Origin of the sequence: Pseudomonas sp. NPDC096925, assembly GCF_044762545.1 — a bacterium.
Taxonomy (GTDB): Bacteria; Pseudomonadota; Gammaproteobacteria; order Pseudomonadales; family Pseudomonadaceae; genus Aquipseudomonas.
The window spans coordinates 110328-166301 of sequence record NZ_JBIWEM010000004.1 but is presented as its reverse complement, the minus strand read 5'-3'; the positions used below and the strand labels follow the sequence as shown (position 1 = coordinate 166301).

The following is a 55974-nucleotide window of genomic DNA, read 5'->3' as shown; positions in this document are numbered from 1 at the left end:
GCGCAGGCGCCTGGCACCGGCACCACGTTCACCCCTGCAGCCCGCGCCTGACGCACCAGGTGGTAGCCCGGATCGGAAATCAGCGGCGTGCCTGCATCGGAAACCAACGCCACATTCTCACCCGCCAGCAACTTGGCAAGAAAACGCCCGCCCTCGTCACGCTCGTTGTGCTCATGGCAGGCCGCCAGCGGCGTGTCGATGCCGAAGTGCTGCAGCAGGCGGATCGAATGACGGGTATCTTCCGCCGCGATCAGGGCCACGTCCGCCAGCACCTTCAGCGCCCGAGCGCTCATGTCGTCGAGGTTACCGATGGGGGTTGCGACCACGTACAGCGTCCCCACGGTGGATTTCGAAGCCCCTGCCACATCAGTCACTGCGCACACCTGTCGTTCGGATCAAAGGCGCCATTGTAGCCCGAGCGCCTGCAACAGGGCGCAAAGAAACTCGCCGACGACCGATGGCAGGCCACCTATAGTGAAGGATCGACACGGCGACATCGCGCCCCGGCCAGCGCTTGGGTACAATTGCCGGCCACCTTGATCGAGTAACAGGACCTTTACATGATCGCTTGCCTGCGGCTGTTCACAGCCCTCTGCCTTGCCGCCCTGCTGGCAGCCTGTGCCAGCTCGCCCTCATCCAGCCTGGGCGAACTGCCACGCACCCCGGACGCCAGCATCGAGCAACTGCTCGAAAAGGCAGCTTCCAGCAAGTCCGCGGAAGACGCCGCCCTGCTGCGCCTGAGCGCAGCCGACCTGGCCTACAAGCAGAAGGACTTCCCACGCGCCGCACGCATCCTTGAGCAGGTGCCGCTGGACACGCTCAAGCCGGCCCAGCAAGTGTTCGCCAGCACCCTCGGTGCCGAGCTGGCCATGAGCCGCAACCAGCCCAAGGCTGCACTGACCGCCCTGGCTCACCCCAGCCTGCAACGCGTCGCCGAACTGCCAGAACAACAACAGGCGCGCACCTACAGCGTGCACGCAGCCGCCCTCGAAGCCGATGGCCAGGCCCTGGCCGCCGCGCAACAGCGCGTACTGCTGGCCCCGCGGCTCAGCGGCCAGGCCGCCAGCGCCAACAATGACGCCATTTGGGCCCTGGTCGCCTCGCTGCCGGCAGAGCAACTGCAGCAGCCAGGCAACGACCAGACCCTGGCCGGCTGGACCAGCCTGGCCTTCGCGGTAAAAAGCGCCGGCACCCTGGAGCAACAGCAAGCGGCTATCGAAGCCTGGGTCAAGCAGCACCCGGACCACCCGGCCGCCCAGCAACTGCCGCTGGCGCTGACCAAGCTCAAGGAGCTGGCCAGCCAGCCGCTGACCAAGATTGCCCTGCTGCTGCCCCAGGAAGGCCCGCTGGCCGGTGTTGCCCGCGCCTTGCGTGACGGCTTCATGGCTGCGCACTTCCAGGCCCAGCAAGCCGGCCAGCAGGCGCCAGCCGTGCAGGTATTCGACAGCTCGCGCATCGGCTCGCTCGACGACTTCTATCGCCAGGCCCAGGCCGCTGGCGTACAGCTGGTCATTGGCCCGCTGGAAAAACCGCTGGTCAAGCAACTGGCTGCCAAGCCACAACTGCCGATCACTACCCTGGCCCTGAACTACGCCGACGCCGGCCAGAAGGCTCCGCCGCAGCTGTTCCAGTTCGGCCTGGCTGCCGAAGACGAAGCCCGTGAAGTGGCACGCCGCGCCCGCGCCGATGGCATGGTCCGCGCCGTAGCCCTGGTGCCGAGCGGCGAATGGGGCGACCGCGTGCTTGCCGCCTTCCGCCAGGACTGGGAGGGCAACGGTGGCACCCTGCTCGCCGCCGAGCGCATCGCCCAGCCGGTCGCCCTGGCCCAGCAGATTGCCGACCTGTTCCAGCTGCGCCAGAGCGAGGGCCGCGCCAAGAGCCTGCAGAGCACGGTAGGCGGCAGCATCGCCGCACAGCCGTCGCGCCGCCAGGACATCGACTTCATCTTCCTCGCCTCGACCCCGCAACAGGCCCAGCAGATCAAGCCGACCCTGAACTTCCAGTACGCCGGTGACGTACCGGTCTACGCCACCTCGAACCTGTACAGCGCCAGTGGTGACGTCAACCAGTACAACGACATGAACGGCATCCGCTTCTGCGAAACGCCGTGGCTGCTCGACACCAGCAACAGCCTGCGCCAGCAGGTCGTGCAGCAGTGGCCGCAAGCCGCCGGCAGCCTGGGCCGCCTGTATGCCATGGGCATCGATGCCTACAGCCTGGCGCCACGCCTGGGCCAGCTGAAAGCGCTGCCGGACAACCGCGTACTGGGCCTTTCGGGCAGCCTGAGCATGAACGCCAACCAGCGCGTCGAACGCCAGTTGCCCTGGGCCGAGTTCTCCGGCGGCCAGGTCCAGCGCCTGCCTGACACCCCTCGCTGATGGCAGCAGCGTCGCCCACCCGCGCCGGGCAGGCAGCAGAAACCCAGGCCCTTGAGTACCTTCAAGGGCAGGGTCTGCAACTGCTGGCGCGCAACTGGCGATGCAAAGGTGGAGAGCTTGATCTGGTCATGCTCGACGCCGATACAGTAGTATTCGTCGAAGTCCGCTACCGGTTGCACGCGGGCTTCGGTGGCGCCCTCGGCAGTATCGACGGGCGCAAGCAGAAACGGTTGGTGCTCGCCGCCAGCCTGTTCCTGCAGAAGGAGCCCCACTGGGGCAACCACCCCTGCCGCTTCGACGTAGTCGCCCTGCAGGGCAGCCACCATGCAGGCAGACCGCTTCAATGGCTGAAAAATGCCTTCGAATGCTGAACCCACTCCGATTTTTTTGCTCTATGTTTCGCGGGCTGGTCGTTGTTGCGCGTAGCAAAGGCCACCGCCCCATTTAAGGTCACCAGATGGACATGCAATCCCGAATTCGCCGGCTGTTCCAGGCCAGCATCGATACCAAGCAACAGGCAATGGACATCCTGGCACCGCACATCGAGCAGGCCAGCCTGGTCATGGTCAACGCGCTGCTCAACGAGGGCAAGATGCTCGCCTGCGGCAACGGCGGCTCGGCCGGCGATGCCCAGCATTTTTCCTCGGAGCTGCTCAACCGCTTCGAGCGCGAACGCCCGAGCCTGCCGGCCATCGCGCTGACCACCGACAGCTCGACCCTGACCTCGATCGCCAACGACTACAGCTACAACGAAGTCTTTTCCAAGCAGATCCGCGCCCTTGGCCAGCCCGGCGACGTTCTGCTGGCGATTTCCACCAGCGGCAACTCGGCCAACGTCATCCAGGCGATCCAGGCCGCACATGACCGCGAAATGATTGTCGTAGCATTGACTGGCCGTGACGGCGGCGGCATGGCTTCGCTGCTGCTGCCCGAAGACGTGGAAATCCGCGTACCTTCGACGGTTACCGCACGCATCCAGGAAGTCCACCTGCTGGCGATCCACTGCCTGTGTGATCTGATCGACAGCCAACTGTTCGGGAGTGAAGAATGACCCCTATGCGCCTCGGCCTGATGGCCCTGACCCTGTGCCTGAGCGTCACCGGTTGCAGCTCGGTACTGACCTCTACCCGCAATTCGCCGATCGAAGATGATCGCGGCACGCGCACCATCGGCAGCAAGATCGACGATTCGCTGATCGAAACCAAGGCCTCGGTCAATATCGCCAAGGCCAGCCCTGACCTGGACAAAGGTTCGCACATCGTTGTCAGCAGCTACAACGGCATCGTCCTGCTGGCCGGCCAGACCCCACGCGCCGACCTCAAGAGCCTCGCCGAGCAGACCGCCAGCCAGGTGCAGCGGGTCAAGAAAGTGCACAACGAACTGCAGGTGATGCAGCCCTCTTCCATCCTGGCGCGCAACAACGACGCCTGGTTGACCACCAAGATCAAGGCCCAGATGCTGACCGACAATGCCGTCCCCAGCTCGCGCATCAAGGTGATTACCGAGAACGGCATCGTCTACCTGCTCGGCCTGGTGACCCAGCAGGAGGCCAACTCGGCCACTGCCGTGGTACAGGGTGTGTCGGGCGTGCAGAAGATCGTCAAGCTGTTCGAGTACATCGACTGATTCACAGATTGCCTGTGCCGGCCTTTTCGCGGGCAAACCCGCGAAGAGGCCAGCACAGGCAACAACACTGCCCCACCTTTCGTAAACCCAGGAAACACCGCATGAAAAAGCTTCTGCTGCCCGCCCTGCTGTTCGGCACTTTCGCCACCCTGGCCGGCTGCTCCACCCCAAGCCTGATCACCCTCAACGATGGCCGTGAAATCCAGGCCGTCGACGCACCGAAGTTCGACCGCGACGCCGGCTTCTACGAGTTCCAGCAACTCGACGGCAAGCGCACCCGCATCAACAAGGACCAGGTACGCACCATCAGCGACCTGTAACCCAAAGTTGGCGGCAAAGAAAAAGGCGATCCGGTTGGATCGCCTTTTTTGTCACTTGACCACTTTCAGGCTTGGTCGCCCAGTCGGACGCGGCGGCTGGCCGCCCCCTTCAGGCGGGCCATCGTCATCCGGCTGTACATCATCGTCCTCAAGGTCGTCGCCATCCGGCGACTCCAGTTCGAAGACCATACCCTGGCCATTTTCGCGGGCGTAGATGCCCAGGATGGCGCCAACCGGCACGAACAGCGAGTGAGCCACGCCGCCGAAACGGCCCTCGAAGCTGACCGCATCGTTGTCCATGTGCAGGCTGCGCACGGCGCTTGGCGAGATATTCAAGACGATCTGGCCATCACTGGCGAAACCGTCCGGCACCTGGACCTTCGGGAACTCGGCATTGACCAGCATATGGGGCGTGCAATCGTTGTCGACGATCCACTCGTACAGTGCTCGAACCAGATAGGGGCGACTGGAGTTCATCAACGGCTCCTTAAAGCTTGCGCATTTCACGTTCTACGGAGGACAGGCTCGCCTGGAAAGGCTCGCGGGCGAACTGCCGCTCCATGTAATCCAGCAGCGGCTTGGCTTGCCGCGGCAACTCGATTCCCAACACCGGCAAACGCCAGAGTATGGGCAGTAGACAACAATCGACCAGGCTTTGCTCCTCGCTCATGAAACAGGCGAACTCGCCGAACAATGGCGAGACCCCGGTCAGGCTTTCGCGCAAGGCCTTGCGCGCCTCGGCACGAGCAGCCTCGCTGCTACGCGGGTCGAGCACGGTATCGGCCAGGGCACACCAGTCGCGCTGGATACGGTGCATCAGCAAACGGCTGTTGCCGCGCGCAACGGGGTACACCGGCATCAACGGCGGATGCGGGTAACGCTCCTCGAGGTATTCCATCACCACGGTCGATTCATACAACGCCAGGTCACGATCGACCAGGGTCGGCACGCTGCCGTAAGGGTTCACCTCGACCAGCTTGGGTGGCAGGCGACCAGGGTCGACATCGATGACCTGCACGCTGATGCCCTTCTCGGCGAGCACAAGGCGTACCCGATGAGAATAGTGATCAGCGGGGTCGGAATAGCAGGCTAACCTGTTGGTTGCGCCCATGTAGCGGCTCCTCGCACGGGATGCTTGTGAAACTGTAAATGAAAACGCGCCCGTGGTGACCTGGCAGATCTGCCAAGCCACCACGGGCGCGTTCAACAACCAGAAACTACTGCGTGATCAGTGCACGTCCTTCCAGTATTCACGCTTGAGCAAGTAGGCGAATACGAAGAAGAAAGCCAGGTACAGCAACACGTAGGTACCGATGCGCTGGCTTTCCAGTTTGACCGGGTTGGCCGAATAGGCCAGGAAGGTCACCAGGTTCTTGACCTTCTCGTCGAACTGCTCGGTCGTCAGGGTACCGGAATTCGGCGTAATGGTCAGCTGGTCGCAGGCTTCATGGGTTATCGGGGTGCCGGTCAACGGGTCGAATTGCTTCTTGCCATCGATCACGGTCTGCACCTGCTTGCAACCAACATGCTGGTTGCCCTGCAGGCCAACCAGTACGTTGGGCATGCCGACGTTCGGGAACACCTTGTTGTTCACCCCGTAAGGCCGCGACGGGTCCTCGTAGAAGCTGCGCAGGTAGGTGTACAGCCAGTCGGTGCCACGCACCCGGGCAACCAGGGTCAGGTCGGGCGGTGCCGCACCGAACCAGGTCTTGGCGTCACTGGGCTTCATGCCGATCTGCATGTGGTCACCGATCTTTGCCCCCGTGAACACCAGCTTCTCCAGCATCAGCTCGTGCGGGATGCCCAGGTCATCGGCCACCCGCTCGTAACGCTGGAACTTGGCACTGTGGCAACCCATGCAATAGTTGGCAAAGGTACGCGCACCGTCCTGCATGGCGGCCTTGTCACTCAGGTCGATGTCGACCTTGTCCAGCTCCAGGCCGGGTTCGGCCGCGAAGGAAAAGGCAGGCATCACTGCCAGCAAAAATACTGCAATCAACTTTTTCATCAGCCAGTCACCCTTTCCGGAACCGGTTTGGTCTTCTCGAGCCTTGTGTAGAACGGCATCAGCAGGAAGTAGGCGAAGTACAACACCGTGCACACCTGCGACAGCAAGGTACGCCCAGGTGTCGGCGCCAGTACGCCCAGCACGCCGAGGATGACGAAGGCCACGCAGAACACCAGCAGGAAGAGCTTGCTGATCCAGCCCTTGTAGCGCATTGAACGCACCGGGCTGCGGTCGAGCCAGGGCAGCACGAACAGCACGGCAATCGCCGCACCCATGGCGATAACACCCATCAGCTTGTCAGGTACCGCACGCAAGATCGCGTAGAACGGTGTGAAGTACCACACAGGCGCAATGTGCTCTGGAGTCTTGAAGGCGTTGGCCTGCTCGAAGTTCGGTTTTTCCAGGAAGTAACCGCCCATTTCCGGGAAGAAGAACACCACGGCGCAGAACACGAACAGGAACACCACCACGCCGACAATGTCCTTGACGGTGTAGTACGGGTGGAACGGGATACCGTCCAGCGGGATACCGTTTTCGTCCTTTTTCTTCTTGATGTCGACGCCATCGGGGTTGTTCGAACCCACTTCGTGAAGGGCAAGGATGTGCAGCACCACCAGGCCGAGAATCACGATTGGCAGGGCGACCACGTGCAGGGCGAAGAAGCGGTTCAGGGTGATGCCCGAGATCAGGTAGTCACCGCGGATCCACTGGGTAAGGTCGCCACCGATCACCGGGATGGCACCGAACAGCGAGATGATCACCTGGGCACCCCAGTACGACATCTGGCCCCACGGCAGCAGGTAGCCCATGAACGCTTCGGCCATCAGCGCCAGGTAGATCAGCATGCCGAACAGCCATACCAGTTCACGCGGCTTCTGGTAGGAGCCGTAGAGCAGGCCTCGGAACATGTGCAGGTAGACCACGATGAAGAACGCCGATGCACCGGTGGAGTGCAGGTAGCGCAGGATCCAGCCGTATTCCACGTCACGCATGATGTACTCGACCGAGGCGAACGCCTCTTCCGCCGAGGGCGTGAAGCTCATGGTCAGCCACACACCGGTGACGATCTGGTTGACCAGCACCAGCAGCGCCAGGGAGCCGAAGAAGTACAGGAAGTTGAAGTTCTTGGGCGCGTAATACTTGCTCAGGTGGTCTTCCCACATCTTGGTGGCGGGGAAGCGAGCATCAATCCAGTCCATGAACTTGCTCATCATGCGTTCTCCTGGTCAACGCCGATGACGACGATCTCGTCCGACTCGTAAGAGTGCGGTGGCACGGGCAGGTTGAGAGGCGCCGGCTGCGACTTGTAGACACGGCCAGCCAGGTCGTAGTGGGAGCCGTGGCACGGGCAGAAATAGCCACCGACCCATTTCGGGCCGAGGTCGGCGGGTGCGACTTCCGGGCGGAAGGTAGGCGAGCAGCCCAGGTGCGTGCACAGGCCGACGAGGATGAGGATTTCCGGTTTGATCGAACGAACCTGCGGATCGACGTAGGTCGGCTGCACCGAGGCCTTGGACTCGGGGTCAGCCAGATCACCGACGACTTTTTTCAGGTTGCCGAGAATCTCGTCCGTTCGCCGCACGATGAACACAGGCTGGCCACGCCACTCGGCCACCATCTGCTGCCCGGCCTCGACCTTGGCGATATTGACCTTCACCGGTGCACCCGCGGCTTTCGCCTTGGCACTGGGAAACCATGACCCCACGAACGGTACCGCAGCCCCCACTGCCCCCGCCGCCCCGACTACGGATGTCGCGGCTACGAGGAAGCGGCGCCGGCCTGCGTTGACGCCGTCATTGCTCATTCAGTCCTCTCCCATCAGCTTGCTTGGCCTGTTGAACCAGACCCTGTACTTAGGTTGTGTCAATGGCGCTAAAAATTGGCCGCCATGGTAAGAAACAAATCCACACACTGACAAGGTGATTACCCCAACCAGGGGCGACTACCCGTGCTTTGCTTGATCTGCGTCTATGCGACAAGTGGTCACTGACATGCTGACAGGTTAGTTCAAGACATAAAAAAAGCCCGGTTCCAGGGAACCGGGCTTTTTTCGACTGCCGAAGCGGTATTAACGCTTGGAGTACTGAGGACGCTTACGCGCTTTACGCAGACCCACTTTCTTACGCTCGACTTCACGAGCGTCGCGGGTGACGTAGCCAGCACGACGCAGAGCGCCACGCAGGGTTTCGTCGTATTCCATCAGAGCGCGGGTGATACCGTGACGGATCGCACCGGCTTGACCGCTGACACCACCACCGGAAACGGTGACGTAGATGTCGAACTTCTCAACGGTTTCGGTCAGCTCGAGCGGCTGACGAACAACCATGCGAGCGGTTTCGCGACCGAAGAACACGTCCAGAGAACGGTTGTTGATGGAAATGTTACCAGTACCCGGACGCAGGAATACGCGAGCGGTTGCGGTCTTGCGACGGCCAGTGCCGTAGTTTTGAGTCGCCGACATAATGAACTATCCCGTTAGATCTTCAGTTCTTGAGGCTGCTGAGCAGTGTGTGGGTGAGCAGCACCCGCGTACACTTTCAGCTTGCGGTACATGTCGCGACCCAGCGGGTTCTTCGGCAGCATGCCTTTGACCGCAGTTTCGATAACACGCTCAGGGGCCTTGGCGATCAACTTCTCGAAGTTGATTTCCTTGATGCCGCCCGGGAAACCGGAGTGGGAGTAGTACATCTTGTCGGAAGACTTGGCACCAGTCACACGAACCTGTTCAGCGTTGATAACGACGATGTAGTCGCCGGTGTCAACGTGAGGGGTGTATTCTGGTTTGTGTTTGCCACGCAGACGGCTAGCGATTTCGGTAGCCAGACGACCCAGGGTCTGGCCAGCGGCGTCGACTACGAACCACTCGCGCTTTACTGTTTCCGGTTTAGCAGTAAAAGTTTTCATTCTCTAAAGCCTCAGAGGCCGCCCAGCGAAAAATAGACGGCGAATCTTACTGGATAGTGCACAGCTTGCCAAGGGCAAGCGCGCAGCCGAACGCTGACGCTTTGGGGGCTCGGGTCAGGCACGCCAATGTTCGACGGGGTTCTTCCTGCGTGGTGGTGCATCACTTCCGCCACACGGAGAGGTGCCGAATTATCCAGATTGCGCGAAAAATTTCAACCTGCTTTGATGAGCTTCTTTGCCAAGGAGTGTCTACCCGATGGAATACCGCCAGCTCGGCCGTACCGACCTCACCGTCAGCGCCCTGTGCCTGGGCACCATGACCTGGGGCGAACAGAACGTCCAGGCCGAGGCCTTCGAGCAGATTGCCCGGGCCAAGGCCGCGGGGGTCAACTTCATCGACACCGCCGAGATGTACCCGGTGCCGCCCCGCCCCGAAACCTATGCCGCCACCGAGCGCATCATCGGCAACTGGTTCCGTGACAATGGCGATCGCGACGACTGGGTGCTGGCCAGCAAGGTCGCCGGCCCCGGCAACGGCATCAGCCACATCCGCGACGGCCAGCTCAAGCATAACCGCCAGCACATCGTCGCGGCGCTGGACGAGAGCCTCAAGCGCCTGCAGACCGACCGCATCGACCTGTACCAGCTGCACTGGCCCGAGCGCAGCACCAACTTCTTCGGCAAGCTGGGCTACCAGCACCTGCCACAGGACCACTTCACCCCGTTGGAAGAAACCCTCGAAGTGCTCGACGAGCAGGTGCGCGCAGGCAAGATCCGCCACATCGGCCTGTCCAACGAAACGCCGTGGGGCACCATGAAGTTCCTGCAACTGGCCGAAAGCCGCGGCTGGCCACGGGCGGTATCGATCCAGAACCCGTACAACCTGCTCAACCGCAGCTTCGAAGTGGGCCTGGCGGAAGTGGCCATCCGCGAACAGTGCGGCCTGCTGGCCTATTCGCCGCTGGCGTTCGGCATGCTTTCCGGCAAATACGAGAACGGCGCACGCCCGGAAAACGCACGCCTGACCCTGTTCAGCCGCTTTGCCCGCTACTCCAACCCACAGACCGTGGCGGCCTGCAGCCGCTATGTGCAACTGGCCCGCGAACATGGCCTGGACCCGGCGCAGATGGCCCTGGCGTTCGTCACCCGGCAGCCGTTCGTGACCAGCAACATCATTGGTGCGACCAGCCTCGAGCAGCTGGACAGCAACCTGGCCAGCCTCGAGCTGAGCCTGAGTGATGAACTGCTGGCGGCGATCGAGGCGATTCACCAAGAGCAGCCGAACCCGGCGCCTTGAGCCGACCTTGTGCCGGTTTCTTCGCGGGCGAGCCCGCGAAGAAACACGCGCAGTCCGGCAGGCTAGACACAATCGCCAAAAAATAAGACGATCCAGCCGGTGATTGACCACTCTACCCTATAAGAACAATGACAATGATGTTTACCCAACCCCCCGCGTCGCTGCGGCGCGTCAGCATCCTGGCCATTGACAAGGTGTTCGCTTCGACCTTGATGCAGGCCAAGGACTTCTTCCACCTCGCCAGCTTGCGCTACGGCAAACAGCTGGGCCTGGGCCTGCAGCCCATGTTCGAGATCCGCCTGGTGAGCCCGGACGGCCAGCCCGTGGACAGCTTCAGCCATGTGCAACTGCCGGTCGACGGCGGCCTGGACGACGCCGATGTGATCATCCTCCCGGCTTTCTGGGACGACTTCGACAACCTGCTGCAACGTTATCCACAGGTGCTGCCGTGGCTGCGTGAACAGCATGCCCGCGGCGCGGTGCTGTGCGCCGAGGCCAGTGGCGTGTTCTGGCTGGCCGAATCCGGCCTGCTCGACGGCAAGGAAGCGACCACCTACTGGCGCTTCTTCACCAGCTTTGCCGAACGCTTCCCGAAGATCCGCCTGAACCAGGACAAGCACCTGACCGACGCCGACAATATCTATTGTGCTGGCGGCGCCACTTCAGCCTGCGACCTGTACATCTACCTGATCGAACGCTTCTGCGGCGCCAACGTGGCCCGCGCCGTGTCCCGCGACATCCTCTACGAAGTACAGCGCAACTACACCCCCGGGCGCATGGGCTTTGGCGGGCAGAAGCTGCACCAGGACCTGATCATCCTGCAGATCCAGCATTGGCTGGAGGAACACTTCGCCGACAAGTTCCGCTTCGAGGACGTGGCTCGCAACCACGGCATGAGCATTCGCAACTTCATGCGCCGCTTCCAGGGCGCGACGGGGGACAAACCGCTGCACTACCTGCAACGGTTGAGGATCGAGACGGCCAAGGGGTTGCTGTCGAGCACGCGCAAGAGCATCAAGACCATCAGTTACGAGGTCGGCTATGACGATGCCAGTTTCTTTGCGCGGCTGTTCCGCCAGCACACCGAGTTGTCGCCGAACCAGTATCGGCAGCAGTTCATGCAGGAGGCTTGAGGCCTTCCGGGGCTGCTTTGCAGCCCCGGATTCTCAGGGCTTGTGCGCCCGCGCCAGGAACTCGTGCGACTGCATCTCCAGCAAGCGGCTCAGGGTGCGCTGGAACTCGAAGGCCAAGCGCCCGCCGGTATACAGATCCTTGAGCTCCACCTCGGCCGAGATGATCAGCTTGACGTTGCGGTCGTAGAACTCGTCCACCATGTTGATGAAGCGGCGGGCGATGTCGTCGGTGGTGACGCCCATCTGCTCCACGTTGCTCAACAGCACGGCATGGAAGATCTTGCCCAGCTCGATGTAGTCGTTCTGGCTACGAGGGCCGTCGCACAGCGCGCGGAAGTCGAACCAGGCCACGTCGTCACAGGTCAGCAGGGCCTGGATCGGGCGATTCTCGATCATCAGCACGTCGTTCTCGACCGCCTGGGTGCACTCAGGAGTCAAGGCCTTGAAGCTGGCGCGCAGGCTCTGGTGCGCCGCCTCATCGAGCGGGTAGTGGTACAGTTCGGCCTGCTCGAGGTGACGCAGACGATAGTCGACCCCGCTGTCGACGTTCACCACGTCGGTGTACTGCTTGATCATGGCGATGGCCGGCAGGAAGCGCGCGCGCTGCAGGCCGTCCTTGTACAGGCCGTCGGGCACGATGTTGGAGGTAGCCACCAGCGATACGCCGTTCTTGAACAACTCTTCCATCAGGGTGCCGAGGATCATCGCGTCGGTAATGTCCGACACGAAGAATTCGTCGAAGCAGATCACCTTGGCTTCTTCGCTGAAGCGCCTGGCGATGATGGTCAGCGGGTTCTTCTCGCCCTTGAGGGTTTTCATTTCCTCGTGCACACGCTTCATGAAGCGGTGGAAGTGCGTGCGCATCTTCTGCTTGAACGGCAGCGCCTCGAAAAAGGTATCGACCAGGTAGGTCTTGCCGCGCCCTACCCCACCCCAGAAGTACAGGCCCTTGACCGGGGTCTGCTCCTTCTTGCCGAACAGCTTGCCGAACACGCCCGGCTTGTTGTTCTGCGCGTGTACCAGGTCGTCGTACAGGCGCTGCAGGTGACGCACCGCAGTTTCCTGCGCCGCGTCATGGAAGAAGTCGGGACGTTTCAGATCTGCTTGATATCGTTCTAGGGGCGTCATGATTCGTTAGCGAGGCAACAAAAAACGGGCCGTCACTGTAGCGACAGGCCCGCTTAATGGCAATGCGACTTGCGTCAATATGCCTCATCCAGACCAACTAAGTGCTGGATGGCACCGGCTTTGCCGGTGTTCGCGGGTAAACCCGCTCCTACAGGCGAAATGCCTCAGTCCTGTTGTGGCTGAAGCGCTGCACGCAGGCTTTGAATGGCTGCATCACGGGCTTCGGCGCTGTCGAACTGCGGCCCGTCGGCAACCTGTTCGCCGTTCAGCCACAGGCCAAAGCCCAGGCCTTCGACGCGCACATCCGCCTCGCCACCCTGCTGCAACTGCTTGCTCACGGCGCCGGCGCTCTTGCCGTCGGCGAAGCTGCGCGACAGCAGCAGTTGTTCACCGTCGGCGGCCAGCAGACGGAAGCGGAAGCTGCCGTCTTCGTCACGGAAGCTGACAAAACGTGCACTCTTGGCGGCCTTCTTCTTCACTTCGGTGCTGGCCTGCACGCTGCTGCGGAACGAACGCAGGCCAACGGCCTCGCGCAGCTGCTCGAGGAACGGCGTGGCGATCTTGCGGGCCTTGGCGGCGCCGGCCAGCAGGATGTCTTCCAGGTCCGCCGGGCGGGCGATCAGCTGGTGGTAGTACTCGCGCTTCTCGGCCAGCTGGCCATCCAGCAGCTGGAACAGCCGCTGCTTGGCTTCACCCCAGCCCAGGCCCTGCAGCAGCTCTTCACGGAACTCGGCGCACTGCGCCGGCGTCGAGAAGGCCTGGAACAGGGTGAACAGGTGCGCGTTGTCCGGGTCTTTCGCTTCGCCAGGCGCACGCGAGTCGGTGACAATGCGCGAGATGGCGTCCTTCATGTCCTTGGCGCTGGTGAACAGCGGGATGGTGTTGTCGTAGCTCTTGGACATCTTGCGCCCGTCCAGGCCCGGCAGGGTCGCCACGCTCTCCTCGATCACCGCTTCCGGCAGGGCGAAGAAGTCCTTGCCCTGGCCGAACAGGTGATTGAAGCGCTGGCCGATGTCGCGGGCCATTTCCACGTGCTGGATCTGGTCACGGCCGACCGGCACCTTGTTGGCGTTGAACATCAGGATGTCCGCGGCCATCAGCACCGGGTAGCTGTACAGGCCCATGGTCACGCCGGCATCCGGGTCTTCGCCGTTTTCCAGGTTCTTGTCCACCGAAGCCTTGTAGGCATGCGCGCGATTGAGCAGCCCCTTGGCGCTGACGCAGGTCAGCAGCCAGGTCAGCTCGGGGATTTCCGGGATGTCGGACTGGCGGTAGAAGGTCACCTTGTCCGGGTCGAGGCCACCGGCCAGCCAGGTGGCGGCGATTTCCAGGCGCGAACGCTGGATGCGCAGCGGGTCGTCGCACTTGATCAGGGCGTGGTAGTCGGCCAGGAAGTAGAACGAGTCGACACCGGGCTGCTGGCTGGCACGGATCGCCGGGCGAATGGCGCCGGCGTAGTTGCCCAGGTGCGGAGTGCCGGTGGTGGTGATACCGGTAAGAATGCGCGTGGTCATGGGTGTTCGCTTATTCAGGCTTGGCTCAGTTCGAAAGGCGCGGCAGCAGCAGATCCTTCAGATCGGTCAGCTTGCCATGGAAGAAGTGTCCGCATTCTGCCACTTTCAGCAGCTCATGGGGGCGCGACAGGCTGTCGGACCAATCGTAAACCAGCTGCGGCGCGACGACTTCGTCGGCGTCCGGCTGCACCACGGTGATCGGGCAGCGCTGCGGCAGCGGGAACTCCGCCGTCAGGCGCATGACCGCCGGGGCGATCATGAACAGCTGTTGCAGCTCTACTCCGGCAGCTTCCAGGCGGCCGGCCAGGCTGGTGGCGACGAAGCCGCCGAACGAGAAACCCATCAGCACCAGCGGCAGGCCCAGGTGCTTTTCGCGCAGCCAGGCCGCAGCGGCCTCGGCATCGGCCACTTCGCCAGCGCCCATGTCATGACTGCCGGCGCTCTGCCCGACGCCACGGTAGTTGAAACGCAGGGTCACATAGCCGGCGTCACGGGCGGTGCGCTGCAGGGTCGAGACCACCTTGTTGAGCATGGTGCCGCCCTGGACCGGGTTGGGGTGGCAGATCAGCACCACGCCACGGGCATTGGCCACGTCCAGGTACAAGGCTTCCAGCTGGCCACTGGGGCCATCGATGAACAAGGGGGTTTCGCGGACAAGCAAGGCACTACTCCGTGACCTCGGGAGGGGTCGATTCGTCTAGGTGAGGAATTCTGTTCTGATTTGCGATCGCTCGCGGTATACAGCGCAGGTCTGAGCCGTTAACGTAAAGCAAAGCCGTTTATAGAGGAAGGACTCGTGGAACTCTCGCTCCTTGTTTGGTTGTTGCCGACCCTGGCCCTGGTCATCGGCGTGGTAGTCGGTTTCGTCGTCGCTCGCCTGCTGCCCAATGCCGCGCCGAGCAGCACCCAGCGTCAGCTGGATGACATCCAGAAGCGTTTCGACAGCTACCAGAACGAAGTGGTCACCCACTTCAATAGCACCGCCGTGCTGGTCAAGAAACTGACCCAGAGCTACCAGGACGTCCAGGACCACCTGGCCGAAGGCGCCAACAGCCTGGCCCTTGATGACGTCACGCGCCAGCGCCTGCTGGCCGCCCTGCACTCCGAAGGCAGCCAGGGCCCACGCGACCGCCTGACCCCACCGAAGGACACCGCCGAAGTGCCACGTGACTACGCGCCGAAAGCGCCGAACGCGCCGGGCATGCTCGACGAGAGCTACGGGCTCAAGCGTTGATCTGCCGAACATGACAAAGGCCTCGCAAGAGGCCTTTTTTGTGGGCTGGATTCACTGGCCTCTTCGCGGGCACGCCCGCTCCCACAGGTACGCCACCGCATCCGAAATCTGCGCAATGCCTGTGGGAGATTGCCCAGCCCTTGGCCTGCACTGTCGCGTAGATAACTGAAATTGCGAGCAATCCCACAGGGCCCCTGCTAACTCAATGAGTTATGGGCAGTTCTATGAAAGGAGCGTGCCCGCGAAGAGGACCGCCCAGGCAACCTAGCTGCAAGCCTTTAACGCCTGCTCGACATCCGCCAGCAGGTCCTCCACATCTTCCAACCCCACCGACAAGCGCACCAGCCCCTCCGATATCCCGTGATGCGCCCGCTCCTTCGCAGTATGGCTGGAGTGCGTAATGCATCGCCCAGCCTGCCTTGATGCGCCCAAGCAGCAAGATCCTACAAATCATCAGGTGTGGTCCTACACCCTGTTTGGCCGCTCTTCTGACATACAAAAAAGTCGTCATTAGGCACACTATAAAAACATTCAGAACGGCCTATGGCATAAGAATATTGAAACACCCTCTCATGTCCATTCGCGTAACCAAGAGCGCTCGCAGGGCTTCCCTACTGAAATTTTCAATAACCCACTCAGAGATGACATATGGGTATTGAACTTCCGGCTTTGTATATCTATCCAAATAATTACGGCACAAGTCGTCCTAATGGCTTACAAACACCACACCCCGCAGCCATGATAGGTCGTGCCATTGAGGAGCGTAGCGCTGGCTATGCACAAGGCCACTGGAGGGAAATGCTAAACCTGCATCTTCCTAAAATGCAGCACACCCGTCCCATCGCTTTTACGCTTGACGGTTTCCTGATTCGTGAACTCAAAGCTGGGTCTGGTGCAGACGCAATAATGCTGGCCAATTCGAGCATCAGTATTCCAGATGCTTGGAACAAAGCATTTGAGTACACCAAAGCAAATCTTGATACTGCCCCCTTAGCTCAACCTATTGAATTTTCTGGGGGGTGGTTCACTCCGTTCAGAGCAATTGCACACTGGCTTTTAGGGAAAGGGCAGCAGGCTAAAGTCAACATAAACAATATAGGCATCGCACCCGAATTGCATAAAATCCCTCAACTACAGGCAACATTCGCTAGAGCAAGCGCAGGCACTAGTCGGATTGATGTCACCTTCCCATATAACACAGGCATGGATAGTAATATATCACGCATCTACCTAGGTTCTATTACCCTACGAGTTATTGGCGACCTGAATAAGGGTAGTGACGGAAAGCTCATTTTCGTCGGTGTGGTTCGCGCCTATTCGGATAAATATGATGCAAATGCGAGCAGCCACCGCGGCGGCTTCGACGAGAAAGCCACGACACTGCTTCGTGAAGTTGGGCGCGTTGCAAATGCACAAGACTACGAAATTCTAATTGAAGGCGACCTACCGCTAAACATAGCAAATTAATGGGAGGCCGCGACAACGAAGCGCAGCACGGGCGACACCATTGAATTGGCTTTTATTCTATACTATCTTAGCCCACTGACTTCAAGGTGGATTATGAATATCTCGAAAACGCTCTGTACAGCCACGGCCTCAGCCTTGAACGTAATTGCAACAGCACTATTGTTTAGCGCTTCGGAAGCTGCGCTCGAAAACCCTGGTGACCCGTATGACACTTCAGGCATACCCGCGTTATCGATGTATATAGTACTGCTAATAATTTCTACCACATTTTCAGTATTTTTCATGCTTGGAGGAACGATAGCAAACAAGCTGCTCACTGGCAAACTACCCAAGGCCATCAGACTTTTTCTTGAATTTATCCCAACTTTCGCGACAGCAACTCTTGGTATTTTTGTTTCCTTCGCTTACACCGACAACACAATATCGATGAACATGACTGCGCTTATTTATTTCCTATCAGCCGGATTCTCACTTGCTGCTGCGATTTTTCTTCAAAAGAAACCCAGGAAGCGGACCTGACTATCAGGTTCTCGGCTGCAACAGTGGCGGCCTGATCATCAGGAACCGTATGCTCTACGACATTGACGATACGCCGTTGTTTGCTCTCTCTTCGGGCGACCACACCATTGACATCAGCTTTGCACCACCTAACTAGCTTGATGTCAGCATCCAGTGATGCCGTAACGGTTTTTGCCGCGAAGAGAGAGCTTCGGCAATTTACCTACACGCGTCCAGCGCCTGCTCGACATCCGCCAGCAGGTCCTCCACATCTTCCAACCCCACCGACAAGCGCACCAGCCCCTCCGATATCCCGTGATGCGCCCGCTCCTGCGGCGTATAGCTGGAATGGGTCATGCTCGCCGGGTGCTGCGCCAGCGACTCGGCATCGCCCAGGCTCACCGCCCGGGCAAACAGTTGCAGGGCATTCATGAACCTGCGCCCGGCCTCGATACCGCCCTTGAGCTCGAAGGCGATCATCCCGCCCGGCAAACGCATCTGCCGCTGCGCCAGCTCGTACTGGGCAAACGTCGGCAACCCCGGGTAGTGAATCAGCTCCACCTGCGGCTGCCGAGCCAGAAACTCCGCCACCTGCTGGGCATTAGCGCAATGTCGGTCCATGCGCAGGGCCAAGGTCTTGATCCCGCGCATCAGCAGCGCTGCGTCGTGGGGTGACAGGACCGCCCCGGTCATATCCTTCAACCCTTCCAGGCGGATACGGTCAATCAGCGCCTTGCGTCCCACCACCAGGCCGGCAGTGATATCACCGTGGCCACTGAGGTACTTGGTCGCCGAATGCACCACCAGGTCCGCTCCCAGCTCCAGCGGCCGCTGCAGGTAGGGCGTGCAGTAGGTGTTGTCGACCACCACATGTACATCATGCCCGCGCACCGCCTCGGCCACCGCGGCGATATCCACCAGTTGCATGTTGGGGTTGGCCGGCGTTTCGAAGTAGATCATTCGTGTTTTGCTGTTGATCGCCGACTTCAGGGCCTTGGCATCGTTCAGGTCGACATGGCGGATTTTCACGCCGAATTCGCCAATGCCATGGTGCAGGAAGGCAAAGGTGCAGCCATACAGCGTGCGCCCGACGATCAGCTCGTCACCGGGCCGCAGCAGGGTCCAGATCGTCGAGGTAATGGCCCCCATGCCCGACGCCAATGCCAGCCCCGCCTCGCCGCCCTCCAGCGAGGCCATGCGCTGTTCCAGCAGGGCCAGGGTCGGGTTGGAGATGCGGCTGTAGAAATGGCCGGGCTCCTCCCCTGCGAAGCACGCAGCGCCGTATTCCACGGTGGGGAAGGCATAGGTAGCGGTCTGGTACACCGGCGGCACCAGGGCGCCGCCGTGGGAAAGCGGGTCGTAGCCATGGTGAATGGCCCGTGTGGAAAAACCGGTGTTGTTATGGGAGTCGCGCATCGCAACAGCCTCTTGTGGTTTGTTATAAGCTTATGCCACCGAGCTGCCCGATTTTTTCCAAAATTACCCACGCATCCGCGTGCTTGCTGGAACAAAAACAATAATTCCCGGACCAGGAGGGCAAAACATGCCTTCAAGCCTCGACCGCACCGACCGCGCCCTGCTCGCCGCCCTGCAGGACAACGCCCGCCTCACCGTTGCCGAACTGGCCGACAAGGTGGCACTGACCACCTCGCCCTGCTGGCGACGGGTCAAGCTGCTGGAGGACAACGGCTACATCACCGGCTACCAGGCCATCCTCTCGCCCAAGTCGCTGGGGTTTGGCGTGACCGCGTTCGTCAGCATCATGATGGACTCGCACACCAAGGACATGGCGCTGGCGTTCGAGCAGCGGTTGATGGAGATTCCCGAGATTGTCGCCTGCCACAACATTTCCGGGAGGTATGATTTTCTGCTGGAGATCCTGGCGCGAGATCTGGAGTCGTTTGGGGAGTTCACCCGGGAAGTGCTGCAGCGGTTGCCGGGGGTGAAGGAGATCTATTCGAGTTTTTCCTACAAGGCGGTGAAGGAACGGCGGGTGATACCGGTGTCGGAGAAACATATCTGAACGGCATGCGCGATCCAATTGGGGGCAACTGCCTTGCTCAAAATCGAGAAGCTTGCGCAGTCCCTGTGGGAGCGGCTTCAGCCGCGAACACCGGCACAGCCGGTGCCATCCACCGCGCCGCCTGCTTCGCGGGTGAACCCGCTCCCACAGGTACAGCGTGAGCCCGAAACATGCGCTGTATCTGCGGGAAAGAGGAATAAAAAACCCCGCCGAAGCGGGGTTTTTCTTTCAGGCAGCCTGGCGCTTAGATCGCGCCACGCTGACGCAACACGTCCAGCACCTGCTTCACGCCCTCTTCCACGCTGGTGGCCTGGGTGTCGATCACCAGGTCCGCGTCCAACGGCACATCGTACGGGAAGCTTTCGCCCGGGATGTTGTCGCCACCAGCCGCGTACAGGCCTTGCGGGTCGCGCTCGCGGCAGGCCAGCGGCGAGGCCTGGACGTAAACGGTCACCAGGCGCTCCTTGCCGATCAACGCCTTGGCCTGTTCGCGGCCCTCGGCATCCGGGGCCACGAACGCAGCCAGGGTCAGCAGACCGGCTTCGTTGAACTGGCGCGCCACATGGGCGGCGCGGCGCCAGTTCTCGGTACGGCCGGCGCGGTCCTGCGGCAGGCCCTTGTTCAGGTCGTGGCGCAGGTTCTGGCCGTCGAGCACGTACACCGCACGGCCCATGTCGAACAGCTTGCGCTCCACGGCGTAGGCCAGGGTGCTCTTGCCTGCGCCGGACAGGCCGCTGAACAGCACGGTGGCTGGCTGCTGGCCGAAGCGCAGGGCGCGCTCTTCGGTGGCCACATGGCACAGCTTGCCATGATGGCCGGTGCTGCCGTGCGGCAGCACTGGCGGGGCGATGATCATGCCGGCGCCGACAGTGCCGTTGGTCAGGCGGTCGATGACGATGAACGCACCGGTGGTGCGGTTGCTGTCGTAACCGTCCAGGGCGATCGAGGCGTCCAGGGACACCTTGACGCGGCCGATCTCGTTCAGTTGCAGTGCGCTGGCAGCGCCCTGCTCCAGGGTGTTCACATCGACCTTGTGGGTGATGCTGGCAATCGAGCCCGGCACATAGCTGGTAGCGCGCTTTATGTCGTATTTCTTGCCCGGGAGCATCGGCTCCTCGGCCATCCACACCAGCATGGCGTCAAACTGGTCGGTGACCGGCGGGACGTTGTCGGCATGCACCAGCAGGTCGCCACGGGAGATGTCGATCTCGTCTTCCATGGTCAGGGTCACGGCCTGGCCAGGGCCTGCGTTTTCCAGCTCACCTTCGTAGGTGACGATGGACTTGACGCGGCTGCTCTTGCCCGACGGCAGCACGACGATTTCGTCACCCTTGTGCACCACGCCGCTGGCAATGGTACCGGCGAAGCCACGGAAGTTCAGGTTGGGGCGGTTGACGTACTGCACCGGGAAGCGCAGGTCGGTGAAGTTGCGGTCGGCCGACACTTCGACGGTTTCGAGGATTTCCATCAGCGTCGGGCCGGCGTACCACGGCGAACGCTCGCTGGGGTTGACCACGTTGTCACCCTTGAGCGCCGACATCGGCACGAAGTGCAGGCTGCTCGGGGTCAGGTTGATGGCGTCGGCGAACTTCAGGTAGTCGGCCTTGATCGACTCGAAGACGTCCTGATCGAAGCCTTTGAGGTCCATCTTGTTGACCGCGACCACGATGTGCTTGATGCCCAGCAACGAAGCAATGTAGCTGTGGCGGCGGGTCTGGGTCTGCACGCCGTAGCGGGCGTCGACCAGGATGATCGCCAGGTCGCAGGTGGACGCGCCGGTGGCCATGTTGCGGGTGTACTGCTCATGGCCCGGGGTATCGGCAATGATGAACTTGCGCTTGGCGGTGGAGAAGTAGCGGTAGGCGACATCAATGGTGATGCCCTGCTCGCGCTCGGCCTGCAGGCCGTCGACCAGCAGTGCCAGGTCGACTTCCTCACCGGTGGTGCCGACTTTCTTCGAATCACGGGTGATGGCCTCGAGGTGGTCCTCGTAGATCATCTTCGAGTCGTGCAGCAGACGCCCGATCAGGGTGCTCTTGCCGTCGTCGACGTTGCCGCAGGTCAGGAAGCGCAGCAGTTCCTTGCGCTCGTGCTGGGCCAGGTAGGCGAGGATGTCCTCGCTGATCAGATCAGATTGGTGCGACATGGAGTAACCCTGAAATTAGAAGTAGCCTTGGCGTTTCTTGTCTTCCATGGAACCGGCGCCATCGTGGTCGATGACACGGCCCTGGCGTTCGGACGTACGAGTCAGGAGCATTTCCTGAATGATGTCCGTCAGGGTCTCGGCTTCCGACTCGACAGCGCCCGTCAGCGGGTAGCAGCCGAGGGTACGGAAACGCACCTTCTTCTTGACGATGCGCGCTTTCTCTTCATCGGTGAGATGTTCGAGGATGCGCTCGTCGTCGATCATGATCAGGGTGCCGTTCTTCTCGATGACCTCACGCTCGGCGGCGAAGTACAGCGGCACGATCGGGATACCTTCGAGGTAGATGTACTGCCAGATGTCCAGCTCGGTCCAGTTCGACAGCGGGAAGACACGGATCGACTCGCCCTTGTTGACCTTGCCGTTGTACACGTTCCACAGTTCCGGGCGCTGGTTCTTCGGGTCCCAGCGGTGCTTGCTGTCACGGAACGAGTACACGCGCTCCTTGGCCCGCGACTTCTCTTCGTCGCGGCGCGCGCCACCGAAGGCGGCGTCGAAACCATGCTTGTCCAGCGCCTGCTTCAGGCCCTGGGTCTTCATGATGTCGGTGTGCTTGGAGCTGCCATGGGTGAACGGGTTGATGCCCTGCGCCACACCCTCGGGGTTGACGTGGGTGATCAGCTCCAGGCCCATTTCCTCGACCATCTTGTCGCGGAAGCTGTACATCTCCTGGAATTTCCACTGGGTGTCGACGTGCATCACCGGGAACGGCAGCTTGCCCGGGAAGAAGGCCTTGCGCGCCAGGTGCAGCATCACGGCGGAATCCTTGCCGATCGAGTACAGCATCACCGGGTTGTCGAACTCGGCGGCCACCTCGCGGATGATGTGGATGCTCTCCGCCTCCAGCTGTTTCAAGTGCGTCAGTTTGTCGACCATGGCTACTCACGAAAAACGATCTTATGGACGGCCTGCGGGCCGTGTTCGAGCGAGCCACTTTATCACAGCGGCTGCTTCTATTTAGGAGGCCGGCTAGATCGAAAAAGTCTAACGATATGACTGGGGGTTTGGGCTGGAATTGGGCCGCTCTGCGGCCTTTCGCGGGCACGCCCGCTCCCACAGGTGCAGCGCGTACTTGTGGGAGCGGGCGCACCCGCGAAGAAGGCGACGCCGATGTCAGATCGGGTTCGGGCAATCGATGAACAGGTGCTCCACGGCAAACCGCCGCGCCAGGTAATCACCCAGCGCCTGCACCCCATAGCGCTCGGTGGCATGGTGCCCGGCGGCAATGAAGCTGACACCATTCTCGCGGGCACTATGATAGGTCTGCTCCGACGCCTCGCCCGTCAGGTACAGGTCTACCCCGGCCGCGATCGCCGTGTCGATGTAGCCCTGCCCGCCCCCGGTGCACCAGCCGACCCGACTGATCATCTGCTCGCCTTCGACCAGCAACGGCTCACGCCCCAGCACCTCCCGCACCCGCCGGGCAAAGTCGCGCGCGGTCACTGGCTCGGCCAGCGAGCCGACCAGCCCGACCACCTTGGGGTTTTCCGGGTCCAGCGGCCCTTCGACGGTGATGTCCAGCTGCCGCGCCAGTTGCACGTTGTTGCCCACATCCGGGTGCACGTCCAGCGGCAGGTGGAAGGCCAGCAGACTGATGTCGTTGTTCAACAGGGTCTTCAGCCGGCGCTGCCGGATGCCGGTGACGCACGGGTTCTCACCCTTCCAGAAGTAGCCATGGTGCACCAGCACCAGGTCGGCCTGGGCCTCGACCGCCGCATCCAGCAACGCCTGGCTGGCGGTAACACCGCTGACGATGCGGCTGACCTGCGGCCGGCCTTCTACCTGCAAACCGTTGGGGCAATAATCCTGGATCTTCGCGCTGCCCAGGTAACGCTCGGCTTCCTCGACCAGGGTGTTCAGAGCGACAGCCATGAAAATCTCCTCGAAATCTGCGTTTTTCTCGGGCACAACGCCCATGCAACGCCCGTATAATGCCGGCCATTATGAGCCGTCGCCGGCACTGGGGGAACCGGTGTATGATCGCGCGCGCTCATGCCCCACCGCGCGGCCACCGTACCCGCTCTTTCCAGGATTCATTCATGTTCAAGGCTTTGCGTTACTTTGGCTGGCCCCTGCTTACCGGCCTACTGATCGCCATGCTGATCATCCAGCGCTTCCCGGAATGGGTCGGCCTGCCCAGCCAGGACGTCAACCTGCAGCAGGCACCGCAGACCTCGCGGATCATGCAAGGCCCGGTGTCCTACGCCGATGCCGTGACCCTGGCCGCCCCGGCGGTGGTCAACCTGTACACCACCAAGGTGGTGAACAAGAGCGCCCACCCGCTGTTCGAAGACCCGCAGTTCCGCCGTTTCTTCGGTGACAACCTGCCCAAGCAGCGCCGCTGGGAATCGAGCCTGGGCTCGGCGGTGATCATGAGCCCCGAGGGCTACCTGCTGACCAACAACCACGTCACCAGTGGCGCCGACCAGATCGTCGTCGCCCTGAAGGATGGCCGCGAAACCTTGGCCCGGGTGATTGGTAGCGACCCGGAAACCGACCTGGCGGTGCTGAAGATCGACCTGAAGAGCCTGCCAGCAATCACCATCGGCCGCTCCGACAACATTCACATCGGCGACGTGTCGCTGGCCATCGGCAACCCGTTCGGCGTCGGCCAGACCGTGACCATGGGCATCATCAGCGCCACCGGCCGCAACCAGCTGGGCCTGAACAACTACGAAGACTTCATCCAGACCGACGCGGCGATCAACCCGGGCAACTCCGGGGGTGCGCTGGTGGATGCCAACGGCAACCTGATCGGCATCAACACCGCGATCTTCTCCAAATCCGGTGGTTCGCAGGGCATCGGTTTTGCCATCCCGGTAAAACTGGCGCTGGAGGTGATGAAGTCGATCGTCGAGCACGGCCAGGTCATCCGTGGCTGGCTGGGCATCGAGGTACAGCCGCTGAGCCAGGAACTGGCCGAGTCGTTCGGCATGAAGGACCGCCCGGGCATCGTGGTGGCGGGAATCTTCCGCGAGGGGCCGGCGGCGAAGGCCGGGCTGCAGCTGGGTGACGTGATCCTGAGCATCAACGGCGAGCCAGCCGGTGACGGGCGCAAATCGATGAACCAGGTGGCGCGGATCAAGCCCAACGAGAAGATCACCATCGAGGTGATGCGCAATGGGCAGCAGTTGAAGCTGATCGCCGAGGTGGGGCTGCGGCCGCCACCGGCGCCGGCAGTCGCCAAAGAAGAAGAGAAGTAACGCTGCAATCCTGGCTGTTTCGCAAACCTGTGGGAGCGGCCTTGCGTCGCGATGGGGCGCGTAGCGGCCCCAGGATTTCAGCTTCGCAGCATATATGCCTGGGGCCGCTTTGCGGCCCTTTCGCGACGCAAGGCCGCTCCCACAGTGGACCGCGTCAGCGGCCCCTCTTGCATCAATGCAGGATCTGGCTCAGGAACAACTTGGTCCGGTCACTGCGCGGCCGGTCGAAGAAGTCATCCGGCGCCGCCTGCTCGACGATCTCGCCCTTGTCCATGAAGATCACCCGGTTCGCCACGGTCCGGGCAAAGCCCATCTCGTGGGTCACGCAAAGCATGGTCATGCCATCTTCGGCCAGGCCCACCATGGTATCGAGCACTTCCTTGACCATTTCCGGGTCCAGCGCCGAGGTCGGTTCGTCGAACAGCATGATCTTCGGCTTCATGCACAACGCACGGGCAATCGCAACACGCTGCTGCTGGCCACCGGACAACTGCCCAGGGTACTTGTGCGCCTGCTCCGGAATACGCACCCGCTCCAGGTAATGCATGGCGATTTCCTCGGCCTTGCGCCGGGGCATCTTGCGCACCCACATCGGTGCCAGGGTGCAGTTCTCCAGGATGCTCAGGTGCGGGAACAGGTTGAAGTGCTGGAACACCATGCCCACCTCACGGCGGATCGCCTCGATCTGCTTGAGATCGTTGGTCAGCTCCACGCCATCGACCACGATGCGCCCCTGCTGGTGCTCTTCCAGGCGGTTGAGGCAACGGATAGTGGTGGACTTGCCCGAGCCGGACGGCCCGCACAGCACGATACGCTCACCCTGGCGCACGTTCAGGTTGATGTCCTTGAGCACATGGAACTGGCCGTACCACTTGTTCACGCCCTGCATCTGGATGATGCCTTCGGGGCCGGCAGGCTGCTTGATCGCTTCACTCATTTCGAAACTCCTAACGCTTGTGGCCAGTGTCCAGCTTGCGCTCCAGATGCATGGAGTAGCGGGACATACCGAAACAGAAAATCCAGAACACCAGGGCGGCGAACACGTAGCCCTCGGTAGCCATGCCCAGCCAGGCCGGGTCGGCGGCAGCTTGCTTGACGCTGTTCAGCAGGTCGAACAGGCCGATGATGATCACCAGGCTGGTGTCCTTGAACAGGGCAATGAAGGTGTTGACGATGCCTGGGATCACCAGCTTGAGCGCCTGCGGCAGAATCACCAGGCCCATCGCCCGCCAGTAGCCCAGGCCCATGGCCGCGGCGGCTTCGTACTGGCCCTTGGGGATGGCCTGCAGGCCGCCCCGCACCACCTCGGCGATGTACGCCGACTGGAACAGGATCACGCCGATCATCGCCCGCAGCAGCTTGTCGAAGCTCATGCCCTCGGGCAGGAACAAAGGCAGCATCACCGACGACATGAACAGCACCGTGATCAACGGCACGCCGCGCCAGAACTCGATGAAGGTCACGCACACCACCTTCACCGCCGGCATCTTCGAACGCCGCCCCAGGGCCAGCAGGATGCCCAGCGGCAAGGCGCCGACGATGCCCACGGTGGCGATCACCAGGGTCAGCATCAGCCCGCCCCACTGGCTGGTCGCTACGTTTTCCAGGCCCAGGACGCCCCCGTGCAGCAGGGTGTAGGCCAGCACGGGGTACAGCACCAGGAAGCCCAGGCCATAGAAGGCCTTGCGCGGGAAACGCTTGATGAACAGTGGCGCGGTGCCGAGCACGGCAAGCCACACGGTCAGGTCCACGCGCCAGCGCAGCTCGGCCGGGTAGTAGCCGTACATGAACTGGCCGAAGCGCTGCTGCACGAACACCCAGCAGGCGCCCTCCTTGGTGCAGTCGGCACGGGTGGTGCCGACCCAGTTGGCGTCAAGCAACGCCCACTGCAGCAACGGCGGCACGATCAGCCACACCAGATAGATGGCGAACAGGGTCAGCAGCGTGTTGAGCCAGCTGGAGAACAGATTGGCACGCATCCATGCGAGCACGCCGACGGTTTTCACCGGTGGCGGCATATCGGGTTTGAAAACATGGGCATTCACGGGCGTATCCTCACCGCTCGATCAGCGCAATGCGCTTGTTGTACCAGTTCATCAGCAGCGAAATGCTGATGCTGATGGCGAGATAGACACTCATGGTGATGGCGATCACCTCGATGGCCTGGCCGGTCTGGTTGAGCACGGTACCGGCGAACAGCGAAACCATCTCCGGGTAGCCGATACCGGCCGCCAGCGACGAGTTCTTCGCCAGGTTCAGGTACTGGCTGGTCAGCGGCGGAATGATCACCCGCAGTGCCTGGGGGATGATCACCTTGCGCAGGGTCGGGCCCTCGCGCAGGCCCAGCGAGCGCGCGGCCTCGGTCTGGCCATGGCTGACCGAACGGATACCGGAGCGCACGATTTCGGCGATGAACGCTGCGGTATAGATGGTCAACGCCAGGGTCAACGCCAGCAGCTCGGGGATCAGCACCCACCCGCCGACGAAGTTGAATCCTTTCAATTGCGGCACTTCCCAGTGCACCGGGCTGCCGAACAGCAGTACGCAAACGCCCGGAATGGCGATGAACAGCGCCAGCCCCACCCAGAACTTGTGGAACGGTACACCGGTCTCGTCGAAGCGCTTGTTGGCAAAGCGCACCATTACCACGATGGCCAGCAGCGCCAGGACCAGGGCCACGACGAACGGCCAGAAGCCTTCGGCCATGGACGCGCCGGGCATGTTAAGGCCACGGTTGCTGATGAAGAAGGTGTCGTCGATATTGATACTGCCCCGCGGTCCCGGCAGGGTCAGGAACACGGCGAAGTACCAGAACAGGATCTGCAACAACGGCGGGATGTTGCGGAAGGTCTCCACATACACGGTCGCCAGCTTGTTGATCATCCAGTTCGGCGACAACCGCGCCACACCGATGATGAAGCCGAGGATGGTCGCCAGCACCACACCGATGAAGGTCACCAGCAGGGTGTTGAGCAGGCCGATGACGAACACCCGCGCATAGCTGTCGGATTCCACGTAGGGAATCAGGTGCTGGGCGATGCCGAAGCCGGCACTGCGGTTGAGAAAGTCGAAGCCCGAGGTGATACCCCGGTGTTGCAGGTTGGTTTGCGTGTTGTGGAACAGGTACCAGCCCAGGCCGACCACGAAGACGATCGTGAGGATCTGGAACAGCCACGCGCGCACACGCGGATCGTTAAGGGACAAGCCCTTGGGTGCGCCGATTTGATTTTGCATGAAGTGCCCCGGACAGTAGGGATTCGAACAGCCTGCGGCGGCGGGATGCCGCCGCAGGGTGCAGCCATCAGCGCACAGGTGGCGCGTACTGGATGCCGCCGTTGTTCCACAGGGCGTTCATGCCACGGTCGATCTTCAGGTCGGTGCTCTGGCCCAGGTTCTTCTCGAACACTTCGCCGTAGTTACCGACTTGCTTCACGATTTGCACTACCCAGTCCTTGGGCAGCTTGAGGTCCTTGCCGTACTCACCATCCGCGCCCAGCAGGCGGGCGACGTCCGGGTTCTTGGTGCTCTTGGCTTCGGCCTCGACATTCTTCGAGGTGATGCCCGCCTCTTCGGCGTTAAGCATGGCGAACAGGGTCCACTTGACGATGCTGAACCATTCTTCGTCGCCCTTGCGCACCACCGGGCCCAGCGGTTCCTTGGAGATGGTTTCCGGCAGTACCACGTACTCGGTCGGCGCGGCCAGCTTGGAGCGCTGGGCGAACAGCTGCGACTTGTCCGAGGTCAGCACGTCGCAACGGCCCGACTCCAGCGACTTGGCGCTTTCGTCCGAGGTGTCGAAGGTGATCGGGGTGTACTTCAGGCCATTGGCGCGGAAGTAGTCCGATACGTTCAGCTCGGTGGTGGTACCGGCCTGGATGCAGATAGTCGCGCCATCGAGTTCCTTGGCGCTGGATACACCCAGCTTTTTGTTGGCCAGGAAGCCAACGCCGTCGTAGTAGGTAACACCGGCGAATACCAGGCCCATGCCGGCATCACGCGAGCTGGTCCAGGTGGTGTTGCGCGACAGCACGTCGACTTCGCCCGACTGCAGGGCGGTAAAGCGTTCCTTGGCGTTGAGCTGGCTGAACTTGACCTTGGTGGCATCGCCGAACACGGCGGCGGCCACGGCGCGGCACACGTCGGCGTCGATACCAACGATCTTGCCCTGCGCATCAGGTACCGAGAAGCCTGGAAGACCGTCGCTCACGCCACACTGGACGAAGCCCTTCTTCTTTACCGCATCGAGGGTGGCGCCGGCCTGGGCGTTGCTCACGGCCCCCAGCGCGGCGGCAGCGGTCAGGACTGCCAGGGTGGTTTTCAACATCTTCATTCACAACCTCCAAATCGCTCTTGTTGTATCGAGCCGGAATTGCACCGCACCCTTTTGAGGCGTGTCCGACCCGTATTGGCTTGTTATTGGGTCAAATGGCGCAATGGACTGTTCTGTGACAGCCTTCGCGTGCTAAGGGTGTTACCGTCACGGCCTGCCCTTTGCATCACAGGTTGAATTGCAAAGCGCGTACCAAAATTTCTGGCTGTAGCGTTTAAGCGCTCGTCAAGTAGGGAAAGTTGTATCGTTGCGACATTCTTTTTCAGACAATCATTTCCAGCGCCTTCTTTTCACGCACGCCATAACAAGACCCGCACACTTTCGGAGCAGTCATGACCAACCCGTTGATTCTCGAACCGCAGAAAACCGCAGACGCCTGTGTGATCTGGTTGCACGGTCTGGGTGCCGACCGTTACGACTTCCTACCAGTGGCCGAATTCATGCAGGAACGCCTGCTCAGCACCCGTTTCGTCATGCCCCAGGCACCCACCCGCCCGGTAACCATCAACGGCGGCTATGCCATGCCCAGCTGGTATGACATCAAGGCCATGACCCCAGCCCGCGCCATCGACGAAGCGCAGCTGGAAGAATCGGCCGAACAGCTCATTGCCCTGATCAAGGCCGAGCAGGCCAAGGGCATCAGCCTGTCGCGGATCTTCCTGGCCGGTTTCTCCCAAGGCGGTGCGGTGGTGCTGCACACTGCCTATATAAAGTGGCAAGAAGCGCTGGGTGGCGTGATCGCCCTGTCCACCTACGCCCCCACCTTCAACGACCAGCATCAGTTGAGCGCCTGCCAGCAACGCACCCCGGCCCTGTGCCTGCACGGCGTGCACGACCCGGTGGTGATCCCGTCCATGGGCCGCACCGCCTTCGAGTACCTGAATACCTGGGGCGTCGCCGCCCGCTGGCACGAATACCCGATGGAACATGAAGTGGCGGTGGAAGAGCTGAACGACATCCACGACTGGCTGGGCCAGCAATTGCAATAAGCCAAGGCAGCCTGTAGTTGTGAGGCTATTCCGCTACGCCGCGCCTGAATCTTGCATTACACTGCCCGGCGTACATTCCTTAACCAGTTGATGAGACGATCGTGCTCAAGGCACTCAAGAAAATATTCGGCAAGGGAGACGCCGCGCCACAGGCCGTCGCTCCTGCTGCCAGCGTGACCCCGCCTGCGCCCGCGCCAGCCAGCGAGGCCCGGCCCGCAGCAAAGCCGGCCACCCCGCGCGCCAACCGCACTGCCGAGGCTGAACAGCCTGCCGCCGTTACGCCAGCCACCGACAAGCCGGCCAAGGACAAACCGCGTCGCGAGCGCAAGCCCAAGCCGCAGGCCAGCCTGTGGAAACCCGAAGACTTCGTGGTCGAGCCGCAAGAAGGCAAGACCCGCTTCCACGACTTCAAGCTGTCCAACGAGCTGATGCACGCCATCCACGACCTGGGCTTCCCGTACTGCACACCGATCCAGGCACAGGTGCTGGGTTACACCCTGCGTGGCCAGGACGCCATCGGCCGGGCCCAGACCGGTACCGGCAAGACGGCGGCGTTCCTGATCTCGATCATTTCCCAGCTGCAGCAGACGCCGCCGCCGAAGGAACGCTACATGGGCGAGCCACGCGCGCTGATCATCGCGCCCACCCGCGAGCTGGTGGTGCAGATCGCCAAGGACGCCATCGCCCTGACCAAGTACACCGGCCTGAACGTGATGAGCTTTGTCGGCGGCATGGACTTCGACAAGCAGCTCAAGGCCCTGGAAGCGCGCCACTGCGACATCCTGGTGGCCACCCCGGGCCGCCTGCTGGACTTCAACCAGCGCGGTGAGGTGCACCTGGACATGGTCGAGGTAATGGTGCTGGACGAAGCCGACCGCATGCTCGACATGGGCTTCATCCCCCAGGTACGCCAGATCATTCGCCAGACGCCGCCGAAAAGCGAGCGCCAGACCCTGCTGTTCTCCGCCACCTTCACCGACGACGTGATGAACCTGGCCAAGCAGTGGACCACCAACCCGGCCATCGTCGAGATCGAGCCGGAAAACGTGGCCAGCGAAACGGTGGAGCAGCACGTGTATGCGGTGGCCGGCAGCGACAAGTACAAGCTGCTGTACAACCTGGTGACCCAGAACAAGTGGGAACGGGTGATGGTATTCGCCAACCGCAAGGACGAAGTGCGGCGCATCGAGGAAAAACTGGTGCGCGACGGCATCAATGCCGCGCAGTTGTCGGGCGACGTGCCGCAGCACAAGCGTATCCGTACCCTGGAAAACTTCCGCGAAGGGCGAATCACCGTGCTGGTGGCCACCGACGTGGCAGGGCGTGGTATTCACATCGATGGCATCAGCCACGTGATCAACTTCACCCTGCCGGAAGACCCGGACGACTATGTGCACCGCATTGGCCGGACCGGCCGTGCGGGGACCAGTGGCGTGTCGATCAGCTTTGCCGGCGAGGATGACTCCTACCAGCTGCCGGCGATCGAAGAGCTGCTGGGGCGCAAGATCAAGTGTGAAATGCCGCCGGATGAGCTGCTGAAGCCGGTGCCGCGCAAGCACCATTGACCTGTGCCGGCCTCTTCGCGGGTAAACCCGCTCCCACAGAGGTACTCCACAGCTTTCGAAACCTGTGCAGTACCTGTGGGAGCGGGTTTACCCGTCGAACCGGGGCTACGCCCCGGCCATCAAACAAGGATCTACCAGCGCCCAGCGGCATCCTGGTCACTCTGCTTCCCTTCCACCCACCTTGCCCCTTCCTGGGTATTTTCCTTCTTCCAGAACGGCGCCCGGGTCTTCAGGTAGTCCATGATGAAGTTGCAGGCATCGAACGCCGCCTGCCGATGGGCACTGGCCACGCCGACGAACACGATCGGCTCGCCCGGTTCCAGCGCACCGATGCGGTGCAGCACCTCCACCTTGAGCAACGGCCAGCGCTGCTCGGCCTCGACCACGATCTTGGCCAGCGCCTTTTCGGTCATGCCCGGATAGTGCTCAAGGAACATCCCCGCCACTTCGCGGCCATCGTTGAAGTCCCGCACATAACCGACAAAACCGACCACCGCACCTACGCCGACATTGGCCGCATGCATGGCATTGGTCTCGGCCCCCGGGTCGAACGCGCCTTCCTGTACTCGCACAGCCATGTTCAGCCTCCGGTCACCGGCGGGAAGAACGCCACTTCATCGCCCTCTGCCAGCGGCTCATCGAGCTTGCACAGCTCTTCGTTGCGCGCACACATCAGGTTCTGCTCGGCCAGCACTTCGTACTGCCCGCCCTTGGCCACCAAAGCCTGGCGCACATCATCGAGCACCTTGAACACGCCCTCCACCCGCTCGGCATCCACGCCCAACAGTTCGCGGTAACGGGCGAAGTACATCACCTTGACCTTCATCACGCCTCCACCTTGTAGTGGCCGCTCTTGCCGCCAAGTTTTTCCAGCAGGCGCACCTGCTCGATGACCATACCTTTATCCACAGCCTTGCACATGTCGTAGATCGTCAGCGCGGCCACGCTGGCGGCGGTCAGCGCCTCCATCTCCACGCCAGTCTGCCCGGCCAGCTTGCAGCGGGCGACGATGCGCACGGCGTCCTGCCCCTCGGCACTGAGCTCGACCTTGACGCTGGTCAGCATCAGCGGGTGGCACAGCGGGATCAGGTCACTGGTCTTCTTGGCCGCCTGGATCCCGGCGATGCGCGCCACGGCGAACACGTCGCCCTTGGGGTGTTCACCGTCGACAATCATCTGCAAGGTCTGCGGCAACATGCGCACCCGCGCCTCGGCGGTGGCCTCGCGCTCGGTCACGGCCTTTTCAGTGACGTCGACCATGTTGGCCCGCCCCTGGGAATCAAGATGTGTCAGCACTGCTCTGCTCCTGTGAAGGGAACTCGCAGTGTAAACCTGTGAGTCAGGTTTGAGCAGAGGGATGCGTCAACCGGTACGGCCTCTTCGCGGGCGTGCCCGCGAAGAGGCCGGGCGGCGAACCGCCCGGCGCAGAGGGTTACAGATGCGACTCGGCGTACTCGGCCAGCACCGAGCGTGGCACGCCCTGCAGGGTGATGTGCACGCCATGGGGGAAGTCCTTGAAGCGCTCGGTCAGGTAGGTCAGGCCCGAGCTGGTCGCGGACAGGTAGGGGGTGTCGATCTGCGCCAGGTTACCCAGGCAGACCACCTTGGAGCCGGAGCCGGCACGGGTGATGATGGTTTTCATCTGGTGCGGTGTCAGGTTCTGGCACTCGTCGATCAGGATCAGGCTCTGCTGGAAGCTACGGCCACGGATGTAGTTCAGCGACTTGAACTGCAACGGCACGCGTTCGAGGATGTACTCGACGCTGCCATGGGTGCTTTCGTCATCCATGTGCAAGGCTTCGAGGTTGTCGGTGATGGCGCCCAGCCAGGGCTCCATCTTCTCGGCCTCGGTGCCCGGCAGGAAGCCGATCTCCTGGTCCAGCCCCTGCACACTGCGGGTGGCGATGATGCGCCGGTAGCGCTTGCTGACCATGGTCTGCTCGATGGCCGCGGCCAGGGCCAGGATGGTCTTGCCGGAACCGGCGGCGCCGGTCAGGTTGACCAGGTGGATATCCGGGTCGAGCAGGGCGAACAGCGCCAGGCTCTGATGGATGTCCCGCGGCTTCAGGCCCCAGGCTTCCTGGTGCAGTAGCGGTTCCTGGTGCAGGTCGAGCAACAGCAACTCATCGTTGCGGATACCCTTGATCCAGCCGACGAAGCCCTGTTCATCGATGATGAACTCGTTGACATGCACCGCCGGCAGGTTGTCGATCAATTGCACGCGGTGCCAGGTACGGCCACGCTCCTGGCGGGTATCGACCTTGCTCACCCGGTCCCAGAACGAGCCGGTGACCGAATGGTAGCCCTTGGACAGCAAGGACACGTCATCGACCAGCTGGTCGGTGCTGTAGTCCTCGGCCGCGATGCCACAGGCACGTGCCTTCAGGCGCATGTTGATGTCTTTGGTGACCAGCACAACGTCCAGGTCGGTGCGCCGGGCCCGTACTTCGAGCAACTGGTTGATGATGATGTTGTCGTTGAGGTTTTCCGGCAGCAGCTTGTTCGGCTCGTTGCGCGGGGTCATCAGGATGGACAGGAAGCCCTTGGGCCCGCTCTTGCCACGCTGGATCGGAACGCCCTGCTCGACATCGCTGGGCGAGGCGTCACCAAGGGTCTGGTCGATCAGTCGAATGGCCTGGCGGCATTCGGCGGCGATGGTCTGTTTGCCGGTCTTGAGCTTGTCGAGTTCCTCCAGCACCGTCATCGGGATGGCGACATGGTGCTCCTCGAAGTTCAGTAACGCGTTAGGGTCGTGAATCAGGACGTTGGTATCGAGCACATACAGGATAGGCTTGCTGGAGGAAGGGTTGCGTCCTTGGTCATCCATACTCGGTCACCTTATGTCGAAGCCACACGGCGTGGTCTGTTACGCCGCAGAGTGACTGCCGCTGTCCCCGTATCCGCGTTGTTACGGGCGGGAAGCGAACCTGGCTAGGTGGGCCTGGATGACGCCACCTGTGCTGCAGGAATCGGCTGTCTGGTTTCTTCATACCGCAAAAATGATGACTAAAAAAAGTCTTTTTACGTGTAGGTGAAGTTTATTTTTCCAAATGACGAACAGGGGTTGGCGAGGGGGCGCGTGAGGACTACAGTAAAAATTCAGGCTGGCCTTGCCGAGGCCATCGCCAGCAGCCCATGCACGGTACCTGTGGAAGCTGGCGTGCCGGCGATGGGCCGCAAAGCGGCCCCCTACTCCCGCCAGGAATACGCCTGACAGTCCTCCCAACCAATCCCGCTCTGCGCGGTATTGCGCAACAACCACTCCACCGCCGGCTGTGCCTTGGGCAGGCTGTCATGGAACTGGATCACCCCTTTGCGCCACAGCAGCATCAAGGTCAGCACCCGCTGCGCCGAGGCCTCGGCGCTCAGTGCGCCATCATCCTGGGCATCGATGTCCCACAATGACACCCGCAACTGCTGGCTGGCCATGAATGCCTCGCCATCGGCCCGACGCTGCCCGTAAGGTGGCCGGAACAACGGCACATACTGCTCCGGCAGGTCTGCCTGCACCCGCGCCTGGCTACGCCGCAACGAGTCCTGCCAACCATTCCACAGCGCATGGGAGCGGTACTCCCAACCCTGTATCCCCACGCACTGCCCGCCATAGAGCTGACGCAAGGCATTCGCCACCCCGGCGTCGCGGCGTTGCTGCAGGCGGTTGCCGAGCACGAAGAACGTGCCTTCAAGCTTTTGCCGGCGCAGGTAATCAGCCAGCAGGTCGGTGCTGCCGCCCTCCGGCCCGGGCCCGCCGACGAAGGTCAGCAGGAACATTCGGTCGTTCAGTTCATCCCCGTTGCGCTCGCGCGAGGACAGCCGCTCCAGCTCGCTACTGGTCTGTGGCAGCAACGCAGCCTTGCGCAGTTGCTCGTCCAGGTAGCGCACATGGAACTGGTGACTCGGCTCGACCCAGCCGGTGTAGAACGTGCCGACATCGGCAGCGAACGTCGCCGCTTGAGCACGCAACTCCGCCATCGACGTTACCGGGTAACAGAACGACGCATCCTGCTCGCAACTGCGCTGCGCCTGTTGATAACCTTCCCATAACCGCTGCCACATGCGCGCCCGCACCAGGCGCACCTTCTGCAGGTTGATCTGCCGCAGCCCCAAGCGTGCCGCCAGCGCTGCGTCGTCCAACTGCTCGCTTTCGTGCAGCACCTGGGCGAACGAGAGGATTTCGGCGCGCGAGGCCACATCGAACAGCGCCGGGCTGTCCAGCTGTTCGGGCCACAGGCTGCGGTCCAGGCTCGCCTGGGGTAACGGGGCAGCTTGCACGGCCAGGCTCAGCAGAGCGGCCAGCAAGGCAGAGGCAATGCGCACGGTTGAAGGCTCCGCAACGGCAAAACGCGCACTATAGCGCCTGCACCGGCCATGGTCTGTGACTATCGTCGCCATAGTTTGGACTTGCACCGCCCAGCCCGTAGAATCCACGGCCAACGATGCCAGGAGCCGACCCGATGCTGACGGTGATTTCCCCCGCCAAGACCCTCGATTACGACACCCCGCCGGTGACCGAGCGTTTCACCCTGCCCCAGTACCTGGACGACTCCCAGGAACTGATCCAGCAACTGCGCGACCTGTCGCCGGCGCAGATCAGCGAACTGATGCACCTGTCCGACAAGCTCGCCGGCCTGAATGCCGCGCGCTTCGGCAGCTGGACCCCGGACTTCACCCCGGCCAATGCCAAGCAGGCGCTGCTGGCGTTCAAGGGTGACGTGTACACCGGCCTCGACGCCGAGAGCCTGGGCGAGGACGACTTCAGCTATGCCCAGCAGCATTTGCGCATGCTTTCGGGCCTGTACGGCCTGCTGCGCCCGCTCGACCTGATGCAACCCTACCGCCTGGAAATGGGCACCAAGCTGGCCAACGCCCGCGGCAAGGACCTGTACGCCTTCTGGGGCACACGCATCAGCGAATGGCTGAACCAGGCCCTGGCCGAACAGGGCGATGACGTGCTGCTGAACCTGGCCAGCAACGAGTATTTCAGTGCGGTGAAACGCAGTGCGCTCAAGGCCCGGGTGATCAACGTCGACTTCAAGGACCTGAAGAACGGCCAGTACAAGATCATCAGCTTCTACGCCAAGAAAGCCCGCGGCATGATGAGCCGCTTCGTCATCCAGCAGCGCATCAGTGACCCGGAGGAGCTCAAGCAGTTCGATGTGCAGGGGTACTACTACAGTGCCGAGCAGTCGAAGCCTGACCATCTGGTGTTCCTGCGCGATCATCCTTCCGAGTGATCCTGTCACGCCCTCTTCGCGGCTGAAGCCGCTCCCACAGCCCCCCACTGAACTCAAGACCAGTGCAAAACCTGTGGGAGCGGCTTTAGCCGCGAAGAGGCCAGCAGCCATTACGCACCTCTCCTGCCCCGCAACAGGGCGCACTTCATATCGCCATTACGTCATAAACCTGGCGTCAATAAATCGCCACCACCCTACTTATAGCCAAACGCCATAAGACCGTTCGTAGCTTTTTTGACGAATTTTTCAAAATATTTTTCGATGCTGGCATAAAAATATCTCGCAACAGTTTCGCCCTTTATATATCGGGGTAAAACACCCGTGTGCTATCAGATTGAAATTGTCCGCCACTGAAAAAATATTTAGAAATCTTTCATCCGCGCCGAACCCACTCCGGAACTTCTGCTACGACGAATCGCTCATAGTGCCGTAACGATTTTCCTGCCCCCGGGCTGTGAGAGATGACTTACAAGTGACAACGGCAGGTATCCACTACCAGCCCCAACAACTTCGACAGGTATGACAGGCACCCCCTGAAAACCCTGTCCACGCAGGAGAGACGCGTCCCTTACATATCGTCCTAGTGGTTGATTTCAAAGGATTTTTCCACTTGAAAAAACAAGCACAGCAACGCGCCATGTAGCGCATTGCAATAAAGACGGCTGCATTCCAGGGCACGTTTTTTAATTAATGGCTTTTTACTGCCACATTTGAGTGCATAACTTTTTGCGCTCCGGATTTATTTTGCCTGCGCTCGGCGAAGTGTGCATTTCGCCATGGATCCGTGCGCCCGAAAACTGTTGTTAATCAACCCAGCCCGGCTCTTCCCGGAGAGGCCGGCGTGATAAACACATGAGGTGATAGCGATGCGTATCAGCATCTTTGGTTTGGGTTATGTGGGTGCAGTCTGTGCAGGCTGCCTGACGGCGCGAGGCCATGAAGTGATCGGTGTGGACGTGTCCAGCACCAAGATCGAACTGATCAATCAGGGCAAGTCCCCCATCGTCGAACCTGGCCTGGAAGCACTGCTGCAACAGGGCATCGCCAACGGCCGCCTGCGCGGTACTACCGATTTTGCCGAAGCCATCCGTGCCAGCGACGTATCGATGATCTGCGTGGGTACCCCAAGCAAGAAGAACGGCGACCTGGGCCTGGAATACATCGAGTCGGTGTGCCGCGAAATCGGCTACGTACTGCGCGATAGCGAGCGCCGTCACACCATCGTGGTACGCAGCACCGTGCTGCCAGGCACCGTGAAGAACGTGGTGATCCCGATCCTCGAAGACTGCTCGGGCAAGAAAGCCGGCGTCGACTTCGGTGTCGCGGTCAACCCGGAATTCCTGCGTGAAAGCACCGCGATCAAGGACTACGACCAGCCACCGATGACCGTCATCGGCGAACTGGACAGCGCCAGCGGCGACATCCTGCAGGCCCTGTACGAAGAGCTCGACGCACCGATCATCCGCAAGCCGATCGAAGTGGCCGAGATGATCAAGTACACCTGCAACGTATGGCACGCCACCAAGGTCACCTTCGCCAACGAGATCGGCAACATCGCCAAAGCCGTAGGCGTGGATGGCCGTGAGGTGATGGACGTGGTCTGCCAGGACAAAGTGCTGAACCTGTCCCAGTACTACATGCGCCCTGGCTTCGCCTTCGGCGGCTCGTGCCTGCCCAAGGACGTGCGCGCCCTCACCTATCGTGCCGCCAGCCTCGATGTACGCGCACCGCTGCTCGACTCGCTGATGCGCAGCAACGAGTCGCAGGTGCAGAACGCCTTCGAGCTGATCGAAGCCCACGACAAGCGCAAGGTCGCCCTGCTCGGCCTGAGCTTCAAGGCCGGCACCGACGACCTGCGTGAAAGCCCGCTGGTGGAACTGGCCGAGCGCCTGATCGGCAAGGGCTACCAGCTGGACATCTACGACGAGAACGTCCAGTACGCCCGCGTCCACGGCGCCAACAAGGACTACATCGAATCGAAGATCCCGCACGTGTCGTCGCTGCTCAACGCCGACTTCCAGAAGGTGATCGACAACGCCGACATCATCGTCCTGGGCAACCGTGACGAGCAGTTCCGTGCACTGGCCCAGCAAGCACCGGCCGGCAAGCACGTGATCGACCTGGTCGGCTTCATGAGCAAACCGACCTGCGCCACCAGCCGCACCGAAGGCATCTGCTGGTAAGTGCTGGCCGGGCAGCGGGGGCCTCCCCACCCCCGCTGCCCACCTTTTCCCGAATTCTCGACGGATGCTGAACATGCAAAGGCTCCAGACAGTGCTGTTGCAGTGCGCCGGTTGGCTGCTCTACATGAGTCTGCTCATGCTGATCGCCCTGGCCCTGCCAGCCGATATCTTCGACTCGCAGTCGAAGCACTTCATCTTCCTGGTCGGCGCAGTCGGCATCTGGCGCTATTCCATGGGCGCCACCCATTTCATCCGCGGCATGATCTTCCTCTACGGCGTGTATCCGTACCTGCGCCGCAAGGTGCAGAAGATGGGCAAGGACACCGACCCGTCCCACGTGTACCTGATGGTGACCAGCTTCCGCATCGAAGCACTCACCACCGCCCAGGTGTACAGCTCGGTGATCCGCGAGGCGATCAACTGTGGCTTCCCCACCACCGTGGTCTGCTCGCTGGTGGAAATGTCGGACGAACTGCTGGTGAAAAGCCTGTGGGCCAAGTACAACCCGCCAGCCCACGTGAAGCTGGACATCGTGCGCATCGCCGGTACCGGCAAGCGTGACGGCCTGGCCTACGGCTTCCGTGCCATCTCGCGCATGCTGCCGGACGACAACGCCGTGGTGGCGGTGATCGACGGCGACACCGTGCTGGGCGATGGCGTGGTACGCAAGACCGTGCCGTGGTTCAAGCTGTTCCCCAACGTCGGCGGCCTGACCACCAACGAGTTCTGCGAAGTGCGTGGCGGCTACATCATGAGCGAGTGGCACAAGCTGCGCTTCGCCCAGCGCCACATCAACATGTGCTCGATGGCCCTGTCCAAGCGCGTGCTGACCATGACCGGGCGCATGTCGATGTTCCGCGCCAGCGTGGTGACCAACCCCGAGTTCATCGCCGACGTCGAAAGCGACTCGCTGATGCACTGGCGCCTGGGCCGCTTCAAGTTCCTTACCGGTGACGACAAGTCCAGCTGGTTCAGCCTGATGCGCCTGGGCTACGACACTTTCTACGTGCCGGACGCCGCCATCAACACGGTCGAGCACCCGCCGGAGAAGAGCTTCCTCAAGGCCAGCCGCAAGCTGATGTACCGCTGGTACGGCAACAACCTGCGGCAGAACTCCCGCGCGCTTGGCCTGGGCCTGCGCCGCCTGGGGCTGTTCACCAGCATCGTCCTGTTCGACCAGCGCGTGTCGATGTGGACCAGCCTGCTGGGCCTGACCGTGGCGGTGATCGCCAGCCTCAAGTTCGGCCTGGGCTTCCTGCTGGTGTACCTGCTGTGGATCGGCATCACCCGCCTGATCCTCACCATCATGCTGCTGTGCTCCGGCCACAACGTAGGCCCGGCCTACCCGCTGATTCTCTATTACAACCAGATCATCGGCGCGCTGATGAAGATCTACGTGTTCTTCCGCCTCGACAAGCAGTCCTGGACGCGTCAGCCCACTGCCCTCAAGCGTGACCTCGCCAGCTTTCAACAATGGTTCAACACCTGGTCCTCGCGGACCATGACCTTCTCGGCTGCCAGCATCTTCGTCGCTGTGCTGTTCATGGTCGTGTGAGCCCAACCCGGATCGGAACTAACAGGAACAAACCACATGAATACCGCCGTGAACGTCAACGTCGTGCATGAGTCCGAAGCCCAGCGCCAGCATGCCCGGGTACGCATCCCCGCCAAGCTGCGGTTCCTCGACCCTCAGCGCCAGGCCCACGATGTGAAGGTCGACGACCTCTCTGCCGGTGGCCTGAGCTTCCACACCAAGCAACAACTGACGGTTGGCGACGTACTACGCGGACGGCTGCAGTTCACGGTCGACAACCTCGGCCTGTCGATGGACATCGAGTTCCAGGTGCGCTCCTACCACCCGGACAGTGGCCGCACCGGCGCGCAGTTCCAGAACCTCGAGCCACGCGACATCGCCACGCTGCGCCATATCATCACTTCGCACCTCTCGGGTGAGCTGATCACTGCCGGCGATGTGCTCAGCACCTTGCAGCGCGACAACTTCACCAAGGCACGCAAGCAGAAGGATGGCGGCAGTGGCCTGAGCGCCTTCGGCCGCCTCAAGGCGGTCACCGTCACCCTCGGCGTGTTCGTGGTCGGTGTCGCCGCCTTCGGCTTCATCGCCAAGTCGCTGTACGGCATGTACTTCGTCAGCCATGCCGAAGCCGGCGTGGTCGCAGTGCCCACCACCACCATCACCATGCCGCGCGACGGCACCGTGAACAGCCTGGTCGACAGCGGTGGGCAGATCGCCAAGGGCGCGCCACTGGCCAGCTTCACCACCAGCATGCTGGACATGCTCAAGGGCAACCTGGAGGACGCACAGCTCGAGCCGGCGAAGATCGAGGAACTGTTCGGCAAGCAGCTGTCCGGCACCCTCACCAGCCCATGTGATTGCGTGGTCGCCCGCCAGCTGGTGGACAACGGCCAGTACGCCGCCAAGGGCCAGCCGATCTTCCAGCTGATCCCGCGCACCACCAACCCGATGATCGAGGCGCGCTTCACCTACCGCCAGTTCGACGAGGTCAAGCCAGGTACCCGGGTCAACTTCCAGGTAGCCGGCGAAGACGAAGTGCGCACCGGCCAGATCGTCAGCAGCGCCAGCCTCAACAGCGAAGACCTGGCCGCCGACATCCGCGTGCAGATCAAGCCCGACAGCGCCCTGCCCGCCGAACTCGCCGGCCGCCCGGCTTCGGTCAACAGCGACCGTGGCCCGTCGCTGAACTGGCTGATCGACAAAGCCATGGCCCGTGGGCTGTAAGAGGATCACAACATGATTCCCTACAAGAAAAGCGCCAGCCTGGGCCTGTGTGCCCTGGCTGCAGCCATCACCCTGGCTGGCTGTGCCGGCCTGCCCGACCAGCGCCTGGCCAACGAAGCCATGAAGCGCGGTGACACGGCACTGGCCGAGCGCAACTACAAGGCCCTGGCCGACCTGGGCTACAGCGAAGCGCAAGTGGGCCTGGCCGACATCAAGGTCGCCACCCGCGACCCCGCGAAAATCAAGGAAGCCGAGGCCACCTACCGCGCCGCGGCCGCCATTTCGCCGCGTGCCCAGGCGCGCCTGGGCCGCCTGCTGGTGGCCAAGCCCGACAGCACCCAGGCCGAGCGCGAAGAAGCCGAGACCCTGCTCAAGCAAGCCGCCAGGCAGGGCGAAAGCAACACCCTGATCCCGCTGGCGATGCTCTACCTGAGCTACCCGCAAAGCTTCCCCAAGGTCAACGCGCAACAGCAGATCGACCAGTGGCGCGCCGCCGGCAACCCGGAAGCGGGCCTGGCCCAGGTGCTGCTGTACCGCACCCAGGGCACCTACGACCAGCACCTGGGCGAAGTGGAGAACATCTGCAAGGCCGCGCTGAACACCACCGACATCTGCTACGTCGAGCTGGCCACCGTGTACCAGAAGCGTGGCCAGGCCGACCAGCAGGCCGCCCTGCTCGGCCAGCTCAAGGCTGCCTACGCCCGTGGTGCAGTACCGGCCACCCGGGTCGACAGCGTTGCCCGGGTACTGGCTGACCGCAGCCTCGGCCAGACCGACGAGAAAACCGCCAAGGACCTGCTCGAACAGGTAGCCCCGGCCAACCCGGCGTCCTGGGTCAGCCTGGCGCAGCTGGTGTACGACTTCCCCGAGCTGGGCGATACCGACCAGCTGATGGCCTACATCGACAAAGGCCGCGAAGCTGAACAGCCACGCGCCGAACTGTTGCTGGGCCGCCTGTACTACGAAGGCAAGACCGTACCTGCGGATGCGGCCAAAGCCGAACAACACCTGCAGGCTGCCGCCGACGCCGGCGAAGTCAGCGCCCATTACTACCTGGGCCAGCTCTACCGCCGCGGCTACCTGGGCAACGTCGAGCCGCAAAAGGCCGTCGACCACCTGCTGGCCGCCGCCCGCGGTGGGCAGAACAGCGCCGACTATGCCCTGGCCCAGCTGTTCAGCGAAGGCCACGGCATTCGCCCGCAACCGGGTAACGCCTGGGTCTTCGCCCAGCTGGCCCAGGTCAACCCGACGCCACAGTCCGCTGAACTGCTGCAGCAGCTCGACCAGCAACTCACGCCTGACCAGCGCAGCCAGGCCCAGCAACTGCTGGCCCAAGAAAAACAGGCGCGCGGCAGCATGAGCCAAGGCGCCAACAGCACCTTGGCCATCGAAGCCCTGCAAGACGACGAAAAAGAAGTAACCGGTGAGGACTCGCTATGACGCTCAATCCCCTCGTGAAAGCTGGCATCGGCCTGAGCTTCGCCCTGCTGTGGTCCTGCCCGACCCTGGCGGCAATGACCGCTGAAAAGAACTTCGGCCTGGATGTGAAAATCACCGGCCAGTCGGAAGACGACCGTGACCTGGGCACCCGCTCCGGCGGCGACGTCAACGGCCTCGGTCTCGATCTGCGCCCCTGGGTATATGGCGAGCGTGGCAACTGGAGCGCCTATGCCATGGGCCAGGCCGTCACCGCCACCGACACCATCGAAACCGACACCCTGCGCCAGAACGACGACGGCACCAGCACCGACACCGCCGCCGACGGCCGCGAGCAGGACAAGAGCTACCTGGCCATGCGCGAATTCTGGGTCGGCTACAGCGGCCTCACCGCCTACCCTGGCGAGCAACTGCGTTTCGGTCGCCAGCGCCTGCGCAGCGACGATGGCATGTGGCGTGACACCAACATCGAGGCGCTGAACTGGACCTTCGACACCACGTTGCTCAAGGCCGACCTGGGTGTGGCCCAGCGCTTCAGCGAATACCGCACCGACCTCACCGAGCTGGCCCCGGAAGACAAGGACCGCACACACCTCTACGGCAACGTCGCCACGCAGTGGACCCCTGGCCACTGGGTCGGCGTACGCGCCCACCACACCCACGACGGCGGCAGCCTGAAGAACCCGGGCGAAACCGTCGATGCGCTGGACAAGACCCGCACCGGCGACCTCACCTGGCTGGGCCTGGAAGCCAACAGCGACGCCTACAACTGGCGCAACGATCACACCGTCAACTACTGGGGCAGCGTCACCTGGCTGACCGGTGACCGCGACACCCTCAGCAGCCAGGTCGTCGGCGACCAGACCGTGGCCACCGGCAAGCAGAGCGGTGACGTCAACGCCTGGGCCACCGACTTCGGCGTCCGCCTGCGCCTCGACCCGCAATGGCAGGTTGGTGCGGCCTACGCCCGTGGCAGCGGCGGTGGTGGCGACGACGGTTCGAGCAACTACGAGCAGACCGGCCTGGAGAGCAACCGCTCCAACTACACCGGTACCCGTTCGCGCGTACACCGTTTCGGTGAAGCCTTCCGTGGCGAGCTGGGCAACCTGCAGGCGGCCACCCTGTTCGCCTCCTGGCAGCTGCGCGACGACTACGACGCCAGCTTCATCTACCACAAGTTCTGGCGTGTCGATGGCAACCAGAACATCGGTTCCAGCGGCATCAACGCGGTGGTCAACGACAACGGTGTGAACCGCCCACTGGTCGATGGCGAAAAAGACCTTGGCCAGGAAATGGACGTGGTCGTGACCAAGTACTTCAAGCAAGGCCTGCTGCCAGCTTCGATGAGCCAGGCCATCGACGAGCCATCTGCCCTGGTGCGTCTGCGTGCCGGTGTGTTCAAGCCGGGTGACGCCTACGGCAAGGAAGCGGACTCGTACATGCACCGCGCCTTCGTCGATGTGATCTGGCGCTTCTGAGGCCGGTAGAGGACTTACCGTTATGAACCTTCACCCGCACTTACGCCACAGCCTGTTGGCCAGCGCCTTGCTGCTGGCCAGTGGCCTGGTCGCTGCCGCAGAACCCCAGGTGATCGCCAAGGAACTGCAGCAAGCCAAGACCTATACGGTCTCCAGCGCACCGATCGAGCCGCTGCACATGGACCCGCCGAAGCTGCCTGACCTGACCGGCTACACCTTTGATGCGGTGCAGAAAAAAATCGACCGCCGCCACAAGGGCAAGGTCAGCCTGCGCCGCATGTTCCAGGAGGATACCCTCAAGGAATTCGTCGGTGGCGACAACAAGGCGGCCGAGTGGGTCCAGCGCCAGCATGGCATTCCGCAGGCGATCTTCGTCGATGACGGCCATGTCGACCTGGTCGAACTGAGCAAGAAGGTACCCAGGCAGTACCTCAGCGAAGTCGAGCCGGGCGTTTACCTGGCGCGCCTGCCGATCGTGGTCGGGCCGAAGGGCATCCTCGAGATCGACGGTAAGGTCAAGCAACTGCGCCTGTCCCAGGAAGGCGGTTCGTTCCTGGTCAACGACGGCAAGCTGTTCGTCACCGACACCCAGGTGACCGGCTGGCGGGAAAAGGACAACGGCCCGGCGACCTTCCGCTCGCCCAAGGAATTCCGCCCGTTCCTGCTGTCGTGGGGCGGCACCGAGACCTACATCGTCAATACGAAAATGGCCAGCTTCGGCTATGCCAAGTCCAAGTCGTATGGCGTGAGTATCTCGCAGTACACGCCGAACATGGCCAAGCGCATGGGCCGCCCTGAACCCACCGGCTGGATCATCGGCTCCGAGTTCAGCGACATGTGGTACGGCTTCTACTGCTACGAGACCCAGGACTTCGTGGTCAAGGACAGCACCTACCGCGACAACATCGTCTACGGCATCGACCCGCACGACCGCTCGCACCGGCTGATCATCGCCGGCAACACGGTGTACGGCACCAAGAAGAAGCACGGCATCATCGTGTCGCGTGAGGTCAACGACAGCTGGATCATCAACAACAAGAGCTTCGACAACAAGCTCTCGGGCGTGGTGATCGACCGTAACAGCGTCAACAACCTGATCGCCTACAACGAGATCTACCGCAACCACACCGACGGTATCACCCTGTACGAAAGCGGCGACAACCTGATCTGGGGCAACAAGCTGATCAACAACCGCCGCCACGGCATCCGCGTGCGTAACAGCGTGAACATTCGCCTGTACGAAAACGTCGCCATGGCCAACGGCCTGGTGGGTGTGTACGGCCACATCAAGGACCTGTCCGATACCGACCGCGACATCGCCCTCGACCCGTTCGACACCAAGGTGTCGCTGATCCTGGTCGGTGGCGAACTGTCGGCCAACGGCTCCGGCCCACTGTCGATCGACTCGCCACTGTCGGTCGAACTGTACAAGGTGTCCATGCTCGCCCCGCGCAAGGCCAGCGGCATCAGCCTCAACGGCGTCCTCGGCGAACGCCAGGACGAAATCCTCGACCTGCTGGTACGCCAGCAAAAGGCTGTGCTGATCGACCCGGTCGAACGCCAGACCGAAATGATCGATTAAGGAAGCCCAGACCATGACGCCACATCTGATGAAACTGCTGGGCCTGTCCGCCGCCCTCCTGGCGATCAGCCAGGGCGTGCGCGCCGAAGACGTCAAGGCCCCCACCTTCAGCGCCGAGCCCTGCTGCCAGCTGTGCCCTGAAGCACATGACGCCAGCCGCTACACAACCCGCTACCAGCAGAACTTCACCACGCTGGTGCAGGCCCAGGGCGACTGGCTGTTCCGTACCCGCGAAGACCTGCGCACCGAGTTCAACACCACCCCTGCCGGCTACAAGCGTCTGCAGCAGGTGCACGACGCGTTCAAGAAGCGCGGCGTGGAACTGGTGGTGGTGTACCAGCCGACCCGTGGCCTGGTGAACCGCAACATGCTCAACCCGGCGGAAAAAGCCGCCTTCGACTACCAGAAGGCCCTGGGCAACTACCAGGCCATGCTCAAGCGCTTCGCCAGCATGGGCTACAACGTGCCCGACCTGTCGCCACTGACCAACGAACAGCTGGCCGCTGCCGACCAGGGCAAGGACTTCTACTTCCGTGGCGACCAGCACTGGACGCCGTATGGCGCCGAGCGTGCAGCGAAGATCGTGGCCGACACCGTGCACAAGATGCCGGCCTTCGAAGGCATCCCGCGCAAGGAGTTCGAAACGAAGAAGTCCGGGCGCATGGGCAAGACCGGCACCTTGCATAACGTCGCCGGCCAGCTCTGTGGCACCAGTTACGCAGTTCAGTACATGGACCAGTTCGCCACCGAGCCGAAAGGCTCCGACGGTGGCGGTGACGACCTGTTCGGTGACGCCGGCAACGCGCAGATCACGTTGGTGGGTACCAGTCACAGCGGCAAGAACTACAACTTTGCGGGCTTCCTGCAACAGTACATTGGTGCCGATGTATTGAACGTGGCCTTCCCTGGCGGTGGCCTGGAAGGCTCGATGATCCAGTACCTGGGCAGCGAGGAATTCCAGAAGAACCCGCCGAAGATCCTGATCTGGGAATTCTCCCCGCTGTATCGCCTGGACCAGGAAACCATCTGGCGGCAAATCCTTGGCCTGCTCGACGACGGCTGCGATGACCGCCCGGCCCTGATGAGCGCCAGCGCCACCCTCAAGCCCGGCAAGAACGAGCTGATGGTCAACGGCAAGGGTGGCGTGCTCAAGGACCTGGTCAACCGCAACATACAAATGGACGTGAAGTTCGAAGACCCGTCGGTGAAGGTGCTGCAGGCCACCCTCTGGTACCTCAACGGCCGCCACGAGGACATCAAGCTGGAAAAACCGGAAACCTCCGACACCGACGGCCGCTTCGTCTTCCAGATGCGTGAAGACGAGGACTGGGCCAGCCAGAGCCTGTTGGCGTTCGAGGTGCAGGGGCCGGAAAGCGGTACCCAGAAGGTCGAAGCCAAGCTCTGCAAACGCAACAACTTCGCCGTGCCCGCGCAGACCGCGCAGGCCGGCCAGTGAGGCGACCATGATCCCGTTCAAGCGAATTTCCCGCCCCGCCCTGCTTGCCCTTGCGTTGTGCGGCGGTGCCGCGCACGCCGCGCTGGTACCACCCCAGGGTTACTACGAGGGGATCGAAAAGCTCAAGACCGGCGACGGCAACTTCCGCTGCGCGACTGCCCCCAAGCCGTACACCGGCGCCCTGCAGTTCCGCAGCAAGTACGAAGGCTCGGACAAGGCGCGGGCCACGCTCAATGCCGCCTCGGAAAAGGCCTTTCGCAAGTCCACCGAAGACATCACCACCCTTGAGAAAGGTGTGAGCAAGATGATCGGCCAGTACATGCGTGACGGCCGCCCGGCACAGCTCGACTGCACCCTGGCCTGGCTGGGCAGCTGGGCCCGCGCCGATGCGCTGATGTCCACCGACTACAACCACACCGGCAAGTCGATGCGCAAATGGGCACTGGGCAGCATGAGCGGTTCGTGGCTGCGCCTGAAGTTCTCCAGTTCGCAGCCGCTGGCCGCGCACCAGGCCGAAGCCGAGCTGATCGAAAAATGGTTTGCCCGGCTGGCCGAACAGACCGTGCGCGACTGGAGCGACCTGCCGCTGGAGAAGATCAACAACCACAGCTACTGGGCAGCCTGGGCGGTAATGGCCAGCGCCGTGGCCACCGACCGTCGCGACCTGTTCGACTGGGCCGTGAAGGAATACCGGGTTGGCGCCAACCAGGTCGACCAGCAGGGCTTCCTGCCCAACGAACTGAAACGCAAGCAACGCGCCCTGGCCTACCACAACTACGCCCTGCCACCGCTGGCGATGATCGCCAGCTTCGCCCAGGTCAATGGCGTGGATGTGCGTGGCGAGAACAACAACGCCCTGCAGCGCCTGGCGCAGCGGGTGCTGAACGGGTCGAAGGACCCCAGCGCGTTCAAGGCCCGCAATGGCGAGAAACAGGACATGAAAGACCTGAAGATCGACAGCAAGTACGCGTGGATGGAGCCCTACTGCAGCCTGTATGCGTGCAGTGGCGACACCCTGCAACGCAAGCGTGGCATGCAGCCGTTCAACAGCTTCCGGCTGGGCGGCGACCTGACCCGGGTCTACGACCCGAGCGCAGAATCGAAAAAGTAACGCAAAACCCCTGTGGGAGCGGGTTTACCCGCGAAAAGGCCAGACCTGCCATGTGCGGTGCCTGTGCCGGCCTCTTCGCGGGTAAACCCGCTCCCACAGGAATCTAGGTAGCCCGCCACGAACATGTGGGGGGTTTGGGGGGCGCTTTGCCCCGGATGCTGTGAACAAAAAGGAGAACCGGGATGGTCTTCTCGTCCAACGTGTTCCTGTTCCTGTTCTTGCCGATCTTCCTCGGCCTGTACTACTTGAGCGGGCAACGTTATCGCAACCTGCTGCTGCTGGTCGCCAGCTACATTTTCTACGCCTGGTGGCGGGTGGACTTCCTGGCCCTGTTCGCCGGGGTCACCCTGTGGAACTACTGGATCGGCCTGAAAGTCGGCGCCGCCGGTGTACGCACCAAGCCCGCGCAGCGCTGGCTGCTGCTCGGCGTCGGTGTCGACCTGGCGATCCTCGGCTACTTCAAGTACGCCAACTTCGGCGTCGACAGCCTCAACGCGATCATCTCCTCGTTCGGCCTGGAGCCGTTCATCCTCACCCATGTGCTGCTGCCGATCGGTATCTCGTTCTACATCTTCGAGTCGATCAGCTACATCATCGACGTGTACCGCGGCGATACCCCGGCCACCCGCAACCTGATCGACTTCGCGGCGTTCGTGGCGATCTTCCCGCACCTGATCGCCGGCCCCGTGCTGCGCTTCAAGGACCTGGTCGACCAGTTCAACAACCGTACCCACACCCTGGACAAGTTCTCCGAAGGCTGCACCCGCTTCATGCAGGGCTTCATCAAGAAAGTGTTCATCGCCGACACCCTGGCGGTAGTGGCCGACCACTGTTTCGCCCTGCAGAACCCGACCACCGGCGATGCCTGGCTCGGCGCCCTGGCCTACACCGCGCAGCTGTACTTCGACTTCAGCGGCTACAGCGACATGGCCATCGGCCTGGGCCTGATGATGGGCTTCCGCTTCATGGAAAACTTCAAGCAGCCGTACATCAGCCAGTCGATCACCGAGTTCTGGCGGCGCTGGCACATCAGCCTGTCGACCTGGCTGCGCGACTACCTGTACATCACCCTGGGTGGTAACCGCAAAGGCACCTTCAACACCTACCGCAACCTGTTCCTGACCATGCTGCTGGGCGGCCTGTGGCACGGCGCCAACTTCACCTACATCATCTGGGGTGCCTGGCACGGCATGTGGCTGGCCATCGAGCGCGCGCTGGGCATCGACACCAACCCGCAGCGTTTCAACCCGGTGAAGTGGGCGTTCACCTTCCTGCTGGTGGTGGTCGGCTGGGTGATCTTCCGTGCCGAGAACCTGGAAGTGGCCGGCCGCATGTACGGCGCCATGTTCAGCTTCGGCGACTGGCAGCTGTCGGAACTCAACCGTGCCCAGCTCACCGGCCTGCAGGTAGCCACCCTGGTGGTCGCCTACATCACCCTGGCGTTCTTCGGCCTGCGCGACTTCTACCGCAACGCCAGGCCAACGCCCAAGGCCACCCCGGTGGAGGTCAACAACGACGGTTCGATCGGCCTGGACTGGACCCGGGTGATGACCCGCGCCCTGGTGCTGCTGCTGTTCGTGGCCTCGATCCTCAAGCTTTCGGCGCAGAGCTACTCGCCGTTCCTTTACTTCCAGTTCTGAGGTTGATGACATGACCCGGACATTACGCATTACCTATTCGCTGTCGTTCCTTGGCCTGCTGGTGGGCATGGGCGTGTGGTCCACCGGTGGCCTGCAAAGCTTCCAGCGTACCGAGCAGATGACCCTGCTCAACGGCAAGCTGGCCAAGGCCGCCGAGACCCACTACGACGAGCAGTTCCCGATCAAGCGCCTGGGCACCAACCTGTGGGCGGCGATGGACTTCAAGCTGTTCAACGAAGGCCGCCCCGGCGTGGTTCTGGGCCGCGACCAGTGGCTGTTCAGTGACGAAGAGTTCAAGCCCACCGCCGGTGCCGAGCAGCTGATGCAGGAAAACCTGGCGCTGATCCGTGGCGTGCGCGACACCCTGCAGCAGCACGGCAGCCAGCTGGTGCTGGCGATCGTGCCGGCCAAGGCGCGGGTGTATGCCGAGTACCTGGGCAATGAGCTGCCGACCAGCCTGCATGACGACCTGTACAACCAGTTCCATGCCCAGGTGCGCCAGGCCAACGTGTTCGCCCCGGACCTGATGGCACCTATGGAGCAGGCCAAGGCCCGCGGCCAGGTGTTCCTGCGCACCGACACCCACTGGACGCCGATGGGCGCCGAAGTGGCGGCACAGGCACTGGCCGAAGCGGTAAGCCGCCAGAGCCTGCTCAATGGCGACCCACAGACATTCATCACCGAAGCCGGCAGTACCGCGCCGTACAAGGGCGACCTGACCAACTTCCTGCCACTGGACCCACTGTTCAGCAACCTGCTGCCGGCCCCGGACAACCTGCAAAAGCGCACCACTCGCCCGGTCGAGGCCGAAGGTGAAGCCGGTGACGCACTGTTTGCCGACACACAGATCCCGGTTGCGCTGGTAGGCACCAGCTACAGCGCCAACCCGCACTGGAACTTCCTCGGCGCGCTGCAGCAGGCCTTGCGCAGCGACGTGGCCAACTACGCCGAAGACGGCCATGGCCCGCTACTGCCGATGCTCAAGTACCTGCAAAGCGATGCTTTCAAGAACGCCGCCCCGCAAGTGGTGGTGTGGGAATTCCCCGAACGTTATCTGCCAATGAAGAACGACCTCAGCAGCTTCGATCCACAGTGGATCGCCCAGCTGAAGAACACCCGTAAATCCGAAGAAAACCTGGCTTTGTCGTCCACCCGGACAACCCACTGATCAGAGGAAACATACACATGACTACCAAGACTTCCATTGCCAAAGCCCTCACCCTCGCAGCCGGCCTGTCCCTGGCCTCCATGCAGGCCTTCGCCGGCGCCGACGCCGCGCTGTACGGCCCGAGCGCACCGAAAGGCTCGACCTTCGTACGCCTGTACAACGCCTCCAGCGCACCGGCTGCAGCCTCGGTCGGCAACACCCAGATCAAGCAGGTTGGCGCCCAGGCCAGCAGCGACTTCAGCTTCCTGCCAGGGGGCGACTACACCGCCCAGGTCGGCGGCAGGAGCGTGCCGGTCAAGCTGGCCTCGGACAAGTACTACACCCTGGTCAACAGCGCCAGCGGCAACCCGCAGCTGATCGAAGAGCCGCCGTTCAAGAACAAGCAGAAAGCCCTGGTTCGCGTGCAGAACCTGAGCGACCAGCAACTGACCCTGAAGACTGCCGACGGCAAGACCGAAGTGGTCAAGCCGGTGGCCGCCAACGGCCGTGGCGAACGCGAAATCAACCCGGTCAAGGTCAACCTGGCGCTGTACCAAGGAGACAAGAAAGTGGGTGACGTCAAACCCGTCGCCCTGGAGCGCGGCGAAGCCGCAGTGCTGTACGTAACGGGTTCCGGCAACGCCTTGTCGCCGGTGTGGGTAACTCGCCCCGTGGCTAGCAACTGATTCCCCTGCCTCTCAACGACTATTGGAGAAACATGATGATCCCGGTAATTCTTTCTGGTGGTAGCGGTTCCCGTCTGTGGCCTCTGTCGCGCAAGCAGTTCCCCAAACAGTTCCTGGCCCTGACCAGTGAACACACGCTGTTCCAGCAAACCCTCGAGCGCCTGGTGTTCGAAGGCATGGACACGCCGATCGTGGTCTGCAACAAGGACCACAAGTTCATCGTCCAGGAGCAACTGGCCGCGCTGAAGCTGGAAACCCAAGGCATCCTGATGGAACCGTTCGGCCGCAACACCGCGCCGGCCGTGGCCATGGCGGCCATGAAACTGGTCAACGAAGGCCGCGACGAGCTGATGCTGGTGCTGCCCGCCGACCACGTGATCGAGGACCAGAAGGCCCTGCAACGCGCCCTGGCCCTGGCCACCGTGGCCGCCGAGCGTGGCGAGATGGTGCTGTTCGGCGTGCCGGCGACCAAGCCGGAAACCGGCTACGGCTACATCCGTTCCAGCCAGGACGCCCTGCTGCCTGAAGGCGTGGCGCGCGTCGCGCAGTTCGTCGAGAAGCCCGACGAAAAACGCGCCGCCGAGTTCGTCCAGGCCGGCGGCTACTTCTGGAACAGCGGCATGTTCCTGTTCCGTGCCAGCCGCTTCCTCGAAGAGCTGAAGAAGCACGACGGCGACATCTACGACACCTGCGTACTGGCGCTGGAGCGCAGCCAGGAAGACGGTGATGTGCTGAGCATCGACGAGGCCACCTTCGCCTGCTGCCCGGACAACTCCATCGACTACGCGGTGATGGAAAAGACCCAGCGCGCCTGCGTGGTGCCGATGTCGGCCGGCTGGAGCGACGTTGGCTGCTGGTCGTCGCTGTGGGAAGTGCACGAGAAGGACGACAACGGCAACGTCACCAAGGGCGATGTGGTGGTGCAGGACAGCCGCAACTGCATGATCCACGGCAACGGCAAGCTGGTGTCGGTGATCGGCCTGGAGAACATCGTGGTGGTCGAGACCAAGGACGCCATGATGATTGCCCACAAGGACAAGGTCCAGGGCGTCAAGCAGATGGTCAAGACCCTCGACGAGCAGGGCCGCAGCGAAACCCAGAACCACCTGGAAGTGTATCGCCCATGGGGCTCGTATGACTCGGTGGACATGGGTGGCCGCTTCCAGGTCAAGCACATCACCGTCAAGCCGGGCGCCAGCCTGTCGCTGCAGATGCACCACCACCGCGCCGAGCACTGGATCGTGGTGTCCGGCACCGCCGAGGTGACCTGTGACGAGAACGTGTTCCTGCTGACCGAGAACCAGTCGACCTACATCCCGATCGCCTCGGTGCACCGCCTGCGCAACCCGGGCAAGATCCCGCTGGAGATCATCGAAGTGCAGTCCGGCAGCTACCTGGGCGAGGATGACATCGAACGCTTCGAGGATGTGTATGGGCGTACCTCCACACCGATCGAGCGTGGTATTTCGGTGAAGACCATCGCGCAGTAAGCAAGACCCTGGGGCCGCTATGCGGCCCCGCTTTTTGAGCCACTCCCCATTTCGGGCTACGATGGTCAGACCCCGCGCAATCAAGGTCTGCCCGCCCCATGATCATCGGTGCCTTCCTCATCCTCACCTGGCTGGTGCTGCTGCTGCGCTACCCGGCCAAGGCCCTGCCGATCTCGCTGGCTGCCGTATGCGGCCTGGGCCTGGTGGCCCTGTTCGTCGTCTGGCAGGACACCCGCGAAACCTCGCAACTGGCCCGTCTGGACCTGCGCCTGACCTACGCCCCCGAACACTGCCCCGCCGACCGCGCCCTGCAGGTGCGCATGAAGAACGGCAACGACGTGCCGCTCACCGAACTGCGCTGGCGAGTGGCGGCCTATGCGCCGGGCGATACCGTGAACCTGGCCGAGAATACCTACAACGCCCCGCGCTACCGTGGGCCGGGTGAACTGCAGCCAGGGGCCGAGTGGAAAGACTGCCTGCCATTGCCACCCCTGCGCTCCGGGTACCGGCCGCAGACCCTGGAATTTCGGGCAGAGCACCTGCAAGGTACGTTTGCCAACTGATTTATCGCCTGTGCGGGCCTCTTCGCGGGTAAACCCGCTCCCACAGTGACTACACAGGTCTCAAATTCTGTGGTGTACCTGTGGGAGCGGGTTTACCCGCGAAGAGGCCCGCACAGGAAAAACCAATCCTCCCTGACAACAGGCCCCAACCATGCCCACCGTCCTGATCACCGGTTGTTCCAGCGGCATCGGCCGCGCCCTGGCCGACGCCTTCCGCGACGCCGGCCACCAAGTCTGGGCCACCGCCCGCAAACCAGAGGATGTCGCACAGCTGAGTGCCGCTGGTTACACCGCCCGGCAACTTGATGTAAACGACAGCGAGGCGCTGGCCCGCCTGGCCGAGGAACTGGAAAACCTCGATATCCTGATCAACAACGCCGGCTACGGCGCCATGGGCCCGCTGCTCGATGGCGGTGTGGATGCCCTGCGCCAGCAGTTCGAAACCAACGTCTTCGCCGTGGTTGGCGTTACCCGCGCATTGTTCCCACAGCTACGCCGCTCACGGGGCCTGGTGGTGAACATCGGCAGCGTATCAGGCGTGCTGGTCACCCCGTTCGCCGGCGCCTACTGCGCCTCGAAAGCAGCCGTGCACGCCCTGAGCGATGCCTTGCGCCTGGAACTGGCGCCGTTTGGTGTGCAGGTCATGGAAGTGCAGCCAGGAGCGATTGCCTCGCAGTTCGCCAGCAATGCCCAGCGCCAGGCCGAGCAGGTGCTGGCGGCGGATTCGGCATGGTGGCCGTTGCGCGAGCAGGTGCAGGCTCGGGCGCGGGCTTCGCAGGACAAACCTACTTCAGCTGTGGTGTTTGCCCAGGGCGTGCTGGCGGCGGTCGGGAAGTCGCCGGTGCCGGCGGTGGTGCGGTTGGGCAATGGCAGCATGGCGTTGCCGTTGATGGCCCGGTTACTGCCGCGGCGGTTGCTGGATTGGGCGCTACGCAAGCGGTTTGGCCTACTGCGCCCGCTCTGATTGATGGGTTGCCTGTGTTGGCCTCTTCGCGGGTAAACCCGCTCCCACAGGTACAGTGCAATCTTCGGAATCACACTCTCCCTGTGGGAGCGGGCGCGCCCGCGAAGAGGCCAGCACAGGCAAAACAGATCAGGCAATGGAACGCAGCACCCCGCCATCCACCCGCAAGGCAGCCCCGGTGGTAGCACTGGCCTGCATCGATGCCAGGTACACCACCATGTTCGCCACCTCCTCCACCGTCGCCAGCCGCTTGATCAGCGAGGTCGGCCGGTGTTCAGCCAGGAAGTTGGCTTCCAGTTCTGCAGTCGACACCCCCTGCTCCTCGGCCAGCTTGGCAAAGAAGTCACCCACCCCCTCCGAACGTGTAGGCCCCGGCAGCACCGAATTCACCGTCACCCCGGTACCAGCCAGCGTCTCGGCCAACC

General features: G+C 62.3%; 54 protein-coding genes and 1 pseudogene (2 of these 55 running past the window's edge). 29 read left to right on the top strand and 26 right to left on the bottom strand.

From position 1 onward, the window contains the following. Positions 1-374, bottom strand: partial view of a 16S rRNA (cytidine(1402)-2'-O)-methyltransferase gene (gene rsmI / locus ACIQYU_RS14565; RefSeq protein WP_207834514.1) — the start only. Its footprint begins 502 nt before the window's first position; the window shows 374 of its 876 coding nt (coding positions 1-374); the start codon lies at positions 372-374; its stop codon lies beyond the left edge, outside the window. A 186-nt stretch (positions 375-560) separates the two neighbouring features. Between rsmI and ACIQYU_RS14560 the strand changes: the two genes are divergently transcribed. The 5 genes from ACIQYU_RS14560 (at position 561) to ACIQYU_RS14540 (ending at position 4324) form a co-directional block, all read left to right on the top strand. Continuing rightward, positions 561-2378 carry a penicillin-binding protein activator gene (locus ACIQYU_RS14560; RefSeq protein ID WP_402800537.1) on the top strand — a complete coding sequence of 606 codons (1818 nt, stop codon included), beginning with the start codon at positions 561-563 and terminating at the stop codon, positions 2376-2378. After that, a complete protein-coding gene (locus ACIQYU_RS14555) occupies positions 2378-2749 on the top strand; it encodes a YraN family protein (protein WP_051098564.1) in 372 nt (123 codons plus the stop codon). The genes ACIQYU_RS14560 and ACIQYU_RS14555 overlap by 1 nt, the downstream gene beginning before the upstream one ends. Before the next feature lie 86 nt (positions 2750-2835). After that, entirely contained in the window at positions 2836-3429 is a 594-nt protein-coding gene (locus ACIQYU_RS14550) for a phosphoheptose isomerase (protein ID WP_012274070.1), read from the top strand. Beyond that, complete coding sequence (locus ACIQYU_RS14545) at positions 3426-4004, top strand: BON domain-containing protein (RefSeq protein WP_063913315.1); 579 nt, start codon at positions 3426-3428, stop codon at positions 4002-4004. The genes ACIQYU_RS14550 and ACIQYU_RS14545 overlap by 4 nt, the downstream gene beginning before the upstream one ends. 101 nt (positions 4005-4105) lie before the next feature. Beyond that, positions 4106-4324, top strand: coding sequence for a YgdI/YgdR family lipoprotein (locus ACIQYU_RS14540; RefSeq protein ID WP_046616516.1), 219 nt, complete (start codon positions 4106-4108; stop codon positions 4322-4324). Between the two features lie 51 nt (positions 4325-4375). Here ACIQYU_RS14540 and ACIQYU_RS14535 read toward each other — a convergent pair whose 3' ends face one another. The 7 genes from ACIQYU_RS14535 to rplM form a co-directional block, all read right to left on the bottom strand. Beyond that, positions 4376-4801 carry a ClpXP protease specificity-enhancing factor gene (locus ACIQYU_RS14535; RefSeq protein ID WP_207834508.1) on the bottom strand — a complete coding sequence of 142 codons (426 nt, stop codon included), beginning with the start codon at positions 4799-4801 and terminating at the stop codon, positions 4376-4378. Between the two features lie 10 nt (positions 4802-4811). Then, positions 4812-5435: a glutathione S-transferase N-terminal domain-containing protein gene (locus ACIQYU_RS14530; protein ID WP_063913318.1), complete on the bottom strand. Its 624-nt coding sequence runs from the start codon at positions 5433-5435 to the stop codon at positions 4812-4814. Positions 5436-5552: 117 nt separating this feature from the next. Continuing rightward, positions 5553-6332: a cytochrome c1 gene (locus ACIQYU_RS14525; protein ID WP_207834506.1), complete on the bottom strand. Its 780-nt coding sequence runs from the start codon at positions 6330-6332 to the stop codon at positions 5553-5555. Continuing rightward, positions 6332-7543, bottom strand: a complete 1212-nt coding sequence (locus tag ACIQYU_RS14520; protein WP_025340560.1) for a cytochrome bc complex cytochrome b subunit — start codon at positions 7541-7543, stop codon at positions 6332-6334. The genes ACIQYU_RS14525 and ACIQYU_RS14520 overlap by 1 nt, the downstream gene beginning before the upstream one ends. Next, positions 7543-8136, bottom strand: coding sequence for a ubiquinol-cytochrome c reductase iron-sulfur subunit (gene petA / locus ACIQYU_RS14515; RefSeq protein WP_015271723.1), 594 nt, complete (start codon positions 8134-8136; stop codon positions 7543-7545). The genes ACIQYU_RS14520 and petA overlap by 1 nt, the downstream gene beginning before the upstream one ends. Before the next feature lie 264 nt (positions 8137-8400). Further along, positions 8401-8793 (bottom strand): 30S ribosomal protein S9, encoded by a 393-nt coding sequence (rpsI, locus tag ACIQYU_RS14510; protein WP_003260797.1) that lies wholly within the window; start codon positions 8791-8793, stop codon positions 8401-8403. Positions 8794-8807: 14 nt separating this feature from the next. Continuing rightward, positions 8808-9236 carry a 50S ribosomal protein L13 gene (gene rplM, locus ACIQYU_RS14505; RefSeq protein ID WP_003260798.1) on the bottom strand — a complete coding sequence of 143 codons (429 nt, stop codon included), beginning with the start codon at positions 9234-9236 and terminating at the stop codon, positions 8808-8810. A gap of 256 nt (positions 9237-9492) precedes the next feature. On the opposite strand from rplM, the gene ACIQYU_RS14500 reads away from it, so the two are divergent. Both ACIQYU_RS14500 and ACIQYU_RS14495 read left to right on the top strand, forming a co-directional pair. Next, complete coding sequence (locus tag ACIQYU_RS14500; protein WP_233687058.1) at positions 9493-10533, top strand: NADP(H)-dependent aldo-keto reductase; 1041 nt, start codon at positions 9493-9495, stop codon at positions 10531-10533. A gap of 212 nt (positions 10534-10745) precedes the next feature. Then, positions 10746-11666, top strand: a complete 921-nt coding sequence (locus tag ACIQYU_RS14495; RefSeq protein WP_207834649.1) for a GlxA family transcriptional regulator — start codon at positions 10746-10748, stop codon at positions 11664-11666. 33 nt (positions 11667-11699) lie between these two features. On the opposite strand, the gene zapE is transcribed toward ACIQYU_RS14495, so the two are convergent. The 3 genes from zapE to ACIQYU_RS14480 form a co-directional block, all read right to left on the bottom strand. Then, positions 11700-12794, bottom strand: a complete 1095-nt coding sequence (gene zapE / locus ACIQYU_RS14490) for a cell division protein ZapE (RefSeq protein WP_207834496.1) — start codon at positions 12792-12794, stop codon at positions 11700-11702. A 164-nt stretch (positions 12795-12958) separates the two neighbouring features. Then, on the bottom strand, positions 12959-14308 hold the full coding sequence (locus ACIQYU_RS14485) for a tryptophan--tRNA ligase (RefSeq protein WP_343584639.1): 1350 nt from the start codon (positions 14306-14308) through the stop codon (positions 12959-12961). Positions 14309-14333: 25 nt separating this feature from the next. Further along, on the bottom strand, positions 14334-14969 hold the full coding sequence (locus tag ACIQYU_RS14480) for an alpha/beta hydrolase (protein WP_015271727.1): 636 nt from the start codon (positions 14967-14969) through the stop codon (positions 14334-14336). Between the two features lie 135 nt (positions 14970-15104). Here ACIQYU_RS14480 and ACIQYU_RS14475 point away from each other — a divergent pair, with 135 nt between their 5' ends. Next, complete coding sequence (locus tag ACIQYU_RS14475; RefSeq protein ID WP_207834492.1) at positions 15105-15542, top strand: YhcB family protein; 438 nt, start codon at positions 15105-15107, stop codon at positions 15540-15542. 264 nt (positions 15543-15806) lie between these two features. Here the strand turns inward: ACIQYU_RS14475 and ACIQYU_RS14470 are convergent. Then, positions 15807-15944: pseudogene (locus ACIQYU_RS14470) on the bottom strand (PLP-dependent transferase); the annotation flags it as partial. A 246-nt stretch (positions 15945-16190) separates the two neighbouring features. On the opposite strand from ACIQYU_RS14470, the gene ACIQYU_RS14465 reads away from it, so the two are divergent. Both ACIQYU_RS14465 and ACIQYU_RS14460 read left to right on the top strand, forming a co-directional pair. Then, on the top strand, positions 16191-17009 hold the full coding sequence (locus ACIQYU_RS14465) for a lipid II-degrading bacteriocin (RefSeq protein WP_402800525.1): 819 nt from the start codon (positions 16191-16193) through the stop codon (positions 17007-17009). Positions 17010-17102: 93 nt separating this feature from the next. Next, positions 17103-17528: a hypothetical protein gene (locus ACIQYU_RS14460; protein ID WP_207834486.1), complete on the top strand. Its 426-nt coding sequence runs from the start codon at positions 17103-17105 to the stop codon at positions 17526-17528. Between the two features lie 198 nt (positions 17529-17726). Here the strand turns inward: ACIQYU_RS14460 and ACIQYU_RS14455 are convergent, their stop codons facing one another. Beyond that, positions 17727-18923: a methionine gamma-lyase gene (locus ACIQYU_RS14455; protein WP_207834484.1), complete on the bottom strand. Its 1197-nt coding sequence runs from the start codon at positions 18921-18923 to the stop codon at positions 17727-17729. 127 nt (positions 18924-19050) lie between these two features. Here ACIQYU_RS14455 and ACIQYU_RS14450 point away from each other — a divergent pair, with 127 nt between their 5' ends. Beyond that, positions 19051-19530 carry an Lrp/AsnC family transcriptional regulator gene (locus tag ACIQYU_RS14450; RefSeq protein WP_063913325.1) on the top strand — a complete coding sequence of 160 codons (480 nt, stop codon included), beginning with the start codon at positions 19051-19053 and terminating at the stop codon, positions 19528-19530. 244 nt (positions 19531-19774) lie between these two features. Here ACIQYU_RS14450 and cysN read toward each other — a convergent pair whose 3' ends face one another. The 3 genes from cysN to ACIQYU_RS14435 form a co-directional block, all read right to left on the bottom strand. Further along, positions 19775-21676: a sulfate adenylyltransferase subunit CysN gene (gene cysN, locus ACIQYU_RS14445; protein WP_063913326.1), complete on the bottom strand. Its 1902-nt coding sequence runs from the start codon at positions 21674-21676 to the stop codon at positions 19775-19777. 15 nt (positions 21677-21691) lie between these two features. Continuing rightward, positions 21692-22609 carry a sulfate adenylyltransferase subunit CysD gene (cysD, locus tag ACIQYU_RS14440; RefSeq protein WP_013974136.1) on the bottom strand — a complete coding sequence of 306 codons (918 nt, stop codon included), beginning with the start codon at positions 22607-22609 and terminating at the stop codon, positions 21692-21694. 237 nt (positions 22610-22846) lie between these two features. Continuing rightward, positions 22847-23605 (bottom strand): Nif3-like dinuclear metal center hexameric protein, encoded by a 759-nt coding sequence (locus ACIQYU_RS14435; RefSeq protein ID WP_063913327.1) that lies wholly within the window; start codon positions 23603-23605, stop codon positions 22847-22849. A gap of 167 nt (positions 23606-23772) precedes the next feature. On the opposite strand from ACIQYU_RS14435, the gene algW reads away from it, so the two are divergent. Beyond that, positions 23773-24936, top strand: coding sequence for a Do family serine endopeptidase AlgW (gene algW / locus ACIQYU_RS14430; RefSeq protein WP_207834471.1), 1164 nt, complete (start codon positions 23773-23775; stop codon positions 24934-24936). 172 nt (positions 24937-25108) lie between these two features. On the opposite strand, the gene ACIQYU_RS14425 is transcribed toward algW, so the two are convergent. The 4 genes from ACIQYU_RS14425 to ACIQYU_RS14410 form a co-directional block, all read right to left on the bottom strand. Then, complete coding sequence (locus ACIQYU_RS14425) at positions 25109-25873, bottom strand: amino acid ABC transporter ATP-binding protein (RefSeq protein WP_003251792.1); 765 nt, start codon at positions 25871-25873, stop codon at positions 25109-25111. A gap of 10 nt (positions 25874-25883) precedes the next feature. Beyond that, positions 25884-26981 carry an amino acid ABC transporter permease gene (locus ACIQYU_RS14420; protein ID WP_207834463.1) on the bottom strand — a complete coding sequence of 366 codons (1098 nt, stop codon included), beginning with the start codon at positions 26979-26981 and terminating at the stop codon, positions 25884-25886. A 10-nt stretch (positions 26982-26991) separates the two neighbouring features. Continuing rightward, positions 26992-28170 carry an amino acid ABC transporter permease gene (locus ACIQYU_RS14415; protein WP_402800516.1) on the bottom strand — a complete coding sequence of 393 codons (1179 nt, stop codon included), beginning with the start codon at positions 28168-28170 and terminating at the stop codon, positions 26992-26994. A gap of 67 nt (positions 28171-28237) precedes the next feature. After that, positions 28238-29266: an amino acid ABC transporter substrate-binding protein gene (locus ACIQYU_RS14410; protein WP_013974141.1), complete on the bottom strand. Its 1029-nt coding sequence runs from the start codon at positions 29264-29266 to the stop codon at positions 28238-28240. Between the two features lie 332 nt (positions 29267-29598). Here ACIQYU_RS14410 and ACIQYU_RS14405 point away from each other — a divergent pair, with 332 nt between their 5' ends. Beyond that, positions 29599-30255 carry an alpha/beta hydrolase gene (locus tag ACIQYU_RS14405; protein WP_233687060.1) on the top strand — a complete coding sequence of 219 codons (657 nt, stop codon included), beginning with the start codon at positions 29599-29601 and terminating at the stop codon, positions 30253-30255. A 101-nt stretch (positions 30256-30356) separates the two neighbouring features. Beyond that, positions 30357-31820 carry an ATP-dependent RNA helicase RhlB gene (rhlB, locus tag ACIQYU_RS14400; protein ID WP_333957002.1) on the top strand — a complete coding sequence of 488 codons (1464 nt, stop codon included), beginning with the start codon at positions 30357-30359 and terminating at the stop codon, positions 31818-31820. A gap of 131 nt (positions 31821-31951) precedes the next feature. Here the strand turns inward: rhlB and moaE are convergent, their stop codons facing one another. The 5 genes from moaE to ACIQYU_RS14375 form a co-directional block, all read right to left on the bottom strand. After that, positions 31952-32398, bottom strand: coding sequence for a molybdopterin synthase catalytic subunit MoaE (gene moaE, locus ACIQYU_RS14395; protein WP_025340575.1), 447 nt, complete (start codon positions 32396-32398; stop codon positions 31952-31954). 2 nt (positions 32399-32400) lie between these two features. Beyond that, positions 32401-32646 (bottom strand): molybdopterin converting factor subunit 1, encoded by a 246-nt coding sequence (moaD, locus tag ACIQYU_RS14390; RefSeq protein WP_207836551.1) that lies wholly within the window; start codon positions 32644-32646, stop codon positions 32401-32403. Then, positions 32646-33116: a cyclic pyranopterin monophosphate synthase MoaC gene (moaC, locus tag ACIQYU_RS14385; protein ID WP_003251775.1), complete on the bottom strand. Its 471-nt coding sequence runs from the start codon at positions 33114-33116 to the stop codon at positions 32646-32648. The genes moaD and moaC overlap by 1 nt, the downstream gene beginning before the upstream one ends. Positions 33117-33252: 136 nt before the next feature. After that, a complete protein-coding gene (locus ACIQYU_RS14380; protein WP_013974146.1) occupies positions 33253-34647 on the bottom strand; it encodes a PhoH family protein in 1395 nt (464 codons plus the stop codon). Between the two features lie 362 nt (positions 34648-35009). Then, entirely contained in the window at positions 35010-36137 is a 1128-nt protein-coding gene (locus ACIQYU_RS14375) for a polysaccharide deacetylase family protein (RefSeq protein ID WP_402800508.1), read from the bottom strand. Between the two features lie 137 nt (positions 36138-36274). Between ACIQYU_RS14375 and yaaA the strand changes: the two genes are divergently transcribed. From yaaA to ACIQYU_RS14300, 15 genes are all read left to right on the top strand, one after another. After that, positions 36275-37054, top strand: a complete 780-nt coding sequence (yaaA, locus tag ACIQYU_RS14370) for a peroxide stress protein YaaA (RefSeq protein WP_402800505.1) — start codon at positions 36275-36277, stop codon at positions 37052-37054. A gap of 866 nt (positions 37055-37920) precedes the next feature. Beyond that, positions 37921-39237, top strand: coding sequence for a nucleotide sugar dehydrogenase (locus ACIQYU_RS14365; protein ID WP_402800502.1), 1317 nt, complete (start codon positions 37921-37923; stop codon positions 39235-39237). A gap of 73 nt (positions 39238-39310) precedes the next feature. Continuing rightward, positions 39311-40792, top strand: a complete 1482-nt coding sequence (locus ACIQYU_RS14360) for a glycosyltransferase family 2 protein (protein WP_207836306.1) — start codon at positions 39311-39313, stop codon at positions 40790-40792. A 36-nt stretch (positions 40793-40828) separates the two neighbouring features. Further along, positions 40829-41995, top strand: a complete 1167-nt coding sequence (locus ACIQYU_RS14355; protein ID WP_063913337.1) for an alginate biosynthesis protein Alg44 — start codon at positions 40829-40831, stop codon at positions 41993-41995. A 12-nt stretch (positions 41996-42007) separates the two neighbouring features. Beyond that, complete coding sequence (gene algK / locus ACIQYU_RS14350) at positions 42008-43435, top strand: alginate biosynthesis TPR repeat lipoprotein AlgK (protein ID WP_207836319.1); 1428 nt, start codon at positions 42008-42010, stop codon at positions 43433-43435. Then, the gene (locus tag ACIQYU_RS14345) at positions 43432-44910 is read left to right on the top strand and encodes an alginate export family protein (protein WP_063913339.1); all 1479 of its coding nucleotides are present in this window, start codon (positions 43432-43434) and stop codon (positions 44908-44910) included. The genes algK and ACIQYU_RS14345 overlap by 4 nt, the downstream gene beginning before the upstream one ends. A 22-nt stretch (positions 44911-44932) precedes the next feature. Further along, positions 44933-46492 (top strand): mannuronan 5-epimerase AlgG, encoded by a 1560-nt coding sequence (gene algG / locus ACIQYU_RS14340; protein ID WP_063913340.1) that lies wholly within the window; start codon positions 44933-44935, stop codon positions 46490-46492. 13 nt (positions 46493-46505) lie between these two features. Then, positions 46506-47948: an alginate O-acetyltransferase gene (locus ACIQYU_RS14335; RefSeq protein WP_063913341.1), complete on the top strand. Its 1443-nt coding sequence runs from the start codon at positions 46506-46508 to the stop codon at positions 47946-47948. 7 nt (positions 47949-47955) lie between these two features. After that, complete coding sequence (locus ACIQYU_RS14330; RefSeq protein WP_402800497.1) at positions 47956-49059, top strand: mannuronate-specific alginate lyase; 1104 nt, start codon at positions 47956-47958, stop codon at positions 49057-49059. A gap of 182 nt (positions 49060-49241) precedes the next feature. Then, entirely contained in the window at positions 49242-50699 is a 1458-nt protein-coding gene (locus ACIQYU_RS14325; RefSeq protein WP_063913343.1) for an MBOAT family protein, read from the top strand. 10 nt (positions 50700-50709) lie between these two features. Beyond that, a complete protein-coding gene (locus ACIQYU_RS14320; RefSeq protein WP_207836324.1) occupies positions 50710-51867 on the top strand; it encodes an alginate O-acetyltransferase in 1158 nt (385 codons plus the stop codon). A gap of 17 nt (positions 51868-51884) precedes the next feature. Beyond that, positions 51885-52532 (top strand): alginate O-acetyltransferase AlgF, encoded by a 648-nt coding sequence (locus tag ACIQYU_RS14315; RefSeq protein ID WP_402800492.1) that lies wholly within the window; start codon positions 51885-51887, stop codon positions 52530-52532. A 35-nt stretch (positions 52533-52567) separates the two neighbouring features. Continuing rightward, complete coding sequence (locus ACIQYU_RS14310) at positions 52568-54022, top strand: mannose-1-phosphate guanylyltransferase/mannose-6-phosphate isomerase (protein WP_207836554.1); 1455 nt, start codon at positions 52568-52570, stop codon at positions 54020-54022. 98 nt (positions 54023-54120) lie between these two features. Next, the gene (locus ACIQYU_RS14305) at positions 54121-54585 is read left to right on the top strand and encodes a hypothetical protein (RefSeq protein WP_015271749.1); all 465 of its coding nucleotides are present in this window, start codon (positions 54121-54123) and stop codon (positions 54583-54585) included. A gap of 151 nt (positions 54586-54736) precedes the next feature. After that, entirely contained in the window at positions 54737-55549 is an 813-nt protein-coding gene (locus ACIQYU_RS14300) for an SDR family oxidoreductase (RefSeq protein WP_402800489.1), read from the top strand. Between the two features lie 129 nt (positions 55550-55678). Here the strand turns inward: ACIQYU_RS14300 and ACIQYU_RS14295 are convergent, their stop codons facing one another. Then, positions 55679-55974 carry the end of an SDR family NAD(P)-dependent oxidoreductase gene (locus tag ACIQYU_RS14295; protein ID WP_207836330.1) on the bottom strand. Its footprint extends 499 nt past the window's final position, so 296 of the gene's 795 nt are visible here — the last part of the coding sequence; its start codon lies off the right edge, out of view; the stop codon is at positions 55679-55681.

What these genes read in the sequence shown, in the direction of transcription:
- ACIQYU_RS14500 (WP_233687058.1), top strand. Translation starts at nt 9,493, where the DNA reads ATGGAATACCGCCAGCTCGGCCGTACCGACCTCACCGTCAGCGCCCTG.
- ACIQYU_RS14310 (WP_207836554.1), top strand. Translation starts at nt 52,568, where the DNA reads ATGATCCCGGTAATTCTTTCTGGTGGTAGCGGTTCCCGTCTGTGGCCT.
- ACIQYU_RS14560 (WP_402800537.1), top strand. Translation starts at nt 561, where the DNA reads ATGATCGCTTGCCTGCGGCTGTTCACAGCCCTCTGCCTTGCCGCCCTG.
- zapE (WP_207834496.1), bottom strand. Translation starts at nt 12,794, where the DNA reads ATGACGCCCCTAGAACGATATCAAGCAGATCTGAAACGTCCCGACTTC.
- ACIQYU_RS14520 (WP_025340560.1), bottom strand. Translation starts at nt 7,543, where the DNA reads ATGAGCAAGTTCATGGACTGGATTGATGCTCGCTTCCCCGCCACCAAG.
- ACIQYU_RS14320 (WP_207836324.1), top strand. Translation starts at nt 50,710, where the DNA reads ATGACCCGGACATTACGCATTACCTATTCGCTGTCGTTCCTTGGCCTG.
- algW (WP_207834471.1), top strand. Translation starts at nt 23,773, where the DNA reads ATGTTCAAGGCTTTGCGTTACTTTGGCTGGCCCCTGCTTACCGGCCTA.
- ACIQYU_RS14485 (WP_343584639.1), bottom strand. Translation starts at nt 14,308, where the DNA reads ATGACCACGCGCATTCTTACCGGTATCACCACCACCGGCACTCCGCAC.
- ACIQYU_RS14360 (WP_207836306.1), top strand. Translation starts at nt 39,311, where the DNA reads ATGCAAAGGCTCCAGACAGTGCTGTTGCAGTGCGCCGGTTGGCTGCTC.
- cysD (WP_013974136.1), bottom strand. Translation starts at nt 22,609, where the DNA reads ATGGTCGACAAACTGACGCACTTGAAACAGCTGGAGGCGGAGAGCATC.
- ACIQYU_RS14300 (WP_402800489.1), top strand. Translation starts at nt 54,737, where the DNA reads ATGCCCACCGTCCTGATCACCGGTTGTTCCAGCGGCATCGGCCGCGCC.
- ACIQYU_RS14405 (WP_233687060.1), top strand. Translation starts at nt 29,599, where the DNA reads ATGACCAACCCGTTGATTCTCGAACCGCAGAAAACCGCAGACGCCTGT.
- ACIQYU_RS14315 (WP_402800492.1), top strand. Translation starts at nt 51,885, where the DNA reads ATGACTACCAAGACTTCCATTGCCAAAGCCCTCACCCTCGCAGCCGGC.
- ACIQYU_RS14555 (WP_051098564.1), top strand. Translation starts at nt 2,378, where the DNA reads ATGGCAGCAGCGTCGCCCACCCGCGCCGGGCAGGCAGCAGAAACCCAG.
- ACIQYU_RS14495 (WP_207834649.1), top strand. Translation starts at nt 10,746, where the DNA reads ATGCAGGCCAAGGACTTCTTCCACCTCGCCAGCTTGCGCTACGGCAAA.
- ACIQYU_RS14540 (WP_046616516.1), top strand. Translation starts at nt 4,106, where the DNA reads ATGAAAAAGCTTCTGCTGCCCGCCCTGCTGTTCGGCACTTTCGCCACC.
- ACIQYU_RS14535 (WP_207834508.1), bottom strand. Translation starts at nt 4,801, where the DNA reads ATGAACTCCAGTCGCCCCTATCTGGTTCGAGCACTGTACGAGTGGATC.
- ACIQYU_RS14410 (WP_013974141.1), bottom strand. Translation starts at nt 29,266, where the DNA reads ATGAAGATGTTGAAAACCACCCTGGCAGTCCTGACCGCTGCCGCCGCG.
- ACIQYU_RS14415 (WP_402800516.1), bottom strand. Translation starts at nt 28,170, where the DNA reads ATGCAAAATCAAATCGGCGCACCCAAGGGCTTGTCCCTTAACGATCCG.
- ACIQYU_RS14305 (WP_015271749.1), top strand. Translation starts at nt 54,121, where the DNA reads ATGATCATCGGTGCCTTCCTCATCCTCACCTGGCTGGTGCTGCTGCTG.
- ACIQYU_RS14550 (WP_012274070.1), top strand. Translation starts at nt 2,836, where the DNA reads ATGGACATGCAATCCCGAATTCGCCGGCTGTTCCAGGCCAGCATCGAT.
- ACIQYU_RS14465 (WP_402800525.1), top strand. Translation starts at nt 16,191, where the DNA reads ATGGGTATTGAACTTCCGGCTTTGTATATCTATCCAAATAATTACGGC.
- ACIQYU_RS14335 (WP_063913341.1), top strand. Translation starts at nt 46,506, where the DNA reads ATGACGCCACATCTGATGAAACTGCTGGGCCTGTCCGCCGCCCTCCTG.
- algK (WP_207836319.1), top strand. Translation starts at nt 42,008, where the DNA reads ATGATTCCCTACAAGAAAAGCGCCAGCCTGGGCCTGTGTGCCCTGGCT.
- ACIQYU_RS14450 (WP_063913325.1), top strand. Translation starts at nt 19,051, where the DNA reads ATGCCTTCAAGCCTCGACCGCACCGACCGCGCCCTGCTCGCCGCCCTG.
- petA (WP_015271723.1), bottom strand. Translation starts at nt 8,136, where the DNA reads ATGAGCAATGACGGCGTCAACGCAGGCCGGCGCCGCTTCCTCGTAGCC.
- ACIQYU_RS14435 (WP_063913327.1), bottom strand. Translation starts at nt 23,605, where the DNA reads ATGGCTGTCGCTCTGAACACCCTGGTCGAGGAAGCCGAGCGTTACCTG.
- rpsI (WP_003260797.1), bottom strand. Translation starts at nt 8,793, where the DNA reads ATGTCGGCGACTCAAAACTACGGCACTGGCCGTCGCAAGACCGCAACC.
- cysN (WP_063913326.1), bottom strand. Translation starts at nt 21,676, where the DNA reads ATGTCGCACCAATCTGATCTGATCAGCGAGGACATCCTCGCCTACCTG.
- ACIQYU_RS14545 (WP_063913315.1), top strand. Translation starts at nt 3,426, where the DNA reads ATGACCCCTATGCGCCTCGGCCTGATGGCCCTGACCCTGTGCCTGAGC.
- ACIQYU_RS14530 (WP_063913318.1), bottom strand. Translation starts at nt 5,435, where the DNA reads ATGGGCGCAACCAACAGGTTAGCCTGCTATTCCGACCCCGCTGATCAC.
- ACIQYU_RS14380 (WP_013974146.1), bottom strand. Translation starts at nt 34,647, where the DNA reads ATGGATGACCAAGGACGCAACCCTTCCTCCAGCAAGCCTATCCTGTAT.
- ACIQYU_RS14330 (WP_402800497.1), top strand. Translation starts at nt 47,956, where the DNA reads ATGATCCCGTTCAAGCGAATTTCCCGCCCCGCCCTGCTTGCCCTTGCG.
- ACIQYU_RS14425 (WP_003251792.1), bottom strand. Translation starts at nt 25,873, where the DNA reads ATGAGTGAAGCGATCAAGCAGCCTGCCGGCCCCGAAGGCATCATCCAG.
- yaaA (WP_402800505.1), top strand. Translation starts at nt 36,275, where the DNA reads ATGCTGACGGTGATTTCCCCCGCCAAGACCCTCGATTACGACACCCCG.
- ACIQYU_RS14325 (WP_063913343.1), top strand. Translation starts at nt 49,242, where the DNA reads ATGGTCTTCTCGTCCAACGTGTTCCTGTTCCTGTTCTTGCCGATCTTC.
- ACIQYU_RS14525 (WP_207834506.1), bottom strand. Translation starts at nt 6,332, where the DNA reads ATGAAAAAGTTGATTGCAGTATTTTTGCTGGCAGTGATGCCTGCCTTT.
- moaD (WP_207836551.1), bottom strand. Translation starts at nt 32,646, where the DNA reads ATGAAGGTCAAGGTGATGTACTTCGCCCGTTACCGCGAACTGTTGGGC.
- ACIQYU_RS14345 (WP_063913339.1), top strand. Translation starts at nt 43,432, where the DNA reads ATGACGCTCAATCCCCTCGTGAAAGCTGGCATCGGCCTGAGCTTCGCC.
- ACIQYU_RS14355 (WP_063913337.1), top strand. Translation starts at nt 40,829, where the DNA reads ATGAATACCGCCGTGAACGTCAACGTCGTGCATGAGTCCGAAGCCCAG.
- rplM (WP_003260798.1), bottom strand. Translation starts at nt 9,236, where the DNA reads ATGAAAACTTTTACTGCTAAACCGGAAACAGTAAAGCGCGAGTGGTTC.
- ACIQYU_RS14460 (WP_207834486.1), top strand. Translation starts at nt 17,103, where the DNA reads ATGAATATCTCGAAAACGCTCTGTACAGCCACGGCCTCAGCCTTGAAC.
- algG (WP_063913340.1), top strand. Translation starts at nt 44,933, where the DNA reads ATGAACCTTCACCCGCACTTACGCCACAGCCTGTTGGCCAGCGCCTTG.
- ACIQYU_RS14365 (WP_402800502.1), top strand. Translation starts at nt 37,921, where the DNA reads ATGCGTATCAGCATCTTTGGTTTGGGTTATGTGGGTGCAGTCTGTGCA.
- moaE (WP_025340575.1), bottom strand. Translation starts at nt 32,398, where the DNA reads ATGGCTGTGCGAGTACAGGAAGGCGCGTTCGACCCGGGGGCCGAGACC.
- ACIQYU_RS14455 (WP_207834484.1), bottom strand. Translation starts at nt 18,923, where the DNA reads ATGCGCGACTCCCATAACAACACCGGTTTTTCCACACGGGCCATTCAC.